Source organism: Mesorhizobium sp. Root552 (assembly GCF_001427285.1).
Classification (GTDB): Bacteria; Pseudomonadota; Alphaproteobacteria; order Rhizobiales; family Rhizobiaceae; genus Mesorhizobium.
The window spans coordinates 1-56216 of record NZ_LMFV01000063.1; the positions used below are offsets into that span (position 1 = coordinate 1).

Here is a 56216-nt window from a genome sequence, read left to right on the forward strand (position 1 = left end):
TTGTAGCCTTTCAAAGGAGCGAAGATGAGACAGAGATCCGGGACAGGGAAAGCTTGTAGCCTTTCAAAGGAGCGAAGATGAGACAGAGATCCGGGACAGGGAAAGCGCCTGCGCAGCAGGTCATCAAGGACATCCGCCGAGCGACCCGCAAGCAGTATTCGGCCGAAGAGAAGATCCGCATCGTGCTGGAGGGACTGCGCGGCGAGGAGTCGATCGCGGCACTGTGCCGACGCGAGGGCATTGCCGAGAGCCTGTATTACAACTGGTCGAAGGAATTCCTTGAGGCGGGCAAGAAGCGGCTGGCCGGCGACACGGCGCGCGCCGCCACCAGCGACGAGGTGAAGGTGCTGCGCAAGGAGGCGCGCGATCTCAAGGAGGTCGTCGCCGAGCAGGCACTGGAACTTCGGATTCTTAAAAAAAGCATGATCGCGGATGGGGGAGACGACGAATGAGATATCCCGCATCCGAGAAGCTGGAGATCATCCAGATGGTCGAGAACTCGCACCTGTCGGCGCGGCGCACATTGCAGAAGCTCGGCATTCCGCGGTCGACCTTCAATCGCTGGTATGATCGTTTCCTGACTGGCGGCGTCGATGGGCTGGAGGATCGCAGGCCCCGGCCGAACCGGGTCTGGAACCGCATCCCCGAGGAAAGGCGCGACCAGATCGTCGAGCTGGCGCTGAACGAGCCGGAGCTGTCGCCCCGAGAATTGGCGGTTACCTTCACCGACACGAAGGGCTACTTCGTGTCGGAATCCTCGGTCTACCGCCTGCTTAAGGCCCATGACCTGATCACCAGCCCGGCCTTCATCGTCATCAAGGCCGCCGACGAGTTCCACGACAAGACGACGGCGCCCAACCAACTCTGGCAAACCGACTTCACCTATCTCAAGGTCATCGGCTGGGGATGGTTCTACCTGTCGACCGTGCTCGATGACTTCTCCCGCTACATCATCGCCTGGAAGCTGTGCACCACGATGAAGGCCGGGGACGTCACCGACACGCTGACCATGGCGCTGCAGGCTTCCGGCTGTGACAGCGCCAGGGTCATGCAGCGGCCGCGGCTGCTCTCCGACAACGGCCCGTCCTACGTCTCGTCCGACCTCGCCGCATGGCTATCCGGCAACGGTATGGAGCACACTCGCGGAGCGCCCTGTCATCCCCAGACCCAGGGCAAGATCGAACGATGGCACCAGACGCTCAAGAACCGCATCCTGCTCGAAAACTACTTCCTGCCGGGCGATCTCGAGCAGCAGGTCGCGGCGTTCGTCGATCACTACAACCACCGCCGCTACCATGAGAGCCTCGGCAATCTCACTCCCGCCGACGTCTACTTCGGGCGCGGCGAGATCATCACGCTGGAAAGGGAGAGGATCAAACGCGAAACCATCAAACAGCGCCGCTTGCTTCATCGAGATGCGGCAGCCTAATATGACAACCCTGATGGACCAGAGCCTCCGTTAGCTCACGATGCCAGTTGGTCCCAAAATCCCTGACTACGGACATCTTCATCGAGATGCGGCAGCCTAATATGACAACCCTGATGGACCAGAGCCTCCGTTAGCTCACGATGCCAGTTGGTCCCAAAATCCCTGACTACGGACAGTAGACCATATCAGTCTGCTTGGCGTTGTGCAGGTTGATTGCCTTGTCGACGTTGCCCAGGTACTCGCACACGAGGGTCACATGCAGCGCCTCGACCCGGTTCTTGGTGCTCTCGATCGGCAGCGTATAGAGCACGTCCTTGCGCAATTCCTGAGCCGAGGCTCCCCCGGCGAGAAGGGCTGCAGCGACTGCACCCGCAATGTACTTCAAGGCTCCCATGTCGCCTCTCCTATAGCAGGAGCTTAACGAGGGGCACATACGCGACGAAAGCTAAGTTATAGTAGCCGGACAAGAAAAAGGGGAGCCATCACGCCTCCCTTCTCCAGCGCAACTAATTGCACCTTCTGACTATCCCAGAAAGACGCGCGGAGCCCCAGGGAAATTAGGCCCGCTCCTCGGGGTCTGGCACGTCCATCATCGGCAAATCCAAAGTTGAAACCTCTGCTCAATTTGCAATTAATTGCTCATCCTACACGATGCAATTAATTGCAAAGCGATGGCACAATAATTGAAATTCCGCTTATTTATCAATCGGCTGCAACCAATGTGAATGGTATGATCATGTGTGTTGATCTTGACCACCACGGTCCTCCACCACCATCTTACAACAAGGCGATTTTTCAACGCCTCATCGTTCGGTTCGCGTGATCGAACGCACGATTGTCCCGAAATACCCCTCTACTTTACGTTGGCGCAGATCAGGTGGAAGCGGCTGGGACAGACCGCTTCAGTTGGAAATCTCGAATAGCTTATTGGTGCTGGTAACCAGCACCCACTTGTCGCCGCGCTGCTCGATCGAAGTAACCCGGCTTGAATCAGGTAGCTTGGACCCATTTTGAACGATCCAAAGGCCGGTGTTGTCCTCGATCATCGCTCTGCCATTGGCGATATGAACGAGCTTGAAAGCTATTGCGTCGCCGGGGAACGGCTGGGTACCCGGGGACTCCTTCTGCATGTCGTCGGGAACGTTGCCCGTTGTGAAAAGGTCCAGGTTCTTGGATATCTCCTGAATGCCAAGCGGGGTCAGGTCAGAACCGGAACGCGATTCCGTAACCAAGCGCCCGGCATTGTCTCCCTTGCCGCCAAATTTGATCGCTTGCACACCAAACTGTTCCTGGTTGAAAAAAATGTACCAGGGAAACAACGCACAGATGAGGCTGAGCGTAACGCCAAGTGCTGCAACGACAAAGTCGCTGCGCCGGTCTCCCTTTTCGATCCTGGGAAACGGTGCTTGCGGCGGCACAGGCCATTCGACGCCACCTGACGCGGAAAGCTTGCCGCTCGACGATTTCGCTTTCGGCCTGTTGAACAATCCCGCAAGCAGGGAATTACGGGCGGCTTCCGCCTCCCCCTCTGCCCGCGCCTTGGCCAGAAGGTCGTTCAGCAGAGTCTCGGTTCGCTGCCGCTCAGTTGGCGGGTTCGACATTCTGGCTCACCTTCAGGTGACGTGCGAGATCGGCGAAGGCATCGGCAGAGGCTCTGTCCGAGGGCGACTGCGTCAACGCTTGGTAGATGAGAGGCACTTGCCGCACAGCCATATCGAGCTCGGCATCCGCGCCGCCCTGGTAAGCGCCCAGCAAACGGATATCGCGCGTGTCTTCAAAGCGCGAAATCATCGCCTTCAACTGCGTCACCAGCGCGCGCTGTTCAGAACTCCACGCCTTGCTAGCCAGGCGCGAGATCGAGGCAAGCGGATTAACGGGCGGGTAACGCCCTTGCTCCGCTATGGTCCGATCGAGAACGACATGGCCATCAAGGATACCGCGGACCGAATCCGCAACAGGGTCGTTATGGTCGTCACCATCCACCAATACGGAAATCACGGCGGTGATCGATCCCGTACCCTCCAGTCCAGGCCCTGCGCGTTCGAGGAGTTTAGGTAAATCGGTAAACACCGACGCCGGGTATCCGCGCGCAACCGGCGGTTCGCCGGTTCCCGTCGCCACCTCGCGCAAGGCGTGGGCAAAACGGGTAATGGAATCGAGGATGAGCAGGACCCGGTCGCCCTGATCCCGGAAATGTTCGGCGACACGCATGGCAGTATCCGGCGCGCGACGGCGCATCATCGCGCTCTCGTCACTGGTCGCGACAACCGCAACCGTCTTGGCCATGCTCGCACCGATCGTGTCTTCGAGAAACTCGCGAACCTCGCGACCGCGCTCGCCGACAAGTGCAACCACAACCGTATCGAAAGCAGCCGCGCCAGCCAGCATGGCAAGCAGCGTCGACTTGCCAACGCCCGATCCGGCAAAGACGCCAAGACGTTGGCCAAAGCAGAGCGGCGTGAAGATATCGATCACCTTGACGCCGGTGGAGAAGCTGGTGCCGACACGCTGGCGGGCCATCGCACCCGGCGTCTTGTCTGTTCGCCCGACATCGCCGCCGCCACGAAGAAGGAACGGTCCGCCATCGATCGGTCGCGCCAAGGCATCGATTGCCCTGCCTCGCCAGGATGGATGCGGCACGACAGTCAAGGGACCGCGCCGGAAAACAGCATCTCCGATGCCGGCATCCGCGTTGCGGTCAAATGGGGCAACCACCACTTCCTCATGCGCAATGTGCACGATTTCGCCGCGGCTGTTGCCGGACCTGCCGCGATGCTCAACGAGGTCGCCCAATCTGGCGGTGCTCGAAAGCCCCCGCACCTTATAGTGAGTTGCGGAAACCTCGGCGATCCTGCCACCACGCTTGAGCATCGACTGCTCATCGCTGAAGCGTTGCCATATCCGTTCAAGCACGACCAGCGAGGTTTCGTGAGCCGGCCCCGGCACCTGTTCCGAAACCCTGATCATGTTTTGCTCATGCGGCATTCAGAGCGGCTCGCTATTTCGAACCAAGCGTCTTGATCGCTTCGTCCATCGACGAACTGTTCTGGCGCATCATCGCCGAAACATTCTCGAAGGCGCGCTGAACCTGGATCAGCCGGGTCATTTCCAGCACCGGATTGACGTTTGACTGCTCTACGTAACCTTGCGCGACGCCGACATCGCGGCGATCGGTCACCGGCTGCGGCGGCACTGGCGGCACCACTCCAGAATTACCGTAGCGAACGAAATTCGGGCCGGGGTCGAAACTGAACAGCCCAATGGCGCCGGCAAGCTGCTCGCCCTGCCGCAACGAACCATCGGCGCCTGCCTTGGGCGGCCCACCGCGGGGATCGAGCTGGATAGGCGCGCCACCGGCGTCAAGAACCGGGTAACCTTCAACGGAAACCAGCTCGCCAAGGTCGTTCATCGAAAAGCGGCCGTCGCGTGTCATCACCGTTCCGGCAGGTGTTTCGATGCCAAACCAGGCATCGCCCTGAATGGCGAAGTCGAACGGATTGCCGGTCTGCTGCACCCCGCCATGAGCGCCCGACAGAAACGTATCGCCAGGCGAGGTGAACGAGACGGATTTTGCCCCGGCTCCCGAAACCACATCCTCGAACTTCACGCCCGTGGCCCGGAATCCCATTGTGGAGGCATTGGCAACATTGTCGGCAATGGTATTCAAGCGCCGTTCGAGCGCAATCTGTGACGAAAGGGCGACGTAGAGGCTATCCTGCACGGCCTTTAGTACCTCAGCTTTTGCATGGCCATCAGCAGATCGGTAGAGACGCCGATGGTCGTTGGTTGAGCAAAGAGCACGCCGACGGAACTCTGCGCACTCGATGTCGGATGGGAGATTTCGTAGAGGCTGGTGAAGCGGGTGATGAACTTGCTCAGTTTGGCCGGGTCGGCAAAGTCCGCGATATCGAACTTCGATTCAAACAGCTTCACCTGCTTGTCGATATCCGCAGACGCAAACGAATCCGGGAGAGAAAAGGCGGTGCGAACCACACTGGCTAGGGCCTTGTCGGCAAGCACCTCATACCAGTTGGTCAATGTCGGCGCTTTGCGCTGGAAGTAAAGCGCCAGCCGCACGCCTTCGTTGTTTTGGCCTGCGTCTTCCTCCAACGTCTGCCGCATGTATTTGTCGACGACAGGCTGCTGGGAGGAATTGTAGGTCGTCGCATTCTCGCCATAGGCTGCAAATTCGAAGGCAGTCGCAAAGGCTGCGTAGCGCTTGTCTTCCATGGTATTGGCAAGGCTTTGCGGATCGCTGACGCCGCCCTCCAGAACCTTGTGAATCACGTCCTTGTCCTGGGTCGAAGGATCGAGCCCATAGGAAGCCAGCGCATAGTTGTAGAGCCGGGAATTCGCCATCAGGTCATCGATGGAGCGCACAGACCCGATATTGGCGAGATAGTAGGCGGTTTCGTTCTTCACATATTCGACGGTAGGCGGAATGAGGCCCAATCCCGATTTGATGGAATAGAAGTTCGGCGTTTGCTGCTTCACTTCCACCCGGGACGTGGTCGAGGTCCCATATTCGGCAAAATTGAAAGCCGACACGAAGGCGGCATAGCTCTTGTCGGTCAATTTGTTCGCGGGGCTGTTCGGGTCGCTAACTCCGCCTTGCAGCATTTCCTTGATACGGGCAGGCGTTTCGCTGGCGGCATCGAGGCCATATGCGGCGAGCGCGACAGTCAAAAGCCGCTTGTTGGCCAAAAGGTCATCGATCGACTTAACCTGTGAAATGTTGTCGTTGTAGTATTTGACCTCCGCGTCGATGTAGTCGGAGTTCGGCTTTATCAGTGCCAGGCCCGTACCTGCCATGTATTGGCCGGGAACAATTTTGTGGACCGGGTCGCGCGAGGTTGCCTGGTCTCCATATTTCACGAAGTCGAACGCCGCCACGAAGTCCGCATATTTCTTGTTCGGAAATGTGTTGGCGGGGCTGTTGGGATCGGTAACCCCACCCTCCAGCATCTGGCGAATGCGCTCCGGTGGTTCAGTTGCTGCATCCAGCCCGAAAGCTGCCATCGCATAGGTCAGCATCCGGTCATCCCCCATCAGATCATCGACCGATTTCACGTTCGAGATATTGGACAGGTAATAGGACGTTTCGGACTTGTAGTAGCTGAGGCCATCCTGCGAAGGACCAATCTGGACCTGAAGTATGTAATTGCCGGTGGTCGCCTGCTGCGCCTTGTTGTAGATCGTGGCGGTATCGCCAAACTTGGCGAAGTTGAAGGCACTGACAAAATCAGCGTAGCGTTTGTCTGTCAGCTTGTTGGCGAAGCTGTCAGGGTCGATGACACCTTCCTTCAAAGCCTTGACCATGAAGGCCTTGGCGTAGTCCATATCCTTCAGGCCAAAGGCCTTCATGGCGTATTTGAACAGACGATCGTTCTTGACGAACTCGTCGATCGATTTCACCTTGGTGATGTTGTCGAGATAGTACTTGGTCTCGCGATCCACCACGGGCTGGCGCTCGATCTGGTCGATCGCCTTGGGAATATCTCGCGCGATCAGCTGGTAGCTGACAAAAGTGCTTAACACGACAGGCCTCCAGCCGAAGCTATCACCCAAGATAGCGTTGTTTCCTTGCGCGAAACTGAATCACCTCCCCAACGCCAAAAGCTTCAAGCCTCACACAAGCCACGCGCGCTATCTGGTGTGTCTGATGTGATGTGCGGAAGGACTGACCGTGGGAATTCTGATCGGATTGGTGGTCACGCTGGGCTGCGTTCTCGGCGGCTTCATGGCCATGGGCGGTCACCTGCATGTCCTCATGCAACCGTGGGAACTGGTCATCATAGGCGGCGCAGCGCTTGGCACCTTTCTCGTCGCCAATCCGATGAAAACCGTCAAGGACACCGGCAAGGGCATCGTCGAAGCTTTCAAGCAGGCGGTACCGAAGGAACGCGATTACCTCGAGACGCTGGGCGTGCTGCACAGCCTGATGCGTGAACTGCGCTCGAAGTCGCGCAGCGAAGTCGAGGCCCATATCGACAATCCGAGCGAGTCGGCCATCTTCCAAGCATTTCCCACGGTGCTGAAGAACAAGGACCTCACCAACTTCATCTGCGACTACTGCCGTATCATCATCATCGGCAATGCCCGCTCGCACGAGATCGAGGCATTGATGGATGAGGAAATCCACACCATTCGCGCCGACAAGCTCAAGGCCTACCATGCCATGGTGGCGGTGGGTGATGGCCTGCCTGCGCTGGGCATCGTCGCGGCCGTGCTGGGCGTCGTCAAAGCCATGGGTGCTCTTGATCAGTCGCCGGAAATTCTCGGCGGGCTGATCGGCGCAGCGCTGGTCGGAACCTTCCTCGGCATCTTCCTTTCCTACGCCGTAGTCGGACCGATCGCGACCAAGATCAAGACGGTGCGCGAAAAGAAGAACCGCCTTTACGTCATCGTCAAGCAGACCCTTTTGGCCTACATGAACGGATCGTTGCCACAGGTAGCCATCGAGTTCGGCCGCAAGACCATTTCGTCGCATGATCGGCCTTCCATCGATGCGGTCGAGCAGAGCACGATGAACGCCGGCGCGGCAGACAAGAAGGCTGCCTGAGCGATGCGGTCCATGGCGGTGAGCGAGGTAACGGCATGACCAGCCCGGGCAGCCCAGAGGAAGCCCGCTCCCTGATCATTGAACGTCTTGTCGGCGACAGCGGCGACAACTCGCAGGTCATCGGCGCCGGCCGCTCGATGGCGGAACGCGCCTTGCCGCTGATCAACAAGCGCCTTGCAGGCGAGATCGGCGCTCCCGTTACCGCAGACCTTCAGGCTGTCGAGGTTGCCCGCGTCGCCGACGCGCGCTCGAGCGTTGGCGAGACCTTCGCGATGACGGTGGTCGCCTCATCCATCTCGTCCGATGCGATGACCATGGTCATGGACGGCTCGGCCGTTACCGTAATGGTCTGCTCCCTCTTCGGAGGGGATCCCGACGAGTCGGTATCGCCCATCGAACGTGACTTGTCCGAGATCGAGATCGAGGTTGCGACGCTGGTGTTCCAGGAAATCGCCCAGATCCTCAACGGCACAGGCAGGCGCTCGCTCGATTTGCGACTCCCCGTGCCTCGGGCGATAGCAGGCTTGGAGGCTAGGCGGCGGGTGCTACGCGACGGCCCGGCTGTAAGGATCATATTTGGCCTTTCGACCCCGACCGATACTGGTGCGGTTACCGTCATCATCCCGCAGCGCGTGCTTCTGGCGCGCAGCAGCGCGGATATCGAAGCTGGCGACGTATCGGAGTGGCATGCCCATTTCTCTGACGAGGTGATGCGCTCGACGATCTCGCTCGAGGCGACGATGCCATTGGCCCGACTGACCCTCGGCCAACTCGCGGGCCTGCGCACAGGCGACGTGCTGGAGATCGAGGAAACCGCGCAGACGCATGCGAAGCTGTTGGCACGCGACAAGACACTGTTTGTCTGCGAATTCGGCAAGCTGGGAAACAACTACACGGTCCGCGTCAAACACACCTACGACGCCGGCCAGGATTTCATCGACGGACTTATGCCGGGCTGACCGCCGCTGGCATTCGCAGAACTTTAGGGAGACGAGGCAATGAGCCAGGCAAGCGCAGAAGTTCAGGTGGATCAGCCAGACGAGGAACTCGACCGTGCCATCGAGGAATTGCGCGGCGTTCTCCAGCAGGAAGAGAAGCGGCCGAACGGTGCGGCACAGCACGCGGGCGGTGCCAATACGAACATCATAATGGACATTCCGGTCGATGTTCAGATCGTCCTGGGAACGACGGAAATGCCCGTATCCGAACTCATGGCTTTGCAGAAGGGCTCAACCGTGGCGCTGGATCGGCGCATAGGCGAACCGGTCGACGTCGTAGTCAACGGCCGCAAGATCGCACGCGGAGAAATCACTGTTCTGGAAAGCGATTCCTCACGCTTCGGCATTCGCCTGACCGAAATCATCGCAACCACCAAGAGCGCATAATGGCCATAGTCGTCGCCGGCACTGTTCGCTGCAAGGGAGATCGGCCATGACGACGGCAATGACGCTGACGCGCCCGCAAAAGGCTGCCGCGATACTTGTCGCCATGGGCAAGCCTTCGGCCAGCCGGCTGCTCAAATTCTTCAAGCAGGAAGAACTCAAGGCATTGATCGAGGCGGCCCGCCTGCTGCGCACCATCCCGCAAGCAGATCTTGAGCGCATTGTCGCCGAATTCGAGGCCGAGTTCACAGAAGGCGCCGGCCTTCTCGACTCCGCCGACAAGATGGACACCATCTTGAGCGAATCCCTATCGCCGGAAGAAGTGAACGCCATTATGAATGGCAGGCAGGAGGAAGTCGCCAATGACGCTCCGCTTCCGATCTGGCCAGAAGTCGAGAAACTGGAGCCCCCGCGGCTGGGCACCTTCCTTTCGGGCGAACACCCGCAGACATCTGCAATGGTGTTGGCGAAACTGTCGCCGCAGACGGCAGCCAATGTGCTTCTGACCTTGGAAAAGCCCCTGCGCAGCGAAATCATGAAGCGCATGGTCACCATGTCGAGCGCTCCGCCAACGGCGACAAGGATCATCGAAAACCAGCTTCGCAACCGCTTGCTGGACAGTTCCGCGACAAAGGACACATCGGCAGGGCAGGCTCGCGTCGCAAGTGTCCTCAACGAGATGGACAAGTCTCAACTCGATGAAATCATGCAGGATCTCGAAGCTGCCGGCACACCTGATCTCGCTGGCGTCAAGGCGCGCGTCTTCTCGTTCGACGACATCCCGCTCCTGACGCAAAAAGCACGCGTTCTCATATTCGACGGCCTGTCGACCGAACTGATAACCATGGCGCTGCGCGGAGCCCCCGCGGACCTCACGGAATCGGTGCTTTCCTCGATTGGCGCACGCGCACGGCGCATGATCGAGTCGGAACTCGCGCAAGGTTCGGAAGGCATCGCGCTGGCCGATATCCTCGACGCGCGCAAATCGATTTCGTCGTCGACCGTGCGGTTGTCGCGCGAAGGCGCTTTCGACCTTCCCGGGGCGCAAACGGCCGAAGCCGCCTGACGGTTGAGCCGCCATGGCTGACGCTCCCGACAAAGAGTCCAAAACAGAGGAAGCGACCGAGAAGAAGATCCGCGACACCGTCGAAAAGGGCAAGCTGCCCCACTCGAGGGAAACCGCGATCTTCACCTCCTTCGTCGCCATCCTTGCCTACGTCGTTTTCTATGCGAAAGACGCGGCAGTCGATCTCGGCGTATTCCTGTCGATGTTCCTGGAAAAGCCCGAAGCATGGCCGATGAACACCGAAGCCGACGTCATCGCGCTCTACAAGGACGTGATGGTGGAGATCGGTCGGGCTGTCGTCAGCCTCCTGGTGCTCCTCGTTGTCGCTGGCGTGGGTGCATCCGTTTTCCAGAACATGCCCCAGTTCGTCGGTGAGCGGATCACGCCGCAATTGTCGCGCATTTCGATCACCCAAGGCTGGAAGCGGCTGTTTGGCGTGCAGGGTTTCGTGGAGTTCCTGAAATCGCTGGCCAAGGTAGGCGTCGCCATCCTGGTGCTCGTGCTTGCCCTGTCCGATGACGCGCGAAGACTACTCGAGGGCATGTTCACCAACCCTGTGCAGTTCGGACTAGTTATTCGCGGCTTCACGATCGATATTCTGGTGGCCATCGTCTTCGTCATGGGTGCCATCGCCGCAGCGGACATCATCTGGTCCCGTTTCCATTGGAAGCAGGACTTGAGGATGAGCAAGCAGGAAGTGAAGGACGAGATGAAGCAGTCGGAAGGCGATCCGATTGTCAAATCCCGTATCCGGTCGGTGGCGCGCGACAGGGCGCGGCGGCGCATGATGGCAGCGGTTCCGCAGGCAACCTTGATCATCGCCAACCCGACCCACTTTTCCATCGCGCTTAAATATGTGCGCGAGGAGGATTCCGCGCCGGTCGTGCTGGCCAAGGGACAAGATCTGGTTGCGCTCAGGATTCGCGAGATTGCGCGTGAGCACAACATCCCGGTTTTTGAGGACGTCGCGCTTGCCCGCTCCATGTACAAGCAAGTTTCAGTCGATAGCGTGATCCCGTCGCAATTCTATCAAGCCGTCGCCGAGTTGGTGCGGATCGTATACTCCAACAAGGCCCCGCGCCGGCAGGTGTCATGAACAGGCAACCGCATGCAGATACCCGCGAAAGCATCGTCGCCAACGCCCTCGGCGAGGTGGTCGGCGAGCTGAGGCTTGTCGACGTTGCGGATTACATTGCCTTCATCAGGCTCGAGCACTTTGCGTGCCTGTCCGATCTGGTGGATTCTGCGGCCGAACTCTATTTCATGCCTGGAACGCTGAGACTCGGCCACGGCGGGGAAGCACATGTCGATTGGGGCGGCAGCCCTCGCATCGTGCTCGATCTCGAGCTTCGACCGCGCGGGGCAACGATATATTTCCAACTCACGCTGACGGAAGACGAAGCTTCGGTGGTCGTGAACTACGTGTCGTTTGAAAAGCCGTACGAAGACCCGCAGCGGAACACGGACTCACTGCAAGTGGCGATCGAGCGGGCGAGAATCCGGCGAACCGTGGCAGTCGCCGTCACTCGATAAGCCCCAACCTCAGAGCCTTGGCAACCGCTTGCATACGGCTGACGGCATTCAGCTTTTGCGCCGACTGCGTGAGATACTGGTTAGCGGTATGCACGGAAAGCTTCAGCAACCGGGCGATCTCTTCGCTGGTGTAGCCGTTCGCAGTCAGCTTCAGGCACTCCAGCTCACGCCTCGAAATCGCGCGTGTCAGACCGACATCTCCGGGACGAATGCGCGAAACGGAAGAAAACAGCGAGAAGCAGCGGGCGTGGATATCGTAGAGCATGTCCTGCTCAACGCTCATTTCACCACCTGCAAATACAACCAGCCCACACCGTCCGCGTTCGGCATGGACCGGGAACGCGAGGCCTGCACTGCCGTCAATGAGCGGCTGCATGGAAGCTGCCCAGGAAAGCGATCCAAACTTCTCCAGCATGGCCGCATTGCTATCGTCCAGCCACCAGCGAGGTTGGGTCGACAGACGAACATGGCGAATGATCTCTTCGCTGTCGCGCGCCGATATGGATTTGGTGAGGCTGAAATCGGGATAGGCGGAATCGAAGCACGGAACGAGACGATCCGGAGAAGGTCCGACCATGAAAAGCCCGAACGACGTTGCATTGAGATCTATTGCGATCCAGCGGCAACGTCGAACGGCATCTGCGATGGAAACCGCCTGTCGCGCCTCCGTCCCAGCAGTTGACGATCCGAACGGGTTCCGCTGGTCATTGACGGAAACTTCGGCGTTTTGTCTGGCGGCTGGACTTATCAAATGATGCCACTCCTGATCGCTGTCGCGATCGCCATGGCCCTGTTGCTGGCCGAGAATTTCTGGATGGCGTGGGTGATATAGCTGTTCACCGTATTGGACGACACGCCGAGGATGACGGCGACTTCATCGGTCGTCTTTCCCTCGGAAACCCAAAACAGACATTCCCGCTCCCTGTCGGACAACGGGTCCTGTGTTGTGGTGTCGGCCAGGAGTTGTGGAACCTGACAAAGGGCATAGCAGCATTTCAGCTGCGCTTTCATCAGCATCGATTGGTCGATTTGGCCAGCCTGGCTTGCCGACATCAATATGAAAAAGCACTGCCGCCCGACATTGAGGGCAAGTGAGTAGATCTCGGCGTGGCCAAGCACGTCCAGCAAGGCCGCTTCCTCACCGCTCGGGAACTCGCGCGCACAAGGCGCTTCGCCCGTAACCAAGGCCGACGGGCGACTACCGGGTACGGTGGTCAGCGGACCTTGAGCCAACGAGGCGATCAGTCGCCTGCCCACCAGCTCGATAGCATCGAATATCCAGTTCGAGGCAACGATGCGCGCATCGTTCTTCACTTCACCATGCCCGATCGCGACAAGCATGTAGCTATCGGCACCGATCTCGGCCGTAAGCTCCATCAGAAAGCTGGTAAGATCGCCTCGCGACGCAAGCCGGGTGCTTACCGTATCTGTCCTGAAAAGCGCTGCGGAAGCGGTCATCGTGTTCTTTTTGGTCAGAATCGATCCACGTACCATCGCCGGCTCGGCCAGCGGCTGGTTCGATACGCATCACTTTCACGTTGGAACTCACTCGGCGCAGACAAGCGCCGGATCGGACGACCCGTTGGGGAACGTCAAAGCCATCCTGTCATGCGCCGGCCAAAACCGGAGCGTCTGACTTGAGAATGCCCGCCTCGCCCCCCAAGGGATCAGCTGATTCGGGTTCAATTTAACCGCTGTCGAATCCGACATCAAACGCGAATTGACAAAATCTGAGTTTGGAGTCCGTCTCGCGACTCGCACGAGACCTTCTTGCGATTGTCAAAACCTCGCGAAGTTGGCCTAACGGCGGCAGGTCTCTTTTCGGCTTGGGGTTGAAATAATTTTGTCGACGCGATGTCGGCGCCACCCTACCTTTTCCGTCCTTGGAAGTGACAAGAAAGGGTACTCATGCTCTACGCCATCCTATGCTACGCCTCGGAAGACGTCGTCTCGTCCTGGACCAAGGAACAGGACGATGCCGTGATGGGCAAGCTCGCCGCCGTGCAGGAAAAATACGCCAAGGCAGGCAAGCTCGGCCCCGTAGCACGGCTGTTGCCGACAACGGCTGCAACAACCTTGCGCAGGGTCAAGGGCGAGTCGCTCGTCATTGACGGCCCATTTGCCGAGACGAAGGAGCAGTTCCTCGGCTTCTACACGGTGGATTGCGCCGATCTGGAGGAAGCCGTCCAGTTCGCGCGCGAGCTCTCCGATGTGAACCCGAGCGGCGGTTCTTATGAAATCCGCCCTGTCGGCGTCCTCAACCCGGTGAAGGCAACCATATGACCGATCCCGCCTGGATCAGTTCTGCATTGAATGCCGCGCGCCCGCAGGCAATGGGCGCGCTGCTGCGTTACTTTCGCGACCTCGACACCGCAGAAGAAGCGTTTCAGGATGCATGCCTGCGGGCCTTGAAAAACTGGCCCCAGAACGGCCCGCCGCGAGATCCGGCGGCGTGGCTGATCTTCGTCGGGCGCAACAGCGGCATCGATGCCGTGCGCAAGCGCAGCCGGCAGACAGCAATGCCGGACGAAGACCAGATTTCCGATCTCGAAGATGTCGAGGGCGACATCGCCGACAGGCTTGATGGTGCCCACTACCGCGACGACATCCTGCGGCTACTGTTCGTATGTTGCCATCCCGATCTACCCGCAACGCAGCAGATTGCACTCGCCCTGCGCATCGTGTCGGGTCTCAGCGTCAAGCAGATCGCACGTGCCTTTCTGGTCGGCGAAAGCGCCATGGAACAGCGCATCACCCGCGCCAAGGCACGCATTGCCAATGCCGGCGTGCCATTCGAAACACCGGGGCCGGTTGAACGGTCGGAACGGCTGGCGGCGGTTGCCGCCATGCTCTACCTCGTCTTCAACGAAGGCTATTCGACCACGACCGGCGAAGCTGCAGCACGAGCCCCTCTCTGCGACGAGGCGATACGGTTGGCGCGATTGCTGCTGCGGCTGTTTCAGACCGAGCCGGAGATTATGGGCCTGACCGCCCTGATGCTGCTGCAACATGCCCGTGTTCCGGCTCGCTTCGACGCCGATGGCGAGATCGTGTTGTTGGAAGATCAGGATCGACGCCTGTGGAGCCGCAAGATGATCGACGAGGGGCTGGCGCTGGTTGACAAGGCGCTAAGGCATCGCAAGCCGGGTCCCTACCAGGTGCAGGCCGCGATCGCCGCCTTACACGCCCGCGCAGCACGAGCGGAAGACACTGACGGGCAGGAAATCGAACTTCTCTACGGCATGCTCGAACGGATGCAGCCTTCACCTGTAGTAACGCTGAACAGGGCCGTTGCCGTCGCCAAAGTACGCGGGCCGGAGGCGGCCCTTGTCTTGATCGAACCGCTGGAAGACCGCCTGTCCGGATACTTCCATTTCTTCGGTCTCAAGGGCGGCCTGTTGATGCAGCTTGGCCGTAGCCAAGAGGCACGCACCGCATTTGATCAGGCGATTGCGCTTGCCAATACCACCGCCGAGGCAGCGCACATTCGTCAGCATATCGACAGATTGACGAAGGAAGCGGACGCTCATCGCGTTCGGCATTCCGCCGTTCCACACTGATCCTCGCAGCAAAACGCATACATCTGGTTCAATCGACTCGGGTTCACTGGGGTCATGCCGGGGTGGCGGTCGCCCGCCGAAAAGGGTAAGGCATCGGCAAACCTCGCACATGACAACATGGCGCGGCCCAGTGCTGCTGCCGGGACTCGATTCCGAAAGGGAAAACAGATGTCGATATCGAACGAGACCGCCGAACTTCTATCGAAACTGGGCGTTGCCAAGGGTGCGCTGTCAGGTGGCGATCTGATTGTTCGCAGCCCCGTGACCGGCGAGCAGATCGCCGCGCTGAAGCAGATTTCGCCGGCCGATGCCGGTAAGGCGATCGAGGCCGCACACACCGCGTTCCAGGCATGGCGTCTGGTGCCCGGTCCGCGCCGCGGCGAACTGGTCCGGTTGCTCGGCGAGGAACTGCGCGCCCACAAGACAGAGCTTGGCCGGCTGGTGTCGATCGAGGTCGGCAAGATCCCCTCCGAGGGGCTCGGCGAAGTGCAGGAAATGATCGACATTTGCGACTTCGCAGTGGGTCTCTCCCGGCAGCTCTATGGCTTGACCATCGCCACTGAGCGCCCCGGCCATCGCATGATGGAGACATGGCATCCGCTAGGCGTCGTCGGTGTCATTTCGGCTTTCAATTTCCCTGTCGCGGTCTGGTCGTGGAATTCAGCGCTGGCGCTGGTTTGCGGTGATTCCGTCGTTTGGAAACCGTCGGAAAAGACCCCGCTCACCGCCTTGGCCTGCCAGGCCATCTTCGCCCGTGCCATGAAGCGCTTCGGCCCCGATGCGCCGCAGGGCCTGCTTCAGGTCCTGATCGGCGACCGCGCCGTTGGCGAGGTTCTTGTCGACCACCCGAAGGTGGCGCTGGTATCGGCCACCGGTTCCACCCGCATGGGCCGTGAAGTCGGACCGCGCCTTGCCAAGCGCTTCGCGCGCGCCGTGCTGGAACTCGGCGGCAACAATGCCGGCATCGTCTGCCCATCAGCCGACCTCGACATGGCGCTTCGTGCTATCGCCTTTGGGGCCATGGGCACTGCTGGCCAGCGCTGCACGACCTTGCGCCGCCTGTTCGTCCATGAAAGCGTCTACGACCAGATTGTGCCGCGCCTCAAGAAGGCATACGAAAGCGTGTCTGTCGGCAATCCCCTGGAAGGCAAGGCGCTCGTCGGGCCGCTGATCGATAAGGCTGCCTTCGACCATATGCAGAAGGCGCTCAAGGAAGCGGCCAGCCACGGCGGCAAGACCACGGGTGGCAAGCGGGTCGAGAACGGCCATCCCGACGCCTACTACGTGCATCCGGCACTGGTCGAAATGCCCGAACAGGCTGGACCGGTGACGGAAGAAACCTTCGCACCGATCCTCTACGTGATGAAGTACACCGACTTCGATACCGCACTTGAACTGCACAATGCAGTTGGCGCTGGCCTATCCTCATCGATCTTCACGCGCGACCTGCAGGAATCGGAACGCTTCCTCGGCGCCGATGGCTCCGACTGCGGCATCGCCAACGTCAATATCGGGACCTCAGGCGCTGAGATCGGCGGAGCCTTCGGCGGTGAGAAGGAAACCGGCGGCGGTCGTGAATCCGGCTCTGACGCGTGGAAGGCCTATATGCGCCGCGCCACCAACACCGTGAACTACTCCAAAGCCCTGCCGCTGGCCCAGGGCGTCAGCTTCGATATCGACTAACAATTTGAGGGCGCGCTGGAGACAGTAACCCGCGCGCCCTGCCCAACTTTTCAGCCAAATAAAGCTCCCCGTCTCGCGCAAGGCCCGCGCAAGACTCGACGCCTATTCTCTGGAAACCTGCCCGGAGAAGTCTCATGGAGCCCGTCAATCTTTTCGATCTCGCGACGCGACAGTCACAATGGCTGGCCGTGCGCCAGACGGCCGTTGCCGGCAACATCGCCAACGTCAACACGCCCGGCTACACGGCCAACGACGTCGAGCCGTTCGACAAGGTTCTTGATCGCACTTCCGTTTCGTTGAGCGCCACGCAGGAAGGCCATCTCGGCTTCGGTGCCGCCAATGCAGGTCTCACCACCAAGCCGCAGGAATTCGATGGCGTGCTCATGCCATCGAAGAACACAGTGGTGATGGAAAACGAGTTGATGAAGGCCGGTGAAGTCAGGCGTTCGTTCGAACTCAACACCGCCATCGTCAAGGCATTCCACTCGATGCTGATGACAGTGACGAAGGCCTGACGCGCTATGGATGCCCTTACAGCCGCCCTCAAGGTCGCAGCCTCCGGTCTCGGCGCTCAGTCGGAGCGCCTGCGCGTCGTCTCGGAAAACCTCGCCAACGCCCAGTCCACCGGCAACACGGCGGGCGCCGATCCGTATCAGCGCAAGACCATAAGCTTCGCCTCCGAACTCGACCGTACCTCCGGCGTCAGCCTCGTCGAGGTAAGCTCCATTGACCGTGACCCTTCCGCGTTTCCGATGGAATTCCAGCCGGGCAACGTCGCAGCCGATGAAAACGGCTACGTCAAGACGCCCAACGTCAACGTATTGATCGAGATGGCTGACATGTCCGAGGCCAACCGTTCCTACGAGGCCAATTTGCAGGTCATCAAGCAGGCCCGGGACCTCATCTCGATGACCATCGACCTGATGAGGAGCTAGCGATGATCGGCGGCATCGGTTCAATCCATTTCAAGCCCTCGGTCGGCGCCATCGAACAGGGCGCAGAATTATTTCAAGGCGGCACAACGTCTGGAACCAAGGACGTAGGCGCAACCTCGTTTTCCGAAGCGCTGTCCCAAGCCGCGACGAAGACCGTCAACAATCTGGAGAATGCGGAAAAGCTGTCGATCGAAGCACTCAAGGGCAATGCCGATACGCGTCAGGTCGTGGATGCAGTGATGAGCGCCCAACAAACCCTCCAGGCCGCCGTCGCCATCCGCGACAAGATCGTAAGCGCCTATCTCGAAGTCAGTCGTATGAGTATCTGAGGAGCCGCACCATGAGAGCACTCGCCATAGCCGCCACCGGCATGAATGCCCAGCAAACCAACTTGGAAGTCATTGCCAACAACATCGCCAACATCAACACCACAGGCTACAAGCGCGCCCGCGCCGAGTTCTCCGATCTGCTCTATCAGGTCGACCGCGCTCAAGGCGTCCCCAACCGGTCCAATTCCTCCATCGTTCCCGAAGGCATTTCGGTCGGTCTTGGCGTGAAGACGACAGCGGTGCGCAACGTCCACACGCAGGGCTCGCTCACCAACACAGGCAACAGCTTCGACCTCGCGCTGACCGGCAAGGGCTGGTTCCAGATCGAAAGCGCCGATGGCGGCACCCTCTACAGCCGCGCCGGCGCCTTCAACACCAACGCAACCGGCCAGCTCGTCACAGTGGATGGCGCCAATGTCATTCCGGCAATCACGGTACCGCCTGATGCAGTGGAAGTGATCGTCAACAAGACCGGACAGGTCTTTGCCCGCATTGACGGCCAGGTCGACTTGCAGGACCTTGGTCAACTGACACTGGCCAATTTTGCCAATGAAGCGGGCCTTGCCCCCTTGGGCGATAACCTTTTCCAGGAAACGGCAGCGTCGGGTCCTGCGACTGTCGGCGTTCCCGGCGATCCGGGCTTCGCGACCGTCGAACAGGGCTATCTCGAAAGCTCCAACGTCGACCCCGTGAAGGAAATCACCGAGCTGATCTCGGCCCAGCGTGCCTACGAGATGAATTCCAAGGTGATCCAGGCGGCAGACGAGATGGCCGCGGTCGTCTCGAAGAACATCAGGTAGCACGGATGATCGCATCGACTTCCCGCATCGGCTGGCGCGGCGCAATTCTTGCGCTGGCGCTGCTTGCAGGCAGCGCACCAGCGCTCGCCCAGGAGGTCGTGCTTATTCCCAACCGGGTCATCTACCCTGGCGAGACCATCGTCCCGGAAGCGCTTCGACAAGTAACGCTCGTCCCCGGCAAGCAAATACCGGATGCCGCGGCAACCAAACTTGACGAACTTGACGGCAAGGTGGCCAAGCGCACGCTCCTGCCCGGGCGCTACATTACCATAAATTCAATCAGGGATGCGTGGCTGGTCGAACAGGGCGCGGCCGTACAGGTCTATTTCGCGGCCGGCGGACTCACCATCTCGGCGACTGCCGTTACGCTACAGTCCGGTTCGGCTGGCGATCTGGTCAAGGTCCGCAACATCGACAGCGGCAAGGTTTTCTCCGGCACGGTCATGGCTGACGGCACCATCAGGGTCGGCGCATGAGGCGGCTGTTGCTTCTGTTGCTGACGACAACGGCGGTAGCGTTGCAGCCGGCCCTCGCCGACGGCTTGTCGGCCAAGGCGAAGCGCGACCTTGCCGCCAAGAACGGCGGCATCGCTGATACAGACTACACCCCGGCTGCCACCGAGCGCATGTTCGAAGTGGCTTCCGCGCCAAGTTCGCTGCCACCCGGCCAGGTCGCTTCCCGTATCAAAGATGTGGCGCAGTTGCAGAGCGCCCGCGACAACCAGCTTGTCGGTTACGGTCTCGTCATCGGATTGGCCGGTTCCGGCGACAGCCTGCGCAATTCTCCGTTCACCGAACAGTCTATCCGCGCAATGCTGGAGAACCTCGGCATCGCCACGGAGGGCGGAAGCGCCCGCGCCAAGAACGTGGCAGCCGTCATCGTTACCGCCAACATGCCGCCGTTTGTCCAGTCGGGCGCTCGGATCGACATCACGGTATCTTCGATGGGCGACGCGACATCGCTAGCCGGCGGTACGCTCATCATGACGCCGCTGAAAGCCGCGAACGGTGAAATCTACGCGGTGGGCCAAGGTCCGGTCATCGTGTCCGGGTTCAATGCCCAGGGACAAGCCGAGCAGGTGACCCAGGGCGTGCCGACATCCGGTCGCGTTCCAAACGGCGCCATCGTCGAACGCGCGGTCGAAGCCGAGTTCGGGGACCAGTCGATCCTGACCCTGCAATTGCGAAATCCCGACTTCTCCACCGCCGTGCGCATAGCCGATGCCATCAATGACTACACCCGCCAGCGCTTCGGCGTCCGGGTTGCAGCAGAGCGCGACGCCCGCACCGTTTCGATCAAGAAGCCGAAAAACATTTCTGCCGCCCGCTTCTATGCCGAAATCGAAAATCTCGTCATCCAGTCGGACACGCCGGCAAAGGTCGTGATCGACGAGCGGACCGGAACCATCGTCATCGGCAATCAGGTGAAGATTTCGCGGGTCGCCATCAGTCACGGCACTTTGACGGTGCGCATCACAGAAGCCCCGCGCGTGGTCCAGCCCGAACCGTTCTCGAAGGGCGTAACCGCTGTCGAACCCAACACCGCCATCGACGTGAGCCAGCCTGACGCCCGCGTTGCGGTACTGGATGGACCAGATCTTGAAACACTGGTCGCCGGCCTCAACCGGCTTGGCGTCAAGCCGGATGGGATCATCGCCATTCTTCAAGGCATCAAATCGGCCGGAGCCCTCCAGGCCGATCTGGTTCTGCAATAGGTCATGCCGATGTTGAAGCGCCCGCAAATCGCTGTTCTCGCTGCAACCGCCATTATTTCGTGCGGGGCAATTGGCGGCATCGCAGTCCCGTCCTCAGCCCACGCCGAAACGGTCAGGCAGGTGCTGCCGGGCGCACCTGCGGCAGCCGAGCCGCAGAAATTGACACGCGAGGCAGCACCGGCGGTTTCGGGCAACCAAAGCGAGGTCGAGCGCTTTTGCTCAAACATCGCCGACGCCGCCCGCGACCGGCGCTACGCCCTGCAGGCAGCCGAATTGAAGCAGCTGCAGACCGAGGTCGACAACCGGATCAAGGCTCTGGAAGAAAAGCGCACCGAGTATGAAACCTGGCTGAAGCGCCGGGAAGTCTTCCTCGCCCGCGCCGAAGAAGGTGTCGTAAACATCTATGCCGGCATGAAACCGGATGCCGCCGCCGAGCGGCTGGCCATCGTCGATGTCAATCTGGCTGCCGCAATCCTGATGAAGCTGGAATCCCGCAAGGCAGGCGTCATCTTGAACGAGATGGACCAGAAGGCCGCCGCCAAACTGACCGGCATCATGGCGAGCGCAGCCCGCAGAACGGACCCGTCATGATCCGCAAGCTTACCACCATTCTCGCCTTTACCCTCCTCGCCGGCTGTGCCAGCGACTTGCGGGAAGTCGGCAAGGAGCCGGCTCTTTCACCTGTGGGCTCGGGCATCGCAGGTGGCAGCGCCTCCGTCTACCAATACCCGGAAACGCCAGCCAAGCCGGTCAAGCAGTTCTCGCTTTGGGACGACCGCCAGAGCCGACTGTTCACGGATCCGCGCGCACTGCGCGCCGGGGACATCCTGACTGTCAACATCAAGATCAACGACAAGGCTCGCTTCAAGAACCAGAACGATCGAAGCCGTACGGCAAGCAGGTCGCTGGGCTTCGATGCCGACATCGGTTGGGATGGAGCCTCCACGGGCGGCTCCGGCGAGGGCAGCCTTAATTCGAAGACCGAAACCAATGCGGATGGTGCAACCGAACGTTCGGAAACCATCGCGCTCAATGTCGCAGCCGTTGTCACAGAGGTGTTGCCCAACGGAAACCTGATGATCAAGGGCTCGCAGGAGGTTCGCGTCAACGCCGAACTGCGCGTGCTGAACATCGCCGGGATGGTACGTCCATCCGATATCGGCGCTGAAAACACCATTTCTTACGAGCGCATAGCCGAAGCCCGCATCTCATATGGCGGACGCGGCCGCATCTCGGAAATCCAGCAGCCGGCCTATGGCCAACAGGTGCTTGATCAGGTCTTGCCTTTCTAGGCGATTGCAAAAGAGGAAAGGCCTAGGGTCAGGTCCTACTAATATGACTGAAATGGCGCTCGAAATGGCGAGAAATGCAAGGAAAAGTCCGCGGAACGGGGTCGTCCCCCCGATCGAGGACTTTGACGCAGCAGTTCGACGCCAGTTCGAGCGTCCTTCGGATCGGGCGGATTTGCACGGGCTACAGTGTCGCAAAGCCTTGAAAGGCTTCAGCCTTCCGGCGGCTTCGCTCCTCGTATCCGCACAAATCCGCTCCGACCATTTCAGCCAGATTAATAGGACCTGACCCTACATGGCGAACGCCGAGCAGACCCCAGTCGCCAAGGGACCATCCTTGATCATCCAGGCTGCGATGCTGCTTGGGATGACTGTGGCCGCTCTCGGGATCGGCTGGGCCTCGGGCTCCTACTTGAAAAGCTCTGAAGTGCCCGCAAAAGCTCCTGCTGCAGAAGGCGGCGAGCACGCAGCGGCGCAACCGTCAGATACAGAAGCCGCGCTGATCGTGACGGAACTTCCCTCGATAACGACCAATCTGGCCGCACCGGTGGAAACATGGGTGCGCATGGATGTTTCGCTTTTGCAGGATGCGCCTCTGCCGGCGGAAACGACGGAGGCGATCCACCAGGATCTGCTGACCTTCATGCGCACGGTGAAGATGCATCAGGTTGAAGGCGCCAGCGGCTTCCTTCATCTCAAGGCCGATCTGCAGGAACGCGCTGCAATGCGCGGCGACGGCCACGTCAAGGACGTTCTGATCAGGACGCTGCTGTACGAATGAGAGCGGTCCTCGTTTCACTCGCCATTGTCGTAGCAACAGCCACCGCCGCATCTGCACAGCAGATCGATCTGGGCGGCATCGGCCAGATGAACAATACGACCGTGGGCTATATCATCCAGATGTTCGGCCTGCTCACCGTCCTGTCGGTGGCGCCGGGCCTGCTTATCATGGTGACGAGTTTCACCCGCTTCATAATTGCCTTCTCGATCCTACGTGCGGGCATCGGCTTGCAATCAACGCCGGCGAACCTGATCCTGATCTCGCTATCGCTGTTCATGACGTTCTACGTCATGGCTCCGACCTTCGATCAGGCATGGAATAGCGGTGTAAGGCCGCTGATGGACAATCAGATCAACCAGACCGAGGCGATGGAAAAGATCGCCGACCCGTTCCGAACCTTCATGCTGCGCAACGTCCGCGACAAGGATTTCGACTTGTTCGCCGACCTTGCTCGCGAACGCGGGCAGACTGTCTCGCGCGAAACGGTGGACCTACGCATCCTCGTCCCGGCCTTCATGATTTCGGAAATCAGGCGCGGTTTCGAGATCGGCTTCCTGATTGTGCTGCCGTTTCTGGTCATCGACTTGATCGTCGCCACCATCACCATGGCAATGGGCATGATGATGCTGCCGCCGACGGTTGTTTCGTTGCCGTTCAAGATCATGTTCTTCGTCCTGATAGACGGCTGGAACCTGCTTGTCGGCAGCCTCGTGCGGTCGTTTACCTGACAAAAATCCGCTAGTCGGCACAGATTTAGATTTCGCTAACCATACCGATTATCCATTTTGCAGGGACTGCCTGTCATGGTTGCGGTGATGGCGGGTGATTGAGCTTCAACGATCATTGGCATGATGCCGTACCGTCATACCGGGCAATCCGGTATGTCACAGTAATGCGTGTAAACGTGTAAAGGTACGAGTACATGGCCAGTATCATGACCAACGCTTCGGCGTTGACGGCTCTGCAGAGCCTGAATGCAACCAACAAAAACCTCGAAGTCACCCAGTCGCGCATTTCGACCGGCTACCGCGTCAACGATGCCAGCGACAACGCCGCCTATTGGTCGATCGCCACCACGATGCGCTCCGACAACCAGGCGATGACGACGGTGCAGGATGCACTCGGTCTCGGCGCTTCGAAGGTCGACACCGCCTACACCGGAATTAACAAAGCCATCGACACCGTCAACCAGATCAAGGTCAAGCTGGTCGCGGCCTATGGTGCGACCGATGCCGACAAGGCCAAGATCCAGACCGAAATCGCTTCGCTTCAGGCACAGATGAAGTCTTATGCCGAAGCCGCAACCTTCTCCGGCACCAACATGCTCTCGGTGACGTCGACCAAGGATGCCGCCGGTGCGGCCGCGGCCGCCGATACGGGCGTCCAGCAGGACGTCAAGGTCGTATCGGCCTTCAATCGCAATTCTGCCGGCGCTGCGTCGATCTCCACCATCGACATCAAGGTCGAAGGCACCAAGCTGTTTGATTCCGGCACGGCGGCCAACCTCAAGAACGCCGGCCTTCTGGATCGGGCGACGGCCATCTACAGCACGGCGAAAGCCCAGGACGCTTTCGAAGCGACCTTCGCAACGCAGATCGCGGGCGGTGCAACGGACACTGCAGCCAAGACGGCTGCGGCGACGGCCGCCACGGCAGCGGATGGTACCGCAACGGTCATCGCGACGAAATCCGTTTTCAATCTCGACATCACGGCCGCTGCCGATGGCACGATCGGTGCGATGCTCAGCAAGGTCGACTCGGTGCTCAAGCAGATGACGACGGCAGCGACCAACCTCGGCGCCGCCAAGAGCCGCATCGACCTGCAGAAGACCTTCACGCAGAGCCTGATGGACTCCATCGATCGCGGTGTCGGCCAGCTCGTCGATGCCGACATGAACAAGGAATCGACCCGCCTCCAGCTGTCGATCGCCAACAGCGGTTCGCAGTCGATCCTGTCGCTGTTCCGCTAAACCAAACCGAACTTCGCCAATTGGGCCGCGCCAAAAGCGCGGCCCTTTTCTTTTTAAAATCAAAATCTTGACCAGTTTATCGGAATCAAGAAATCAACGCCTTGATTCAGATTTTCAACCGCACAATGTTACGTAAAACACACTGTTAACCACGGCGCTTATCGGTTTCCTAGGAAGTCTCTGACACATTGCGGGGAATGGCGGGTGATTGGTTTTGAGCGATCATTGGCATGATGCCGTACCGTCATACCGGACAACCCGGTATGTCACAGCAATACGTGTAAACGTGTAAAGGTACGAGTACATGGCCAGTATCATGACCAACGCTTCGGCGTTGACGGCTCTGCAGAGCCTGAATGCAACCAACAAGAATCTCGAATCGACCCAGTCGCGCATTTCGACCGGCTACCGCGTCAACGATGCCAGCGACAACGCCGCCTACTGGTCGATCGCCACCACGATGCGCTCCGACAACCAGGCGATGACGACGGTGCAGGATGCACTCGGCCTCGGCGCTTCGAAGGTCGACACCGCCTACACCGGCATGAACAAAGCCATCGACACCGTCAACCAGATCAAGGTCAAGCTGGTCGCGGCCTATGGTGCGACCGATGCCGACAAGGAAAAGATCCAGACCGAAATTGCTTCGCTTCAGGCGCAGATGAAGTCTTATGCCGACGCCGCTACCTTCTCAGGCACCAACATGTTGTCGGTGTCGAACGCCACCGGCGCTTCGGCTGACGTCAAGGTCGTATCGGCCTTCAATCGCAGTTCCGCAGGCGCTGCGTCGATCTCCACCATCGACATCAAGGTAGACGACATCAAGCTTTACGACGCTGGCGCGGCACCGACCAAGAAGGGCATCCTCGACGCCGCCCGTCTTGGCACGACTGGCGCGATCACAGGTACGGCACAGGTCCCGACGGCAGGCGCCGCACCGGCGGCTGGCGACACCTACTCGCTGTCATCGCTCACCGTGAAAGGCCATAGCGATGCCCAGATCGCGCAGCAGATGAATGTTGTCGACGCTGCACTCAAGGATATGACGACGGCAGCCACCAATCTGGGCGCATCGAAGAGCCGCATCGATCTGCAGAAGACCTTCACGCAGAGCCTGATGGACTCCATCGATCGCGGTGTCGGCCAGCTCGTCGATGCCGACATGAACAAGGAATCGACCCGCCTCCAATCCAGGCGCTGTCGATCGCCAACAGCGGTTCGCAGTCGATCCTGTCGCTGTTCCGCTAAACCAAACCGAACTTCGCCAATTGGACCGCGCCAAAAGCGCGGCCCTTTTCGCATTTCAGCGCACGGTGTTCTCACCGCGCACCCGTATTCACCCAATTTGGCTTTCTGAGCAAATCTCTTTAATCGGCCATTAACCATATCGCTCTAGTTATGGTTAACCACAGCTTTAGGGCGGGCTGGCAGGTGTCGCGTCACCGCCATCCTGGAAGGTCGATCCGGCCTGCGTATAAGCCGGAATTTAAGAGGGGTGAGTTCGTTGGCCAGCATCATGACAAACGCTTCGGCGTTGACAGCACTTCAGAGTCTGAGCGCAACCACCAGGGCGCTTGAGCAGACCCAAAGCAGGATTTCCACCGGCTACCGGGTTGCAGAAGCAGTAGACAACGCAGCCTACTGGTCGATCGCCACGACGATGCGCTCCGACAACCAGTCGTTGTCCACCGTGCAGGATGCATTGGGTCTCGGCGCTTCCAAGGTCGACACCGCCTACACCGGCATGAACAAGGCGCTGGAAACAGTCGACCAGATCAAACAGAAACTGGTTGCCTCCTACGGCGCCAGCGACTCCGACAAGGCCAAGATCCAGACCGAGATCAAGGCACTCCAGGGTCAGATGAAATCCTACGCCGATGCGGCGACTTTCTCCGGCACCAATTTCCTGTCGGTGATTTCCAAGCAAGTCAGCGCTGCAAACGACGGCGTGCAGCAGGATGTGAAGATCGTCTCATCGTTCAACCGCAGCTCTGACGGCTCGGTTCTCCTGAGCACGATCGACATCAACGTCGAAAGCGTCAAGCTTTTCGACTCTGGCCTCGCAGCCGATGTGAAAAACCAGGGCCTGCTCGACCGCCAGACCTCGATCTACGCAACGGCCGTAGCGCAATCCGAATATGACACGGCATATAAGGCAGCAATAGCAGGCGGCGCGACGGACATTGCCGCCAACACCGCTGCGCAAGCAGCAGTCACCGCACCCGTTCCCGCCAAGATCGACAACATTTCCGTCTACAATCTCGACATCACTGCGACTGGCGTCACTGACGACATCATCATGCAGATGATCTCCAAGGTTGACGACGTCATGAAGGACCTGACTGACACCGCCACCATCCTCGGCTCGGCCAAGAAGCAGATCGACCTGCAGAAGGACTTCGTTTCCAAGCTGATGGACTCGATCGACAAGGGCGTCGGCCAGCTCGTCGATGCCGACATGAACAAGGAATCGACCCGCCTCCAGGCCCTGCAGGTCCAGCAGCAACTCGGCATCCAGTCCCTGTCGATTGCCAATGCCAACTCGCAGAACATCCTGGCGCTGTTCAAGGGTTGATCGGCCTCTCCCGGCACCAAGATTATTCCCATCGGGCCGCGCCACAACGCGGCCCGATTTCATTTTCGCACAAGCTTCGCCAGCTAGACTCTGAGCGGGCAATTATGCGGGGGCCGTAGGGCAGTGCCGGAACAGATCCAGGGAATCGTCAACAACCTCAAGGGGTTCGGCGCCAAGCGCCTGGCCATGCTGGCCGGCATCGCCGCGCTGGTGATGGCAACCATCGCCGTCGCTTCGATCTATCTCAACCGGCCCGCCTACGAGACCCTTTATGTCGGGCTCGAACGTTCCGACGTAAACCAGATCGGCATGGTGCTCGGAGAAGCCGGCATCAATTTCGATGTCGGCTCCGATGGCAGCAGCGTATTGGTCGCTGCCGGAACCACGGCACAAGCGCGCATGCTGCTGGCGGAAAAAGGCCTGCCGACCAGCGCCAACGCGGGCTATGAGCTGTTCGATAATGTCGGCTCGCTCGGGCTGACTTCGTTCATGCAGCAGATCACCCGCGTGCGCGCGCTGGAAGGCGAAATCTCCCGCACCATCCAGTCGCTGTCTGGCATCAAGGCCGCTCGCGTCCATATCGTCATGTCCGAGCGCGCCAATTTCCGCCGTGATGAGCAGCAGCCTTCCGCATCCGTCGTCATTCGCTACGCCGGGATCGATGGTGAAAAGACGGCTATGTCCATCCGTCACCTTGTGGCGGCAGCTGTGCCGGGCTTGGGAGCAGACAAGGTTACCGTGCTCGATTCAGCCGGCAATCTGCTGGCCGCAGGCGACGACCCTTCCAACACGAGCGCCGCACGAACCCTCGGCGTCGAGCAATCGGTGGAAGCGCAGATCGAGGAAAACATCCGGCGCGCCCTGACCCCATATCTTGGACCTGACAACTTCCGCGCCAGCGTAAAGACAGACGTCAACACGGACACGCGCCAGACCGAAGAAACCATTTTCGACCCTAACTCACGGGTCGAGCGATCTGTTCAGACCGTCCGCAACAACGAGGCGAGCAGTCAGAAGCAGGCCTCTACGCCGGCAAGCGTCGAACAGAACCTGCCGGAAACGCAACCGGCAGCAACTGACGGTCCGCAATCGACCTCCCAGAACGACCGCAAGGAAGAGATCACCAACTACGAAATCAACTCCAAGCGCATCGCCACCGTATCGAACGGCTACACTGTCAACCGCATGTCAGTTGCGGTTGTCGTCAACCAGCAGCGCTTGGCAACGATCCTCGGCAAGGACGTGACGCCCGAGCAGATCGCTTCGCGTGTGGCCGACATCCGCAAGATGGTTGCTTCCGCTACCGGTTTTGACGAGAAACGCGGCGACGTCATCGATGTCTCCGCAGTCGAATTCATCGACGGGTTGGACGGGCAGGCAATCGAGCAGCCCGGCATCCTGGAGTCGGTAGGAAATTACACCGGCACGCTCATCAATGCCGGCGCGTTCATCGTTGTGGTTTTCCTTGTCGCTTTCTTCGGGCTTCGGCCGATGGCTGCCGCGCTGACGGCACAAACGGCAACAGCAGGCGCTATTGCTGGACCTAGCTTCGACGAAGTGCAGCGCTCGCTTCCAACTCCTGATGCCGTCGCTGCGGCAAATGACGATACGGTGCAGGCAACTCTCCCCGACGCTTCGCGAGGCACCCCGGCTCCCTTGGACGATTTGCGCCGCAAGCTGAGGCCCGCGCCACAGGAGCGGCTTGCCCGCATGGTTGACCTCAACGAGGAGCGCACGGCCCAGATCCTGCGCAAATGGGCTGCTCCCGAGGCAGTGGGATGATGTCGGCGGCAGCACTTCTCCAACTGTTGCCGGATTTCGGGCCGATCAACGAGCGGAGCAATCCGACGCCGGTCGACGCGCCACGCCAGACGGCCGGTGCGCCCCAGGCCGACATTGGCCAGTTGATAGCAGAAGCGGTCGCGGAAGCGGAAGCGGCGCTGGAAGCCCGCCTGGCCGAAGCGCATCAGAATGAGCTGGCCGAGGTGAGGCAAGCCAATGCGGACGAAGCCAAGGCATTTCTGGAAACGCTCGGCTCTGATGTCGGCGCTACCATTGCCGCACGCATGGACGCAATGCAGGCCCAGGTAGTCGAGTTGGTCAGCACGGCCGCAGCAAGGGCCATCGGTGCGATATTGAGCGATCATCTTCAGGAACGGTCCCTTGCCGTTCTTGCAGACACGATCGGCAGCGCGATGACGGATGCCGAGGCACTGCGCATCCGCGTGCAAGGGCCAATATCCCTATTTGAAACGCTGAGCGCTTCGCTCGGCGACCGGGCAGCCGACCTCGAATTCATCGAAGCACCCGGCTTCGATCTTACCGTTGCCATCAATGACGTCGTGGTCGAAACCCGCATGTCGGAATGGTCGGCCGCACTATCCGAGATATTGTCATGAGCACTGTCGAAGACACCGGCGAAAAGCACGAAATCATCATCGTGCGCCGTGGTCACGGCGACGAGGACGAAGGCCACCACGGCGGCGTCTGGAAAATCGCCTTCGCCGACTTCATGACGGCGATGATGTGCTTTTTCCTTGTCATGTGGCTGATCAACGCCGCCAACGAACAGACCAAGGCGGCCGTTGCCAGTTACTTCAATCCTATCAAGCTGATCGACCGAAACGCCAACCGCAAGGGCCTGGAGGATCTCGGCAACGAGTCGGCTTCGTCCGGCATGGCAGCAGACGATCAGCAGGATGCCGCCACCAAGACCGGGAAGGACGGCCAGGGCAATGCCGGCTCCGTGAAGGAGCCCAACAAGGAAGAACAGCCGACGGCGCAGTCCTTCCCGTCCGACGAGAAGCTGTTTGCCGACCCTTATGCCGTACTGGCCGAAATCGTTGCCAACTCCGGCAAACTCCAGAACATCAGCGAAAAGGGCGATGGCGGCGCACAGAGCGCCGGGCCGGCCAACGGCGCTTCGGGTGGCCAGTCCTATCGCGATCCGTTTGCCCCGGATTTCTGGTCGCAGCAGATTTCCACTCCGGGCGCGGAAGCAAGTGCCGAGCGGGCGAAGGTCGAGGGCGATCCAGCCAAACCTGACGACAAAGTTGCCGAATTCGCCGTTCCGAAGATCAAGGCCGAGCCGGTTCCCGAACCAAGACCGGCAGCCCAGGATTTGCAGCATCCCTTCGACCCGTCTGCTCCAGTGTCAGGCGACAGCGAACTGCGGGAAGAATTTGCAAAGATAGATGCCCCCAAACCGGAGCCAGTGGAAGAAAAACCCGCCGACAAAAGCCCTAGCGCGCAGACGGTCGAGGCTTCCGAGCGCGTCAAGCAGGAGTTGGCGAAAGCCTTGTCCGGAGACAAGGTGGCCGAAGGCATAACCGTTGAAGCCACCGAAAAGGGAGTTGTAATCTCGATTACCGACCAACTCGATTTCGGCATGTTCGAGATCGGGTCTGCTGTTCCGCGCCGCGATCTGGTGGTGGCAATGGAGAAAATTGGCCGCGTCATCAACAGCCAGAAGGGCACCCTCTCCATCCAGGGGCATACGGACGCTCGTCCTTTCCGCAATGACACCTATGACAACTGGCGCCTGTCTTCAGCCCGAGCCCACGCAGCTTACTACATGCTGGTCCGAGGCGGCGTAGACGAAAGCCGCATCAAGGAAATCGCCGGGTTTGCCGACCGTGACCCGAAGGACCAAGCAGATCCGCTTTCCGCAGCAAACCGGCGCATCGAAATCCTTCTGGAGACGGATGGATGACTGGTCGCGCCGGATTCTGGCGGTTTGTCAGCGCCGGGCTTTGCATGGCAAGCCTCGGCTCCGCAGCCAACGGCCAGGAAGCGCTGCAGCCTTACCAACTCGTCAGATCGCTTCAACTTGTCCAGGACCGCATCGCCTCCGGCGACCACGCAGCCCTCCCGATGCAGGGCAAGCTGCTTGAAATCACCGATCAACGCCTGCGCGATGCGGACACCAAAGAGTTCAAGGACACCAAGAATTTTCACGCATTGCTGGTCTACGGCATGAGCGGCGGCAACCCCGCCACGCTGGCCATCGCAACCTCACGCCTTGAACTCAGCGATCAGGACAAGGCAATTGCAGGCGGCGTGATTGCCTACCTGCGAGGCGACCCCGGCGGCGCACTGCAAGCGTTGAAGGCAGTTGATCCGATAACGTTGCCGCGCGACCTCGGTCCGTTCGTTGCACTGATCAAGGGATCGCTGCTCGCCAAGGAAGATGCCAGCGGCGCACTTAAACTGCTGGATCAGGCCCGCTTGCTGAGTCCAGGCACTCTGGTGGAGGAGGCAGCTCTTCGCCGCTCGATCGCCGTCGCCGTCGCCACTGGAGATGCGGCACGTTTTGCCCTTGCATCGACGCAATATGTCGCGCGTTACCTGCATTCTCCCTATGCCAGCCAGTTCGCCGACATATTCGTGGATGGTGTCATATCGTTGAACATGGCGATCAGCCACGACAAGCTGGATGACATCACGGCAATGATGGACCCCGAACGCGAGAAGGTCATTTACTTGCGTATCGCCCGCAGCGCCGCGATCAACGGGCTGATCGATCTCTCGACTTTTGCGTCGGCAAGAGCCGAAAAGGGTCACAACGGCATCCGCAACACCGACGATCCGCGCGCACTACTTTATGCCAATCTGTCGAACGTGACCTCGGAGACGATAGAGGACGTGCGCGAAAAGTTGCGTGGCATTGACCGGGAGCGCTTGTCGGAAAGCGATAGGTTCCTGCTCGACGCAGCCCGCACCATCACCAGCGAAGTGGTTGCGCCGCCGGCAAAGGTTCTGCCTTCCCCGCAAGAGGCCAGTACAACGCTTGAACCGAAGACGACGGAGGCAAAGGCCGACGCCGCCGTTGAGAAGCCGACCACTGAACCGTCTCCCGAAGCCGAGGACGAGCTTCCCGTGGTGGAAGGCATCATGCCTGAACAGCCGGCATCTCCACCTGCAGAAAAGGCTGCCAGCGGGGCCGAGGCCGTCACCTCAAGCGACCCGTCGAACACGGCGCCTTCGTCGGTGGCCAGCGCCGACCCCACCGATGAAGCCATAGCCACCACCCACCGCACTCTCGACAAGATTGACCAGTTGCTTGGAGCAGCGCCCGAATGACCGTCAGTATCGGCAACACCCTCCCCGACTCGTTTGGAGGCAAATCCGTCGTGCAGGCCAATGCCGACAACAGCGACAGCAGTTTTCAGGATGTGCTGGGCGACAACAAAGGTCATGCCAGCGCCAGGCACGCGGCGGACCACCCTCACCGATCGCGCGGCGCTATCCTGCACCGCGTGGTGCCAGATGGTGAACACCATAGCGCCCGGATTGCCAAGGAAGAGATCGCGGACGAAGCCGATGGCGACAAAACCGCTCGCTTCCTATTCACATCCGGTAAAGCCATCCGAATGGATGACGATAAAACACACAAGACAACGGAAAAGCACGGTGAGGCAACTCCCGGCAGTGCCGCGCACGAGCGTTTGCCTCTGCTCATGAGCTTGCAGGAAATCAACCGCGCTTCGGGACTGAACGACATAAGTGACACCGGCAACGACATCACCGACGGAGATGGCATGCCCGTTTCGCGCCGTACGGCACAGCCCGCTATCTCTGATGCAGATCCGGAACTGCCGGAAAAAAAGCCGGCAAAGGCGGATGGCCCACGCAATATCGAGAGCCAACAGACCGCGCCCAAGGCGGGCTTCTCCGCAACAATTGCCGTCGAAACGACCGGTGAATCCGATACGACAGTTGGCAATGGAACCGGAAAGCCGGACACTTTGGCAAGTCTGGCCGAAGCTACGCGGTCGAATACCGCTGCAACCCTTGATGAGCCAGCAGCACGGCCACAAATCCATGAGCGCGTCACCGTAACTTCGGCGCATAGTTTCCCGGCGCCAGTTACGCCGGGCCTTGACCCGACCACCTCGCGGCTGGTCACTGCAATCGCATCGGACATGGGGTCGCAACAAACACCGTCCACTGCGACCTTGACGCCAGCGACCGCCCACCAAGCTCCCGTTGCAGCCCACACATTGAAGATTGAGCTTCATCCCGCAGAACTTGGGGTGGTCAACGCACACCTGCGCCTCACCGGAGAACAACTTTCAATTGAGTTGCTACCCGATACTCAAGAGGCTTATCGGCGTCTTTCATCGGATGGCGATACCATTGCGCGAGCCTTGCGCGATCTTGGTTTCGATGTCGGTAAGATTACCGTTCTACAACCTTCGATAGCAGCTGCGCCTGCACCTCGCACCGACGCCGGAGGCTCCGCAACAGCCCTCCCCAACCGTGATTCATCCTCGTTCCAATCCGGGCAGTCAGGCAGCAATGGTAATGGCTCCGGCGGACATCATTCGGGAAGAAGCAACGACAATGACGCGCAAAGTTCCGCTCGCTCTGCCTCGACTGTTCGCAGCCGTACTGACAGCGGGCTGGTTATCTAGTGCTTTCCCCGTAGACGCCAGCGCATCCACCAACGCCTGTGAAACCGAAATCCTGCGAGCTGCCGACCGCTACGGCATTCCGGCAGGTATTCTTTATGCGGTCGGCCTAACCGAAACGGGCAAGAAAGGCAGCCTGCAACCTAATGCTTTGAATATAGAAGGAAAAGCCGTTTTTCCCAAAAACCGCAGCGAGGCCCTTGCCGCGTTTGCGACAGCTCGGCAGCAAGGCAGGAAACTGATCGATGTTGGCTGCATGCAGGTCAATCATCACTACCACTCGGAACACTTTCGCAGCGTGAACGACATGCTCGACCCGCACAAGAATGTCGACTACGCCGCCCGTTTCCTGGCCAGCCTGCATGCCCGTCATACAACCTGGTCGATGGCGGTCGCTCGCTACCACGCAGGTCCCGACAATGACCCTGCGCAGAAGATTTATGTCTGCCGCGTCATAGCCAATATGGTTGCAGTCGGCTTTGGAAAATGGACTTCCAACGCACGCGCCTTCTGCAACCCATGAGTTCATGGCACATCAAGGCTCACAACCACTTGGCTTCGTCTTCGTCGAGCAACCCGCATCCGTGACCCTGACGACCACCACTACAACCCACACGATTCCTGACTCCCAAGAAACTAGCTACAAGAATTGACGGTTTTTCAGGATTCCGGCCAGCGACTACGCCTGTCTACGGGGCAAATGATTTGATTCGGAGGGCGGGCCGATGATCGTGGTCGTTGACGAGCGCGAACTCGTAACTGAGGGCTACAACTCACTTTTCGATCGGGAAGGCGTCGCATGCGCCGGGTTCGCCCCGAGCGAATTCGACGAATGGGTGGCCAGCGTCGCCGACGATGATCTCAAATCGGTAAGCGCCTTCCTGATTGGTGACTGCCGCGAAGGCAGCATCTCGCCACGCCAGATCCGCGGACGTACCGGCGCACCCGTCATAGCCCTCAGCGAACATCATTCGCTTGAGAACACGCTGAAACTTTTCGAGTCAGGCGTCGACGACGTGGTCCGCAAGCCGGTCCATATTCGTGAGATCCTTGCGCGCATTACGGCGATCCGCCGGCGGGCCGATGAAAGCACAAACTTCACCGAGATCGGTCCGATGCGCATTTTCATGGATGGCCGCGATCCTGAGATCAACGGCCAACCCCTGCCATTGCCACGGCGCGAGCGGCGCATACTTGAATTTCTTGCCGCCAACCGCGGGCGTCGCGTCACCAAGACCCAGGTCTTCAATTCGATCTACGGCATCTTCGACGAAGAGGTCGAAGAGAACGTCGTGGAAAGCCACATCTCCAAGCTGCGCAAGAAGCTTCGCGAAAAGCTTGGCCACGATCCGATCGATTCAAAACGCTTCCTCGGCTATCGGCTCGTCTTCTGATGGATCGGGCCACCGGCCTGCGCCCGCCTCGCCGCGCCAGCCTCGCGCAAGACAACAAGCGTATTCTTTTCGCCACACCCAGTGGACCTGAGGAGACGTTTCGATGAGCTTGTATGGAATGATGCGAACCGGCGTTTCCGGAATGGCCGCCCAGGCTAACCGGTTGTCAACGACGGCTGACAACATCGCCAACTCCGATACGACGGGCTACAAGCGAGCCTCGACCGAGTTCTCAACGCTGGTAATGCCCAGTACGGGCGGCAGCTACAACTCCGGCGGCGTGACCACCACCGTCATCAATTCGATCAGCGCCCAAGGCGTTCTCCAGTACACGACTTCCGTTTCCGACCTCGCCGTGGACGGCAACGGCTTCTTCGTCGTGCAGAACCCGAACGGCACACCATTCCTCACCCGAGCGGGCGCATTCGTTCCAGATGGCGAGGGCCGTCTGGTCAACGCCGCAGGCTTCCAGCTGATGGCCTACAGTTACGAAAACGGTGTTCCAGCAGCCACCGTCAACGGTTTCGACGGGCTTGAGCCCGTCCGTATCACCGACGGTCAGATGACCGCCTCGCCAAGCACCGAAGGCTACTATCAGGGAAATCTGCCGGCAGGGGCGACGGCGGTTGCAGCTGGCGACCTGCCTACAACGAACACTACGACGGCCCAGTACACGTCGAAATCCTCGATGGTGGCATACGACAATCTCGGTAATCGCAAGCTGCTGGACGTCTATTTCACCAACACCGGCGCGGGTACCTGGCAAGTCGCAGTGTTTGATCAGGCGGCCGCTACGCCAGGCACATCGTTCCCTTACGCAGGTGGCGCTCTCGGCACGGCCAACCTCACGTTCGACAATACGACCGGTCAATTGACGGGCGGCACCGACAGCGTTGCTCTCACCATTCCGAATGGCGGGGCTTTCAATCTCGATCTGGCACAACTTACGCAACTCGGCGCAGGCTTCACCGTGTCCGGCGGCGCCACCAACGGCAATGCGCCCAGCACGATCGACAAGGTGCAGATCAGCAAGGACGGGACGATCTACGCCATGTACGGCGATGGCTCCACCCGCGCGCTCTACAAGATCCCGCTCGCCAACGTGCAAAGCCCCGACAGGTTGGCCGTGCTGCCCGGAAACGTCTACGCCCAGGGTACGGATTCCGGCGATATCACCATCGGCTTCGCCAATGAGGGCAAGCTCGGCGCAGTGGTGTCGGGAGCTCTGGAAAGCTCCAACGTCGATATCGCCGAAGAGCTTACCGACATGATCGCTGCCCAGCGTAGCTACACCGCAAATTCCAAGGTCTTCCAGACCGGTTCCGACCTGATGGACGTCCTTGTCAACCTGAAGAGATAGCAACCGGCACAAAGGCCGTGAAAGTATAGAATGTCCCTGTCATCCGCATTGAGCATCGCCCAGTCTGCGCTTCTGACGACGTCGCGCCAGACCAGCGTTGTCACGCGCAATGTTTCGGATGCCTCGAACCCCGACTACTCCCGCCGAATTGCCACTGTAGTCAGCACGGCGCCTGGTGCGCGCTCGGTCGATATCCAGCGCGCCACCAATGCCCAGCTTTTCCGGCAGAACCTGGCAGCACTGTCGGCCTGGAGCGGCCAATCTACTCTGTCGAGCGGGCTGGACAGGCTCCAGCTCGCAGTCAATGGCGTCGACAATGCCGCGTCAGCCTCCACGGCGATCGGCAATCTGCAAAACGCGCTGCAACTCTACGCCACCTCGCCCTCGAACCAGAACCTTGGTGCAAGCGTCATCGAGACGGCCAGGCAGGCGGTTCGTTCCCTGAACGAGGGGACGACTGCCATACAGGCCTTCCGCACCGACATGGACAGCCAGATTTCCAATGCCGTTGGCCAGTTGAACGATCTGCTCGTGCAGTTCGAAGGTGCCAACAAGGCCATCATATCAGGCACCCGTTCCGGAACGGACGTCTCCGACGCGTTGGATAAGCGCGATGCGCTGCTGAAGAAGATCGCCGAATACGTGCCGATCTCGACCTACACGCGCGGCGACAACGACATGGTTGTCACGACCACCGACGGCACGACGCTGTTCGAGACCATTCCGCGGTCGGTAAGCTTCACGCCATCGCCGGGCTATGGGCCGGCAACGACGGGCGCGACCGTCTATATCGACAATGTTCCGATATCGCCCAGCTCGGGAGGCATCAGCGAAGCAACCGGCAAGCTCGCCGGCTTCCTGCAACTGCGTGACGGTGTCGCTTCCACCATGCAGAGCCAGCTTGACGAGATCGCTCGCGGTCTCATCGATGCCTTTGCGGAAAAGGCTCCGCCCCTTGCCGACATGGCTGGTCTCTTCACGTGGCAGGGCGGCCCAGCCGTCCCCACGACGCTGGAACCTGGTCTTGCCGGAACGATCCGCATCAATGCGGCGGTCGACCCATCTCAGGGCGGCAACGTCAATCTTGTCCGTGACGGCGGCATCAACGGCGCAGCCTATATCAAGAACACGACGGGCGGCGCATCCTATTCCGAATTGCTGATCGGCTATGGCGACCGCCTTGACGCGCCGATGACCTTCAACCCTGCCGCAGGCATCTCGGCAACGTCCAGTGTCACCTCGTTTTCGTCGAACGCCATCGGCTGGTTTGAAAGTATTCGCCAGCAAGCCACCACCTTGGCAGACACCAAGGAGGCGTTGGCGAGCCGCTCGGCCGAAGCTTTGTCAAACGAAACCGGCGTGAATGTCGACATGGAAATGTCGCTGATGCTCGACCTCGAACACACCTACCAGGCTTCGGCACGCCTGATGAGCACGATCGACCAAATGCTCAACGCACTGCTTGAGGCAGTCTGACCATGAAAGCTGTCTCCGTTTCCTCCTCCGCCATCTCGAACGCCATGCGCTACTCGCAAACGCGCATGCAGGTCGATCTGGTCAAGGCACAGAAGGAGCTGGACAGCGGAAAGGTCGCCGATATCGGTTTGACTCTCGGGGCCAACACGTCGCAATCGGTGAATTTCCACCGTGACCTCGACCGCTTGAACAGCATTGTCGATTCAAACGCGCTAGTGTCTTCGCGCCTGAAGTCGACACAGGATGCGCTCGGCCAAATCGTCGGCGCCGCGCAGTCCCTGCTCTCCAGCATGACGGTTGCTTCCTCCGGCGACATGCCTGACAGCGTCGCTGCCGAAAGTGGACGCTCCGCCCTGCAATCGCTAACCTCGATGCTGAACTCCAGCCTGAACGGAGAATATCTGTTCGCCGGCACAAACACGGATGTCAGGCCGATCAACGACTATTCGGCGGCTTCGTCACCAGCGAAGGCAGCTTTCGACGCCGCTTTCCTGGCGCGTTTCGGCTTCAGCCAGAGCAACCCGGCAGCCGCAAGCATTTCCGCCGCCGATATGGACGATTTCCTGACCAACGACATCACCCCCCAGTTTATGGGAGCCGGCTGGCAGGCCAATTGGTCCAACGCGACGGACCAGCAGATTGTCAGCCGTATCTCTCTCAACGAGACCACGGAAACCTCGGTCAGCGCCAATCAAGAGGGTCTGCGCAAGATCGCAATGGCCGCTGCCATCGTCAGCGAGGCATTTTCCGGCAATCTCGGTACAGCGGCCAAGAACGCAGCAGCCGCAAAGGCGCTCGCCCTGGCCGGCGAGGCAATTTCCGACCTCGGTCAGTTGCAATCGCAGACGGGCATCGTGCAAAATCGTGTATCGGGCGCCAGCGAACGCATCAACACACAGGTGGATTTGTTCGAGCGCCACATCATCGACCTGGAAGGCGTCGACCCTTACGAGGCCGCCAACCGCGTCAACGACCTCATGTCCCACATCCAGACATCCTTCGCGCTGACGGCGCGCATCCAGCAACTCAGCCTGTTGAACTACCTGACCTGATCAGACGGACAAGCGATGTATCAATTTTCCTACGCCGACATTCAAACAGACTCCGTCGCCGATGCTAAGGATCGTGAGCGTCAGCTATTGAGCCGCTCGATCGATCTTCTGACGGCGGCAGCGGCCGTTGGCACCGAGTCACTTGAGGCCGTCGAAGCGCTCCACTTCACCAACCGCGTCTGGACGACTTTCGTCGAGGATCTCAGCTCCAACGAAAACGCACTGCCGAAGGAATTGCGCGCCAACCTCATCTCGATCGGCTTGTGGGTGCTTCGCGAAACGGAAGACATCCGTCAGGGCAGGGCTAACAATTTCGAAGGCGTCATCGAAGTTTCCCAGATCATCCGGGACGGCATCCAATGAGCAACACATTCAAGCTTTCCCTGAAGGCGAACGAGAAAATCTATATCAACGGTGCGGTTGTCCGCTTTGACCGTAAGGTCACGATGGAACTGCTCAACGACGTCCAGTTCCTTCTCGAGAGCCACGTACTGCAACCCGAAGACGCTTCGACTCCGCTCAGGCAGCTCTATTTCATCTTGCAGGTGATGCTGATGAACCCGCAAGGCGCACCTGATGCACGCGACATGTTCCGCCGCTCGCTGCCGCTGATGCTGGCAAGCTTCAAGGACGAACGCATTCGCAACCCGCTGAAGCAGGTCGACCGCATGGTCGGCGAGGACAATGTCTTCGAAGCGCTGAAGACAATCCGCTCCCTCTATGCGTTCGAGCGCGAGGCGCTTGAACAAAACGATGATGATGAGATGGGCGAGGCCCGTCCGCTGGCAGTAGGAGCCCGCTGACCATGAACGTGGATATGACAACAGCCCTGCCCCCAACCGCAAATCCGGCATCGGCGAAGTCGAAGGCGACGGTCGATTACAATTCCTTCCTGCGGCTCCTGATCGCGCAGATGAAAAACCAGGACCCGACCCAGCCGATGGACTCGACACAATATGTGTCGCAACTCGCGACTTTTTCGCAGGTCGAACAGACCGTCCAGACCAACACCAAGCTCGACCAGATCCTGCAATCATCGGCCCTTGCACAGGCCGATAGCCTGATCGGTCATTCGCTCACCTCCGCCGATGGAGCAACCAGCGGTATCGTCAAGGAAGTGCGCCTCGCAGCAAGCGGATTGGTTGCCATCCTCGAAGGCGGCGCGGAGGTCGCGGTCGGCCCAGGCGTCACCGTGAAAAACGCAAGCTGACAAATCGAACGGGACAGGCTCATTCGGTCCATGTCCTTGCACCGGATAACGGCGTAGACTTGAAGCCATGAACGAAGCCGACGCCCTAGACATCATGCAATATGCGGTGTGGACGGTTCTCGTCGCCTCCGCACCCGTCGTTCTGGTGGCCATGGTCGTCGGCATCGGCATCGCTCTTGTCCAGGCCCTGACCCAGATTCAGGAAATCACGCTGACCTTCGTGCCGAAGATCGTCGCCATCATGCTGGTGGTCGCGCTTACCGGCCCATTCGTCGGCAGCCAGATTTCCGCCTTTACCAATGTCATATTCGAGCGGGTCGAGAACGGCTTCTAGGCGTTGGGTTCAACCTGCCTTTGCCTGTTGAAAGAGACCGCCTGGACCCAGAAGACGGTCGCTCTATGCTTTGCGGTGGCCTAGAATCCGAAAGGCTGTGCAATATCCGGAGCCAACGGAGAAAAATCCGTACGCTGGCGGAGCGAGATGCGTGATCGACGACGAACCTGAAGTTGAAAGAAGATCCACTCTGGCCCCCTTCCGGCACGGCATTTTCCGCGCCGTGTGGACTGCCAGCCTGGCATCGAACTTCGGCGGCCTGATACAGAGCGTCGGCGCCGCTTGGTTGATGACATCGATTACCACCTCTTCTGACATGGTCGCCCTTGTCCAGGCTTCAACGGCCCTGCCGATCATGCTTTTCTCGCTGCTCTCCGGCGCAATCGCCGATAGCTTCGGGCGGCGTCAGGTCATGCTGGTGGCGCAATGTTTCATGGTGACCGTGTCGATCATGCTTACGGTCGCTGCCTATCTTGGCTTGATCACACCTTGGCTGCTGCTTGCTTTCACATTCCTCATCGGCTGCGGCACGGCATTGAACAACCCCTCTTGGCAGGCTTCGGTCGGCGACATGGTCCCTCGCGCCGATCTGCCCGCCGCCGTCGCACTCAATTCCATGGGGTTCAATCTCACCCGTAGCGTCGGCCCCGCCATTGGCGGCATCATCGTCGCGACAGCGGGCGCGGCCGCCGCCTTCGCCGCCAATGCCGCCAGCTACATTGCCCTCATTTTCGTTCTTTTTCGCTGGAACCCGCAAATTCCCGCCGCCAAGCTGCCGCGCGAAACTCTAGGCGCAGCGATGGGCGCCGGCGTCCGCTACGTGGCCATGTCGCCCAATATCGGCAAGGTTCTGTTGCGGGCATCGGTATTCGGATTCACCACCGGCTCAATCCTCGCGCTGCTTCCTCTGGTGGCACGAGACCTCGTCAAGGGCGGCCCGCTGACCTACGGCATCATGTTGGGTGCCTTCGGTCTCGGCGCGGTTGGCGGTGCACTGCTCAGCGGCAGGTTGCGCCAGATGCTGTCCAGCGAGATCATGGTCCGCTACGCGTTCCTCGGTTTTGCCTTCTGCGCCCTGGTCGCAGCGCTAAGTTCACAGGCGTGGGTAACCTGCGCCGGACTTCTGGTCGGCGGCGCTTGCTGGGTGCTGGCGCTATCGCATTTCAATGTGACGGTTCAGTTGTCGACCCCGCGATGGGTCGTCGGCAGGGCGCTGTCCATCTACCAGACCGCTACGTTCGGCGGCATTGCGCTGGGCAGCTGGATTTGGGGCGTTGTTGCCGAAACGCATGGCGTGGAGATGGCCTTGATTACCGCCGCAATCACCATGTTGGCCGGTGGCACGCTCGGCTTCCTCGTACCCCTGCCGCAACTGGCGGCAATCAATCTCGACCCGCTCAATCGCTTTACCGAACCCCTCCTGTCGCTCGATCTGAAACCGCGCAGCGGCCCCATCGCCATCATGATCGAATACATCATCCGAGATGAAGACCTGCCCGAATTCATCGAACTCATGGCCGAGCGCGGGCGCATTCGCCGCCGCGACGGAGCCCGCAACTGGACATTGGCGCGTGACCTCGAAAACCCGGACATGTGGATGGAAACCTACCACACGCCAACCTGGCTGGAGTACGTGCGCCACAACACCCGAGCGACATTCGCCGACAGTGCGATCACCGAGCGCATTCGCGCGCTTCATAGCGGCCCTGACCGCCCGCGCGTGCGCCGCATGATCGAACGCCCAACCAGCGCCGATCAGGCGATCGTCACCCCGAAAGGCCCTATCGACCTGCACTGACGCCGGCGCTTCCCCACCCTCGCGCAAGTTTGAACCGCTAGATTCGGCCAACCGTGGCGCTGCCTTGCGCCGCGCCATGCACAAGGCGTGAACACACGATGGCCATCAGCGAAAGCATCTCGACCGGCACTGCGGCGCGCAACGGCCGCGACGTCTTTTTCGCGCTGGGCATCGTCATCATCCTGGCCGTACTGTTCCTGCCGATCCCGGCGTTCCTCATCGATATCGGACTTGCCTTCTCGATCGCCTTGTCTGTGCTGATCCTGATGGTCGCGCTGTGGATCCAACGGCCCCTCGATTTCTCGTCTTTCCCCACGATCCTGCTGATCGCCACGATGTTGCGGCTTTCGCTCAACATCGCCACCACCCGCATGATCCTGTCGCATGGCAACGAAGGCACCCATGCCGCCGGCTACGTCATCAGCGGCTTTTCCAAGCTGGTCATGTCGAGCGATTTCGTCATCGGCCTGATCGTGTTCCTGATCCTCATCGTGGTGAATTTCATCGTCATCACCAAGGGCGCAACCCGCATCGCGGAAGTGGGTGCGCGCTTCACCCTCGATGCCATCCCTGGCAAGCAGATGTCGATCGACGCCGATCTTTCCGCCGGCACGATCGACGACAAGACGGCGCAGTTGCGGCGTCGCGAACTGGAAGAGGAATCCTCCTTCTTCGGCTCCATGGACGGTGCTTCCAAATTCGTTCGCGGCGATGCCATCGCAGGTCTCATCATCACCGCCATCAACATTGTGGGTGGCATCGCCATAGGCTACTTGCGTCATGGCATGAGCATGGGCGAAGCAGCCGACGTGTTCATCAAGCTGTCCGTCGGTGACGGCCTCGTCACCCAGATCCCGGCGCTGATCGTATCGCTCGCTGCCGGTCTTTTGGTCTCCAAGGGCGGTACGCGCGGTTCGGCTGACCAGGCCGTGTTCGGCCAGCTCGGCGCATATCCGCGGGCGCTTTACGTTGCAGCCTCGCTGCTCGCTTTGCTTGGCATGATGCCCGGCCTGCCGCTCGTTCCATTTCTCGTGCTCGCGCTGGCCATGGCTGGCCTGGGTTATGTCATTCCGCTTCGTCACAATCGTGAGATTGCCGAACAGGAAGCGGTGAAGAAAACCGAAGCTGCCGCAAAGGCGGAGGAAGAAAAGAACTCGGTCAAGGCTTCGCTGGCCACGGCCGAGATAGAACTTCTCATCGGCAAGCAGCTATCCACCCGCCTGCTGAGTTCGCATCAGGAACTTGCCTTCCGCATGTCGAAGATGCGCAAGAAATTCGCCACCCAATATGGCTTCGTCGTGCCGGAAGTTCGCCTGACCGACGACTTCGCCATCCCCCCCAAGAGCTACCAGATCAAGATCCACGGCACGGTTTTGGCCGAATACGAAATGCGCGTGGGCGAAATCATGGTGTTATTGGGCACGCGCGACATGCCCGATATTCCTGGAGAAGAAGTGCGTGAGCCGGCTTTCGGCATGCGCGCCTACTCCGTCATGGATACCTTCGCCGAGGACCTGAAGCGCGAGCAATTCACCTATGCCGACAATATGTCGGTGCTGCTTACGCATCTGTCGGAGGTAATTCGCAACAACCTGCCGCAGTTGCTGTCCTACAAGGACATGAAGGCTTTGCTCGAGCGGCAGGACCCGGAATACCGCAAACTGGCCGATGAGATTTGCACAACCCACATCTCCTATCCGGGCCTGCAAGCGGTCTTGAAACTGCTCCTCGCCGAGCGCGTTTCGATCCGCAACCTGCACCTCATCATCGAGGCGATTGCCGAAATCGCGCCGCACGTACGCCGCACCGAGCAGATAGTCGAACATGTTCGCATCCGCATGGCTCAGCAAATCTGCGGTGACCTCTCAGAAGGCGGCGTTCTCAAGGTCCTGCGTCTCGGCAACCGCTGGGACCTTGCATTCCACCAGAGTCTGAAGCGCGACACCAAGGGCGAGATACGCGAGTTCGATATCGACCCGCGCCAACTCGAGGAATTCGGACAGGACGCCACCAAGGCGATCCGCAAGCATCTGGAAGCCGGCGAACGGTTCGTGCTCGTCACCGCGCCGGATGCCCGGCCTTATGTTCGCATGATCGTCGAACGCCTGTTCACGACGCTACCTGTGCTGTCGCACGTCGAGATCGCCAAGGGCGTCGAAATCAGGGTGCTTGGGACCATATCGTGAGCGCGCTGGCGGAAGGTGTCGTCCTGGCGGCGTTCCTTGCCTTTTGCCGCATCGGCGCGTGCTTCATGATTATGCCCGGCCTTTCCAGCGTGCGTGTTCCCCTGCAGGTGCGCCTGTTCCTTGCGGTTGCCGTCACCGCCGGCCTGCTCGTTTTCCTCTGGGACCGCATCTATCCGTTCGTCGACGCTCGCCCTGCCGTATTTGCCCCGATGATCGTTTCAGAGCTTTTGATTGGTGGCCTGATCGGTGCCATGACGCGGCTCTACATGGAGGCTCTACGCTTCATCGGCGCCGCGCTCGCAATGCAGATCGGTTTCAACAGCATGGGCGGTCCGTCAATCGAAGAGGCCGAGCCACAGGCAGCTTTGGCCGCGCTGATTTCGTTTTCAGCCCTGCTGCTGCTTTTCGTCTTCGATTTCCATCAGGAGGTGATCCGTGCGCTGGTGTCTTCCTACGCCGTTGCCCCGGTCAACGTGTTCTTCAATCCGCAGGCGGCGTTGGTCGACGTCGCCGACACCCTCTCGGAAAGCTTCTTCCTCGTCATACGGCTTGGCAGCCCATTCATCGCCTATGCCATTCTGGTCAACCTGACGATCGGCTTCGTCAACAAGCTCACCCCGCAAATTCCGATCTACTTCATCTCGCTGCCATTCGTCATCGCAGGCGGCCTTATCCTGTTCTACTTCGCCTTCGGCACGATGCTGTCCCTGTTCGTGGACGGCTTCATCGACATCACATTGGCAAGGTAGGGCGATGACGTCTCGCAAGGAACGCCTGAAGAAACTCGTCCAGGTGCAGGAGCAGTTGAAGGCGTTGCATGAAACGCGCCGGGCAACCTTTCTCTCCAACGCGGCCGCCGCGAAACTGGAAGCAGAAACGCTGGTGGAAACCTTCGATGCGCCCGGTTCCCTGTCGGGCCTGTTTCCCGATCTCTACAATCGAAGGATCGCGAACGCCGTAGCACGAAGCGAAGCCGATCTTGAAAATGCCCGCAACGAAGCCGCACTTGTCGCGAAGGCAACGGCAAGGACCAATATGGTCGAGCGCGCCTATGACGAAGCCCGTCGCCTCGAGGAGCGCCACCAGTCCGACCGGGAGCGACTCGAGCTCATCGAGCAGAAGCGTCCATCCGAGTAAAACCGGAACGTCAGGTTGCCACAAGCTTGCTGCGCGATGATCGCAACGACAATCGGCAGAAGGTCTTTTCCTTGGCGATCTCCCCACCCAGCGACATCGTTCTCGACGTTGCCCGCGCGGCCAACCCTGCCGACATCCAGCAGGCGCGCGCCCAGTTGATGCAGCGCACCGGTGTCAGCGAGGCACAATTCTCCGTTAGCAATACCCCCGCACTGTCACGCGCGACGAGTGGGGCTGGTCCAGATGCCGCCGCCGAAAACTTCAAGCATTTCGAAGCGATGGTGTTGCAGACATTCATCCAGAACATGCTGCCGAAGGATGCCGAAGGCGTCTACGGCAAGGGGTTGGCAGGCGACATGTGGAAGTCCCAGCTTGCCGAGCATCTGGCCGGCGTCGTTGCCGACGACGGCGGCATAGGCATCGCCAAATCCCTCGCCGCCGAACACTATCTCGACGGTAAGCGCAAGGTGCCGATCGGCCCCGTATCTACGAGCCCGCAGAAAACGGAAATCGACGACCAGGCGCGACTGTCCACATCTCTCGTGCAGGAATTCCAGATGAAGATCACACGCACGCTGCACGACGACCAGGCTCCGGCAGCAAGCAAGAAGGTGTAGCCCGATGACGGACTATTCGGAATTCACATCCAACCTGCCGGCGCCAGCGGCCAGTCCGGCGCGGCTGGTCGCCGCCCAGCATCCGGGCAACCTCGCCGCCATAATCGGGCGTATCGAGGAGGCTGTCGAAGAAGAAACAGCTTCGATCCGCAACAATCCCGCTTTCGACATCAAGGCGTCGAACGCACGCAAGAGCCGCTATCTCTACGAACTCAACCGCGCCATCAAGGGCGTCGATCAACCGGATCTGCTCGCCGAACACCGGGAAGGGTTGACCCGCCTGCGCCAGAAGCTCGCTCGCAACGAAGCCGCGATCCTGGCGCATCTCAACGCGGTGAAGGAAGTGGCGAATTTGCTAAAGAACGCCATCCAGCACGCTGAAGCCGACGGAACCTACTCGGCCGGCCAGTTCGGCTGGGCGCAACCATGATCCCGGCCCGGGTCGCTACCAGATGATCAAGTTCATCGTCGCTACGCTCTGGATCTGTGCCGTCACCGTCGGTGCGGTGTTCTATTCATTCCAGGCTGCCGGCGCGCGCGACGATGCAGAAGCCGCAAAGCCGATGCTGGGCGGGCTAGATTACGTCAACACCGACATCATCACCGTGCCCTATGTCCGCAACGCCCGCGTTGACGGCTACTTCCTGACGAAACTGGTGTTTACCGCCGAACCGGCCGAGTTGAAAAAGCTTTCCGTACCGCCAACGGTGATCATCACCGATCAGGTCTACTCATACCTCTACTCGAATCCGCAACTTGATTTCTCCGACAAGACGACACTCGACCTCGATGCCTTCCGGGCAAGCCTGCGCGACAGCATCAATGCCCGTGTCGGCACCGATCTGGTCAAGGAAGTGCTGGTCGACCAGATCGATTTCCTGACCAAGGATGACATCCGCGACAACGCCAAGCGGCGGCGCAAGCCCTCCAAACCGGAAGACTCGCAAGGCACCGAGCCAAAAAGCGCGCACTAAGGCCTGCCACAAGCCGGCTGCTTGCTAGAAATCACGTTGACGTAAACGTCATATACGCCATATATCCCGGAGACGGCGCCTGTGCGCCATCGAGTGGCTTGGGCATCGCCCGGGCAAATCCAATCGCTAAACGCGCAACGACGAGGAATTGCCATGGGCGTCCAGGAAATTGCAGACAGACTGAAGCCACAAGTCCAGAGCGCCGGCTTCGACCGCTCGGTCAAGTTCGACACCGGCAGCGACGGGGTGATCCTGATCGACGGTGCCGCCATCTCCACAACGGACGGGCCCGCCGACTGCACGATCAAGCTGTCGCTCGACGATCTTGAGTCGCTGGTCGCGGGTGACCTCAATCCGACCATGGCGTTCATGACCGGCAAGCTGAAGATCGAAGGCGACATGTCGATCGCCATGCAACTCAGCCAGTTGATAGGCTGAAGCAGGTCCTCGAAAATGGAAAGGCCGCCTGCGTCGGGCGGCCTTTTTCGTTTCAGGCGGCTTCAGGCTTGTCCGAGCGCGACTTGCGGCCGGCAGCCGTGAGTGTACCGGTAGCGCCATCCAGCGCACCCTCGACAAGTTCCACAGCAAGAAAGCGGTGGCGCTCATAAGGGCCGGGCATAGCAAGCTCTCCGGTCTTTTCCGAAGAAAATCCGAAGCGCTGGTAGTAAGGCTCATCACCCACCAGCAGGATGGCGCGGTGACCCAGCCGCCCCGCTTCTGCAATTGCATGTTGCATCAGTGCCGAGCCGACGCCCGCGCCCTTGAGCGAAGGCTCGACGGCAAGCGGGCCAAGCAGCAGCGCGGCAGCGCTCCCTTCGCTCAGCACGACATCCCACAGCCGCACCGTACCGACGAGCGCACCCGTCGGGTCGCGCGCGACGAAGGCCAGGCCTTCCGACGGACGCCGGCCACGCCGCAGCATTTCCGAGGACTTGCGCGTGCGTCCCGTGCCCATCGCCCGATCGAGCAGCGCTTCCCGCGCCGCGGCATCGGCGGTATTTTCAGCGACGACGGCAATGTCAGCCGCAATGTCTTGTTTGTCGTGAGCTAGTTTCATTTCCGCGATCCTTCACGAGCGGAGGTTTGTTCCACAAGCGAACCGCCGCGGGCGCCTATGCATGGACGCGCCCACGTCGGGTGATCTGAAGGGGTAGCCCCTTCAGATCACGTAGGATCGGAGAGGCTCGAAGCCGTTGAAGGCCACCGCCGAATAGGTGGTCGTATAGGCGCCCGTACCTTCGATCAGCACCTCGTCGCCGATGGTCAGCGACAAAGGCAGCGGGTAAGGCGCCTTCTCGTACATCACGTCGGCTGAATCGCAGGTCGGGCCGGCCAGCACGCAAGGTGCCACCGCATCGCCGTCGCGCGGCGTTATCAGCGGATAGCGGATCGCCTCGTCCATCGTCTCGGCAAGGCCGCCGAACTTGCCGATGTCGAGATAGACCCAGCGCACATTGTCGTTGTCGGCCTTCTTGGAAATCAACACGACTTCCGACTTAATGACACCTGCATTGCCCACCATGCCGCGGCCCGGCTCGATGATCGTCTCCGGAATGCGGTTGCCGAAATGCTTGCTCAGCGCCTCGAAGATCGCCTGGCCATAAGCCTGCGCCGCCGGTACGTCCTTCAGGTAACGTGTCGGGAATCCACCGCCCATATTGACCATCTTGAGCACGATGCCTTCCTCGGCAAGCGTGCCGAACACCTTGGCGGCGTCGCCCAGCGCGCGATCCCAAGCGGAAAGGTCGGTCTGCTGCGAGCCAACGTGGAAGGAGACGCCATAGGCATCGAGGCCGAGTGCAGCTGCATGGCGCAGCACGTCGACGGCCATCGACGGCACACAACCGAACTTTCGCGACAGCGGCCATTCAGCACCTTCGCCATCGGTCAGCACGCGGCAGAACACGCGGCTACCCACGGCCACACGCGCGACCTTCTCGACCTCTTCGACGCAATCGACGGCAAAAAGCCGGATGCCCAGTTCGTAGGCACGCGCGATATCGCGCTCCTTCTTGATCGTGTTTCCGAACGAGATGCGCGACGCCGGCGCACCGGCATCAAGCGCCATTTCGATTTCGGCCACAGAGGCAGTGTCGAAGGACGAGCCCATCGAAGCAAGCAGGCGCAGGATTTCCGGCGCGGGGTTGGCCTTCACGGCGTAGTAGATCCTGGAATCGGGCAACGCCTTCTCGAACGCGCGGAAATTGTCGCGCACGACATCGAGATCGACGACGAGGCAAGGGCCGTTCGGACGTCGGGTGGCAAGGAAGTCAAGGATACGCTGGGTTGCCATCAAGGTCGCTCCATTACGCCGAAACCGGCGTGCACAAAGGCTGCGCATGTGCGGGCGCGCGGCCTCGCATAGCGCGGTCAAACAAAGGCGGGGCGGAAGCTTCATGGAGCCGGCCGGTGGAGACACCGGGACCACGAAACGCCGTCTCGCGGCGGTGAGCTGAAGCCTTGCCCGGCTCCGGCTCGCTTTGTCTGCCTTGGCTTGGATGGAAAATCCCTCCGCACTGCCGGCAATGAAGGTGTGCCTCTTCAGTAACCCCGATCTATGGACGATCGGCAGACACCAGAAAGGCCCGCACCGTCGTTGCTTCAAGGCGTCCTCGGATTGGCGGTTGGCCGCTTATCCGACCGGGTTCGTTACTTCCCGGGTACCGTCCCGATTGCCTCGCCATTCGAGGTTCGGGGGACGCCCACAGGCACGTGCGACTTTGGGCAAGCGCGATATAGGAACATCACCCTTCACAATCAATTAAATTCTGCGGTTGGGTTGAAAAAACTGCGTCATCGAACAATGTTGCTGCAAACGTATCAGAATTGAAAACAATGACAGCCTCACGCGACCCGCTCAACGCCTTCCTTGATTTGCCGCAAGTGCCTGTTGCCAATGCACAAAGCGGCCCGTTAAGCGGCCTTTCTCTGGCGGTGAAGGACATCTTCGACGTTGCCGGCTATCGCACCGGCTGCGGCAATCCGAAGAAGTATTCCGAAGCCACAGCCGCGGCGAAATCGGCCCCATCCATCCAGAAACTGTTCGATGCGGGTGCCCGATTCGTCGGCAAGACCCAAACAGACGAATTGGCTTACTCCTTGATGGGGCAAAACGCGCACTTTCCGTTCCCGATCAACCCGATCGCACCCGATCGAGTGACGGGCGGTTCGTCATCCGGTTCGGCCGCGGCCGTTGCGGGCGGCCTTGCTGACATCGCCATCGGCTCCGATACCGGCGGCTCGATCCGCGCGCCTGCCAGCTTCTGCGGCCTGATCGGCTTGCGAACCAGCCATGGCCGCATCTCGCTCGATGGCGCCATGAAACTGGCGTCCAGCCTCGACACCTTCGGTTGGTTCGCCCGCGACATGGACATCTATGAAACCGTGGGCAACCTGCTGCTGGGGAACGACGCCGAAGGCATCCGCCTGCAACGTCCCCTCTTCATGGGTTGGCAGGATGCGCTGATCACAGGACAGGAAGAAGCCGCCGAGTACAAAAGGCTGAAGACCATCGCAGCGCGTTCAGTGGGAGAGCCTCAGCCGGTTCAATTCAGCGCAACAGCCGAGCAGCTTTACTGGTGTTTCCGCCACATTCAGGCCGATGAAGCCTGGACCGAACACGGCGCATGGATTTCCAGCGGCAACCCTGAGCTCGGTCCCGGCGTCAAGGAACGCTTCGATTTCGGTCGCACGCAGGACCCGGAAGACGTGAAACGCGAACGCGCCCGCAGGTTGACAGTGAAGCAGGAATTGGCCGACCTTCTTGGTGACGACGGCTTTCTCGTCTTGCCGACGGTCCCCGGTGCTGCACCGCTGAAAGATGCCGGCCACGATGCCTTGCTCGACTATCGCGAGCGCGCCCTGAAGCTGCTCTGCCTGTCCGGCCTGTCGGGCTTTCCGCAACTCACGCTGCCGCTTGGCACCGTTCACGGCGCACCATTCGGCCTGTCGCTGCTTGGACCGGCCGGAAGTGACAAGGCGCTATTGAAGCTGGGGCGCAAAATCCTCGACGCGGCAAAAGGTTGATACCATGGACACACTGACCCGCATGCGCGCTTTCATCGACGTGGTCGAGGCCGAGGGATTCTCAGCGGCCGCGCGCAAAATCGGCCGCTCCAAGGCGCTCTTGTCCAAATATGTACGCGAATTGGAAGACGAACTCGGCGCCCTCCTGCTCAACCGCACAACGCGCCAATTCTCGCTCACCGAAGCCGGCCACACCTACTACCGCCGCGCCTCGGAAATCGTGCGCGAGGTCGATAGCCTCGCCGATGCCGTGCGCGAATCCTCCGGCGACGTGCGCGGTCGCATCAAGCTTTCGGCACCCCGCACATTTGCCGACGCGCCGATCGGGCAGTCGCTCGTCGATTTCGCCAAGGAGCATCCCGACATCGTGCTGGAAATCGATCTCGACGACCGCTTCGTCGATCTGGTCGAAGAAGGTTTCGATCTCGCCATCCGCATTTCGCGTCTGGAAAGCTCCTCCCTGATCGCCAAGCGGCTGTCGCCCTTTTCGGTGCGCATCTGCGGATCGCCGGAGCTGATTGCCAAGCACGGCATGCCGACAAAGCCCCAGGATTTCGCTCGCCTGCCCTGCATTGTCGACACTAATGGCCGCTGGCTGTCCAACTGGCCATTCAAGGGCGACACGAGCGACACCATAAGTGTGTCCGTGTCCGGTCCGCTGGAAGTGAACAGCCCGATGGTCGCGCGCGCCGCAGCGGTTTCCGGCCTTGGTTTCGCAATCCTTCCAGATTTCATCGCTGCCCCGGAAATCATCGAAGGGCGTCTCGTTCCGGTCCTCGACGACCGCATCTTGCAAGGCGGCGGCATTTTCGCCGTATATCCGCATCGCCGCTACCTGCCGGCAAAAGTACGCGTCTTTGTCGACTTCCTCGCCCAGTGGTTCAAGGCGCGCGAAGCTGCATAACGTCGGCTATTCGCGGGCGGTCCCAATTTCGCCCGCTTTCTGATAACCCTCGGCGAATTGCGGCAATCGAGGGAATCGCGCCAGCCCATGGCTTTGAAACGCAGACTTATTCGGCTCGGCTTGGCCTTGGCTGGTCTTGTCGCCGCGACGGCCCCGGCCAGCGTGCATCCTCACGTCTTCGCCGAGGCGCGGCTTGACGTCGTTCTCTCCCCCGATCACAAGTCGATCACCGCGCTGCGGCACCTGTGGCGTTTCGACGACCTTTTCTCCAGCACCGTCCTCATGGAGTTCGACAAGAACTCCGACCTCAAGCTGGATGACGCTGAACTCAAGGAAGTCTCGGACACGATCTTTACCTCGCTTGCCGAATACAACTACTTCCAGTTGGTGACGCTCGACGGCAAGGACGTGAAGATGAAGCCGCCAGCCGCGCTGATGGCGAACCTCGAGAACAACCAGTTGATCGTGCTTTTTGAATCCACGCCCGAGACGCCGATCCCGCTCTCCGGCAAGATCGACCTGGGCATCTACGATCCGACTTTCTATACCGCCATCGATTTCACCGAGGATGAGAACATGGCGGTCGAAGGCTTGCCCTCATCCTGCACCCGCACCGTCATCCGCCCCGATCCGGACACGGCGATAGCCCAGAATCAGCAGACCCTGACCGACGCATTCTTCAACGACCCGACCGGCACGGACATGAGCAAGATCTTCGCAACGAAGCTCGAACTCACTTGCCAGGCATAAGGTGGTTCCATGAAAAAGACGCTCGTTCGCGCCACATTCGCTGCCATCGCTTTCGCCTATGTGGCGGCGCATCTCGTCGGGCACGCCCATGCGCAAAGCTCACTCGGCATCGGCACCAACGACGCCATCGCCCCTTCAACCGGCCTGTTCTCGCACTGGCTGGTCTGGATCAACCAGCATCAGCAGGCTTTCTACCGTTCGCTTTCCACCACGATGAAAGCGATGCGCGATGACGGCAGCAACATGTGGCTTCTCATCGGGCTCTCCTTTGCCTATGGCGTCTTCCATGCGGCAGGGCCAGGCCACGGCAAGGCGGTGATCTCGTCCTACATGGTGGCGAACGAAGTCGCGCTGAGGCGCGGCGTGATGCTGTCCTTCGTGTCCGCCTTCCTGCAGGCGCTGACGGCGATCGTCGTGATGCTGCTTGCGTGGTTCGTCCTGCGCGGCACCTCCGTCTCGATGACGGACGCCGCATGGTTCCTTGAAATCGCCAGCTATGTCTTTGTGACGGCTTTCGGCGCCTGGCTGTTGTGGCATAAAGCCGGCCCGCTGCTGCGCCGTCTTGCCGGCGCCGGCCCCGCGCACAGCCTGTCGGCAGCGCATGCCCATGCCGCGCACGCCCACGACCATGCCCACGGCCACCATCATAGCCATGGGCATGACCACGATCACGGACACCACCATCACCATCATGATGGCGAGGTCTGTGCGACCTGCGGCCATTCCCATGCACCGGATCCCGCCCTCCTCGCCGGCGAACGCTTCGATTGGCGCACCGCGTGGTCCGCTGTCGCAGCGGTCGGCATCAGGCCCTGTTCGGGCGCGCTGATCGTGCTTTCCTTCGCCTTGCTGAACGGCTTGTGGCTGGCAGGCATCCTCTCGGTGCTTGGCATGGCGCTCGGCACGGCGATCACCGTTTCGGTGTTGGCCACGCTTGCCGTCACCGCGAAGAACTGGGCCGTCATGCTGGCCGGCGACGGCAGGCTGGGCAACACCATCCACACCGTCATCGAGATCGGTGGCGCAGCTTTCGTTTTTCTGCTCGGTTTGCTGTTGCTGTCCGCAAGTCTCAGTGCCTGATGCCGGCGCTATTTGCTCCTTCTGCTTTGGCTGCGGCCGCGCAGCCAAAAGAGGACGAATAATGCCAGCAAGAATACCACTATAACGGCAACCGCCAGCAGCGATGACCTGCTGCCTGCCGCGAGCATGATCGCCGGCAGGTAGTAGGTGAATAAGCTGAACACGCCGATGATCAACAGCGCGGCAATCGCCGCGTTCCTGGTCTCTCGATCCATCATCAAATCCTGGGTTCGAATAATGTGAGCGCTGCTGCCCGCCAATCAGTGATAGTGACGGTGGTTTGGCACGTTCTCATGCGAATGGCCATGCTCGTCGTGGCTATCGGCACAATGATCGAACTCCGGTTCGACCGTCGCATGGGTAATGTCATGCTTCGTGGCAAGGCGCTTCTTGATGGCGCTGATTGCGGCATGCGCATCAACGCCCTTGTCAAGGCAAGCATGCAGCGTTGCCATGTTCTTGGCTCCGTCGAGCGACCACACATGCATGTGATGAACCTCGCGTAACCCGGCAATGCTCTTCACCAGGTCGCCTGCAATGACATCGCGATCGAGCGCTGCCGGCGTGCCTTCAAGAAGCAGGTGAGCCGCCTCGCGCATCAGCCTCCACGCCGTCGACAGGATGATGACTGCCACGAAGACGGACAGGATCGGATCTATCGGCGTCCAACCCGTTGCGATTATCACAAGTGCCGCAGCGATGGCCGCAACAGAACCTAGCAGATCGCCCATCACGTGAAGGATCGCGCCGCGCATGTTGAGGCTGTCGCGGTCGCCGCCATGCAGGATCAGGAATCCAGCAATGTTTACGAGCAATCCCAGCCCGGCAATCACCAGCATCGGGCCACCCAGCACCGGTGGCGGGTCCATGAAACGTTGCCAGGCTTCGTAGACGATCCAGAGCGCGATGACGAAGATGGCGATGCCGTTGGTATAGGCGACAAGCGTCTTGACCCGACCGAAACCATAGGTCAGTTGCCCAGTAGCTGGCCGTTCCGCAAGGTGAAACGCATACCAGGCGAGGCTTAGCGCCAGTGTGTCGGTGAGCATATGACCGGCATCGGCAAGCAATGCCAATGAGTTGGTGAACCACCCGCCCAACGCCTCGGCGATCATGAAACCGCCAGTCAGGCCGGCCGCGATCAGAACCCGCTTCTTGTCAGTCGAACCATGTACATGCGCACCAGCACCATGGCTGTGTCCATGTTCGTGCGAACCGTGATCGTCAGAGTGGGCATGCGCCATGGCACAGCCTTTCGCGTAACAAAATAACCTTACGCGCCAATCACTTACGGAAATCTTCGAGGCGCTTTTTCTGCACTCCATCCCTATCAAAGTTGTCGGGATCGAGCCAGCCCTCGTAGGCCTTCTTGAGCGAGGGCCATTCCTTGTCGATGATCGAATACCAAGCGGTATCGCGATTTGCGCCCTTGGCAACCATGTGTTGCCGGAAAATTCCCTCGAACTTGAAGCCAAACCGTTCGGCAGCCCGTTTCGACGGTGCGTTGTCGTTGTGGCACTTCCATTCGTAACGCCGATAGCCGAGTTCATCGAACACATATTGGGTGAACAGGAACTGCGCTTCCGTCGCCGCCGGCTTCCTGGATATCAAAGGACCCCAATAGATGCTGCCGATCTCGATGACACCGTGGTTAGGCTCAATGCGCATCAGCGTCTGGCGTCCCGCGACCTTGCTAGTCGCAATATCAATCACAGCGAAATAGAGCGGATCCTGGCTTGCAGCTACTTTTTCCAGCCAAGTCTGGAATTCCGCACGCGTTTGTGGAGGGTTCTCGAAAAGCCAGGCGAAGCGCCCATCTGCGTCGACCACTGTGGAAGCATCGAAAAGGCCATCGCCATGCCTCGCTGCGTCCAGAGGCTCCAGCCTTACATAGCGAC

The 56216-nt window shown here is 60.1% G+C and carries 60 protein-coding genes and 1 pseudogene (1 of these 61 running past the window's edge); 49 read left to right on the top strand and 12 right to left on the bottom strand.

The features are described 5' to 3' along the window. Positions 1-77: 77 nt before the first annotated feature. A protein-coding gene (locus tag ASD50_RS21730; protein WP_139832122.1) for an IS3 family transposase occupies positions 78-1429 on the top strand; the annotation gives its coding sequence in 2 pieces (ribosomal slippage) (positions 78-414 and positions 414-1429; 1353 coding nt in all). Positions 1430-1595: 166 nt separating this feature from the next. Here the strand turns inward: ASD50_RS21730 and ASD50_RS21735 are convergent. The 5 genes from ASD50_RS21735 to ASD50_RS21755 all read right to left on the bottom strand — a co-directional run bounded on the left by ASD50_RS21735 (position 1596) and on the right by ASD50_RS21755 (position 6967). Further along, on the bottom strand, positions 1596-1823 hold the full coding sequence (locus ASD50_RS21735) for a hypothetical protein (protein WP_156465220.1): 228 nt from the start codon (positions 1821-1823) through the stop codon (positions 1596-1598). A 508-nt stretch (positions 1824-2331) separates the two neighbouring features. Further along, a complete protein-coding gene (locus tag ASD50_RS21740) occupies positions 2332-3030 on the bottom strand; it encodes a hypothetical protein (RefSeq protein ID WP_056246445.1) in 699 nt (232 codons plus the stop codon). Then, a complete protein-coding gene (gene fliI, locus ASD50_RS21745) occupies positions 3011-4414 on the bottom strand; it encodes a flagellar protein export ATPase FliI (protein ID WP_056246449.1) in 1404 nt (467 codons plus the stop codon). The genes ASD50_RS21740 and fliI overlap by 20 nt, the downstream gene beginning before the upstream one ends. Before the next feature lie 13 nt (positions 4415-4427). After that, positions 4428-5150, bottom strand: a complete 723-nt coding sequence (flgF, locus tag ASD50_RS21750) for a flagellar basal-body rod protein FlgF (protein WP_056246453.1) — start codon at positions 5148-5150, stop codon at positions 4428-4430. 5 nt (positions 5151-5155) lie between these two features. Next, positions 5156-6967 (bottom strand): DUF1217 domain-containing protein, encoded by a 1812-nt coding sequence (locus ASD50_RS21755; RefSeq protein WP_056246726.1) that lies wholly within the window; start codon positions 6965-6967, stop codon positions 5156-5158. 148 nt (positions 6968-7115) lie between these two features. On the opposite strand from ASD50_RS21755, the gene motA reads away from it, so the two are divergent. From motA to ASD50_RS21785, 6 genes are read left to right on the top strand one after another with little or no spacing between them, the layout of a single operon-like run. Beyond that, positions 7116-7991, top strand: a complete 876-nt coding sequence (motA, locus tag ASD50_RS21760) for a flagellar motor stator protein MotA (RefSeq protein WP_056246459.1) — start codon at positions 7116-7118, stop codon at positions 7989-7991. Positions 7992-8026: 35 nt separating this feature from the next. Further along, a complete protein-coding gene (locus ASD50_RS21765; RefSeq protein ID WP_056246462.1) occupies positions 8027-8950 on the top strand; it encodes a FliM/FliN family flagellar motor switch protein in 924 nt (307 codons plus the stop codon). Between the two features lie 39 nt (positions 8951-8989). Next, the gene (gene fliN, locus ASD50_RS21770) at positions 8990-9376 is read left to right on the top strand and encodes a flagellar motor switch protein FliN (protein WP_056246465.1); all 387 of its coding nucleotides are present in this window, start codon (positions 8990-8992) and stop codon (positions 9374-9376) included. Positions 9377-9422: 46 nt separating this feature from the next. After that, entirely contained in the window at positions 9423-10439 is a 1017-nt protein-coding gene (locus ASD50_RS21775; RefSeq protein WP_056246469.1) for a flagellar motor switch protein FliG, read from the top strand. 13 nt (positions 10440-10452) lie between these two features. Further along, the gene (gene flhB / locus ASD50_RS21780) at positions 10453-11535 is read left to right on the top strand and encodes a flagellar biosynthesis protein FlhB (RefSeq protein ID WP_056246472.1); all 1083 of its coding nucleotides are present in this window, start codon (positions 10453-10455) and stop codon (positions 11533-11535) included. Beyond that, positions 11532-11972 (top strand): hypothetical protein, encoded by a 441-nt coding sequence (locus ASD50_RS21785; RefSeq protein WP_056246474.1) that lies wholly within the window; start codon positions 11532-11534, stop codon positions 11970-11972. Before flhB ends, ASD50_RS21785 begins: the two co-directional genes overlap by 4 nt. Here ASD50_RS21785 and ASD50_RS21790 read toward each other — a convergent pair. Both ASD50_RS21790 and ASD50_RS21795 read right to left on the bottom strand, forming a co-directional pair. Then, a complete protein-coding gene (locus tag ASD50_RS21790) occupies positions 11962-12549 on the bottom strand; it encodes a helix-turn-helix transcriptional regulator (protein ID WP_244484616.1) in 588 nt (195 codons plus the stop codon). The two genes, ASD50_RS21785 and ASD50_RS21790, sit on opposite strands and share 11 nt — an antisense overlap. Positions 12550-12719: 170 nt before the next feature. Continuing rightward, entirely contained in the window at positions 12720-13430 is a 711-nt protein-coding gene (locus ASD50_RS21795; protein WP_056246731.1) for a helix-turn-helix transcriptional regulator, read from the bottom strand. A gap of 450 nt (positions 13431-13880) precedes the next feature. Between ASD50_RS21795 and ASD50_RS21800 the strand changes: the two genes are divergently transcribed. The 38 genes and pseudogenes from ASD50_RS21800 to ASD50_RS21985 all read left to right on the top strand — a co-directional run bounded on the left by ASD50_RS21800 (position 13881) and on the right by ASD50_RS21985 (position 47996). Continuing rightward, positions 13881-14255, top strand: coding sequence for a YciI family protein (locus ASD50_RS21800; protein ID WP_056246481.1), 375 nt, complete (start codon positions 13881-13883; stop codon positions 14253-14255). Further along, positions 14252-15532, top strand: a complete 1281-nt coding sequence (locus ASD50_RS21805; RefSeq protein ID WP_056246486.1) for an RNA polymerase sigma factor — start codon at positions 14252-14254, stop codon at positions 15530-15532. The genes ASD50_RS21800 and ASD50_RS21805 overlap by 4 nt, the downstream gene beginning before the upstream one ends. 168 nt (positions 15533-15700) lie before the next feature. Further along, positions 15701-17215 carry an aldehyde dehydrogenase family protein gene (locus ASD50_RS21810; protein ID WP_056246490.1) on the top strand — a complete coding sequence of 505 codons (1515 nt, stop codon included), beginning with the start codon at positions 15701-15703 and terminating at the stop codon, positions 17213-17215. A gap of 134 nt (positions 17216-17349) precedes the next feature. Continuing rightward, a complete protein-coding gene (gene flgB / locus ASD50_RS21815) occupies positions 17350-17730 on the top strand; it encodes a flagellar basal body rod protein FlgB (protein ID WP_056246494.1) in 381 nt (126 codons plus the stop codon). 6 nt (positions 17731-17736) lie between these two features. Further along, positions 17737-18150: a flagellar basal body rod protein FlgC gene (flgC, locus tag ASD50_RS21820; protein WP_056246498.1), complete on the top strand. Its 414-nt coding sequence runs from the start codon at positions 17737-17739 to the stop codon at positions 18148-18150. A gap of 2 nt (positions 18151-18152) precedes the next feature. Beyond that, positions 18153-18479, top strand: coding sequence for a flagellar hook-basal body complex protein FliE (locus ASD50_RS21825; RefSeq protein WP_056246501.1), 327 nt, complete (start codon positions 18153-18155; stop codon positions 18477-18479). Between the two features lie 11 nt (positions 18480-18490). Next, positions 18491-19279: a flagellar basal-body rod protein FlgG gene (gene flgG / locus ASD50_RS21830; protein WP_056246503.1), complete on the top strand. Its 789-nt coding sequence runs from the start codon at positions 18491-18493 to the stop codon at positions 19277-19279. Between the two features lie 5 nt (positions 19280-19284). After that, entirely contained in the window at positions 19285-19755 is a 471-nt protein-coding gene (gene flgA / locus ASD50_RS21835; protein WP_056246506.1) for a flagellar basal body P-ring formation chaperone FlgA, read from the top strand. Then, complete coding sequence (locus ASD50_RS21840) at positions 19752-20993, top strand: flagellar basal body P-ring protein FlgI (RefSeq protein WP_056246509.1); 1242 nt, start codon at positions 19752-19754, stop codon at positions 20991-20993. The genes flgA and ASD50_RS21840 overlap by 4 nt, the downstream gene beginning before the upstream one ends. Before the next feature lie 3 nt (positions 20994-20996). After that, on the top strand, positions 20997-21584 hold the full coding sequence (locus tag ASD50_RS21845) for a MotE family protein (protein WP_056246512.1): 588 nt from the start codon (positions 20997-20999) through the stop codon (positions 21582-21584). Then, a complete protein-coding gene (gene flgH, locus ASD50_RS21850) occupies positions 21581-22285 on the top strand; it encodes a flagellar basal body L-ring protein FlgH (RefSeq protein WP_056246515.1) in 705 nt (234 codons plus the stop codon). The genes ASD50_RS21845 and flgH overlap by 4 nt, the downstream gene beginning before the upstream one ends. Positions 22286-22577: 292 nt before the next feature. Next, positions 22578-23063: a flagellar basal body-associated FliL family protein gene (locus ASD50_RS21855; protein WP_056246517.1), complete on the top strand. Its 486-nt coding sequence runs from the start codon at positions 22578-22580 to the stop codon at positions 23061-23063. Further along, a complete protein-coding gene (gene fliP / locus ASD50_RS21860) occupies positions 23060-23791 on the top strand; it encodes a flagellar type III secretion system pore protein FliP (RefSeq protein WP_056246521.1) in 732 nt (243 codons plus the stop codon). The genes ASD50_RS21855 and fliP overlap by 4 nt, the downstream gene beginning before the upstream one ends. A 194-nt stretch (positions 23792-23985) precedes the next feature. Further along, on the top strand, positions 23986-25032 hold the full coding sequence (locus tag ASD50_RS21865; protein WP_056246525.1) for a flagellin: 1047 nt from the start codon (positions 23986-23988) through the stop codon (positions 25030-25032). Positions 25033-25336: 304 nt separating this feature from the next. Next, positions 25337-26280, top strand: a pseudogene (locus tag ASD50_RS21870) (flagellin). A 256-nt stretch (positions 26281-26536) separates the two neighbouring features. After that, a complete protein-coding gene (locus ASD50_RS21875) occupies positions 26537-27607 on the top strand; it encodes a flagellin (protein WP_056246529.1) in 1071 nt (356 codons plus the stop codon). 123 nt (positions 27608-27730) lie between these two features. Beyond that, a complete protein-coding gene (fliF, locus tag ASD50_RS21880) occupies positions 27731-29389 on the top strand; it encodes a flagellar basal-body MS-ring/collar protein FliF (RefSeq protein WP_056246531.1) in 1659 nt (552 codons plus the stop codon). Next, positions 29389-30006: a hypothetical protein gene (locus tag ASD50_RS21885; RefSeq protein ID WP_056246734.1), complete on the top strand. Its 618-nt coding sequence runs from the start codon at positions 29389-29391 to the stop codon at positions 30004-30006. Before fliF ends, ASD50_RS21885 begins: the two co-directional genes overlap by 1 nt. Further along, entirely contained in the window at positions 30003-31319 is a 1317-nt protein-coding gene (locus tag ASD50_RS21890) for a MotB family protein (protein WP_056246534.1), read from the top strand. Before ASD50_RS21885 ends, ASD50_RS21890 begins: the two co-directional genes overlap by 4 nt. Beyond that, the gene (locus ASD50_RS21895; RefSeq protein ID WP_056246537.1) at positions 31316-32689 is read left to right on the top strand and encodes a hypothetical protein; all 1374 of its coding nucleotides are present in this window, start codon (positions 31316-31318) and stop codon (positions 32687-32689) included. Before ASD50_RS21890 ends, ASD50_RS21895 begins: the two co-directional genes overlap by 4 nt. Further along, positions 32686-34023 carry a flagellar hook-length control protein FliK gene (locus tag ASD50_RS21900; RefSeq protein ID WP_056246539.1) on the top strand — a complete coding sequence of 446 codons (1338 nt, stop codon included), beginning with the start codon at positions 32686-32688 and terminating at the stop codon, positions 34021-34023. Before ASD50_RS21895 ends, ASD50_RS21900 begins: the two co-directional genes overlap by 4 nt. Then, positions 33953-34543, top strand: coding sequence for a transglycosylase SLT domain-containing protein (locus tag ASD50_RS21905; RefSeq protein WP_056246543.1), 591 nt, complete (start codon positions 33953-33955; stop codon positions 34541-34543). Before ASD50_RS21900 ends, ASD50_RS21905 begins: the two co-directional genes overlap by 71 nt. A gap of 202 nt (positions 34544-34745) precedes the next feature. Then, a complete protein-coding gene (locus ASD50_RS21910) occupies positions 34746-35414 on the top strand; it encodes a response regulator transcription factor (RefSeq protein WP_056246547.1) in 669 nt (222 codons plus the stop codon). 103 nt (positions 35415-35517) lie between these two features. Further along, the gene (locus ASD50_RS21915) at positions 35518-36774 is read left to right on the top strand and encodes a flagellar hook protein FlgE (protein WP_056246550.1); all 1257 of its coding nucleotides are present in this window, start codon (positions 35518-35520) and stop codon (positions 36772-36774) included. Between the two features lie 30 nt (positions 36775-36804). Then, positions 36805-38250: a flagellar hook-associated protein FlgK gene (gene flgK, locus ASD50_RS21920; protein WP_056246553.1), complete on the top strand. Its 1446-nt coding sequence runs from the start codon at positions 36805-36807 to the stop codon at positions 38248-38250. A gap of 2 nt (positions 38251-38252) precedes the next feature. Next, positions 38253-39302 (top strand): flagellar hook-associated family protein, encoded by a 1050-nt coding sequence (locus ASD50_RS21925; RefSeq protein WP_056246556.1) that lies wholly within the window; start codon positions 38253-38255, stop codon positions 39300-39302. A gap of 15 nt (positions 39303-39317) precedes the next feature. Then, positions 39318-39665, top strand: coding sequence for a flagellar biosynthesis regulator FlaF (gene flaF / locus ASD50_RS21930; RefSeq protein ID WP_056246560.1), 348 nt, complete (start codon positions 39318-39320; stop codon positions 39663-39665). Continuing rightward, on the top strand, positions 39662-40105 hold the full coding sequence (gene flbT, locus ASD50_RS21935; RefSeq protein ID WP_056246563.1) for a flagellar biosynthesis repressor FlbT: 444 nt from the start codon (positions 39662-39664) through the stop codon (positions 40103-40105). Before flaF ends, flbT begins: the two co-directional genes overlap by 4 nt. A gap of 2 nt (positions 40106-40107) precedes the next feature. Continuing rightward, positions 40108-40512: a flagellar hook assembly protein FlgD gene (gene flgD / locus ASD50_RS21940; RefSeq protein WP_056246566.1), complete on the top strand. Its 405-nt coding sequence runs from the start codon at positions 40108-40110 to the stop codon at positions 40510-40512. A gap of 67 nt (positions 40513-40579) precedes the next feature. Next, entirely contained in the window at positions 40580-40846 is a 267-nt protein-coding gene (gene fliQ / locus ASD50_RS21945) for a flagellar biosynthesis protein FliQ (RefSeq protein ID WP_056246570.1), read from the top strand. 151 nt (positions 40847-40997) lie between these two features. Continuing rightward, positions 40998-42644, top strand: coding sequence for an MFS transporter (locus ASD50_RS21950; protein WP_056246573.1), 1647 nt, complete (start codon positions 40998-41000; stop codon positions 42642-42644). A gap of 98 nt (positions 42645-42742) precedes the next feature. Then, positions 42743-44830 carry a flagellar biosynthesis protein FlhA gene (flhA, locus tag ASD50_RS21955; protein ID WP_056246576.1) on the top strand — a complete coding sequence of 696 codons (2088 nt, stop codon included), beginning with the start codon at positions 42743-42745 and terminating at the stop codon, positions 44828-44830. 65 nt (positions 44831-44895) lie between these two features. Continuing rightward, on the top strand, positions 44896-45579 hold the full coding sequence (gene fliR / locus ASD50_RS21960) for a flagellar biosynthetic protein FliR (protein ID WP_413813915.1): 684 nt from the start codon (positions 44896-44898) through the stop codon (positions 45577-45579). 4 nt (positions 45580-45583) lie between these two features. Beyond that, positions 45584-45967, top strand: a complete 384-nt coding sequence (locus tag ASD50_RS21965) for a hypothetical protein (RefSeq protein WP_056246583.1) — start codon at positions 45584-45586, stop codon at positions 45965-45967. A 26-nt stretch (positions 45968-45993) separates the two neighbouring features. After that, positions 45994-46584, top strand: coding sequence for a rod-binding protein (locus ASD50_RS21970; protein ID WP_320410640.1), 591 nt, complete (start codon positions 45994-45996; stop codon positions 46582-46584). 4 nt (positions 46585-46588) lie between these two features. Next, positions 46589-47014: a hypothetical protein gene (locus tag ASD50_RS21975; RefSeq protein WP_056246586.1), complete on the top strand. Its 426-nt coding sequence runs from the start codon at positions 46589-46591 to the stop codon at positions 47012-47014. 22 nt (positions 47015-47036) lie between these two features. After that, on the top strand, positions 47037-47558 hold the full coding sequence (locus ASD50_RS21980) for a hypothetical protein (protein WP_056246591.1): 522 nt from the start codon (positions 47037-47039) through the stop codon (positions 47556-47558). Positions 47559-47711: 153 nt separating this feature from the next. After that, the gene (locus tag ASD50_RS21985; RefSeq protein WP_056246592.1) at positions 47712-47996 is read left to right on the top strand and encodes an SCP2 sterol-binding domain-containing protein; all 285 of its coding nucleotides are present in this window, start codon (positions 47712-47714) and stop codon (positions 47994-47996) included. 52 nt (positions 47997-48048) lie between these two features. Here the strand turns inward: ASD50_RS21985 and ASD50_RS21990 are convergent, their stop codons facing one another. Both ASD50_RS21990 and odc2 read right to left on the bottom strand, forming a co-directional pair. Beyond that, a complete protein-coding gene (locus ASD50_RS21990) occupies positions 48049-48615 on the bottom strand; it encodes a GNAT family N-acetyltransferase (RefSeq protein ID WP_056246596.1) in 567 nt (188 codons plus the stop codon). 102 nt (positions 48616-48717) lie between these two features. After that, positions 48718-49851 carry an ornithine/lysine decarboxylase gene (gene odc2 / locus ASD50_RS21995; RefSeq protein ID WP_056246599.1) on the bottom strand — a complete coding sequence of 378 codons (1134 nt, stop codon included), beginning with the start codon at positions 49849-49851 and terminating at the stop codon, positions 48718-48720. A gap of 542 nt (positions 49852-50393) precedes the next feature. Here odc2 and ASD50_RS22000 point away from each other — a divergent pair. The 4 genes from ASD50_RS22000 to ASD50_RS22015 all read left to right on the top strand — a co-directional run bounded on the left by ASD50_RS22000 (position 50394) and on the right by ASD50_RS22015 (position 54318). Continuing rightward, a complete protein-coding gene (locus ASD50_RS22000; protein WP_056246601.1) occupies positions 50394-51584 on the top strand; it encodes an amidase in 1191 nt (396 codons plus the stop codon). Between the two features lie 4 nt (positions 51585-51588). Beyond that, positions 51589-52488, top strand: a complete 900-nt coding sequence (locus ASD50_RS22005) for a LysR family transcriptional regulator (protein ID WP_056246604.1) — start codon at positions 51589-51591, stop codon at positions 52486-52488. An 87-nt stretch (positions 52489-52575) separates the two neighbouring features. After that, positions 52576-53238, top strand: a complete 663-nt coding sequence (locus ASD50_RS22010; protein ID WP_056246607.1) for a DUF1007 family protein — start codon at positions 52576-52578, stop codon at positions 53236-53238. Positions 53239-53247: 9 nt separating this feature from the next. Further along, on the top strand, positions 53248-54318 hold the full coding sequence (locus ASD50_RS22015; protein ID WP_056246609.1) for a nickel/cobalt transporter: 1071 nt from the start codon (positions 53248-53250) through the stop codon (positions 54316-54318). Between the two features lie 8 nt (positions 54319-54326). Here the strand turns inward: ASD50_RS22015 and ASD50_RS22020 are convergent, their stop codons facing one another. The 3 genes in view from ASD50_RS22020 to ASD50_RS22030 are tightly spaced (at most 45 nt apart) and all read right to left on the bottom strand, a layout consistent with a single transcriptional unit that may run on beyond the window. Further along, positions 54327-54533, bottom strand: coding sequence for a hypothetical protein (locus ASD50_RS22020; protein ID WP_056246742.1), 207 nt, complete (start codon positions 54531-54533; stop codon positions 54327-54329). A 45-nt stretch (positions 54534-54578) separates the two neighbouring features. After that, positions 54579-55562, bottom strand: a complete 984-nt coding sequence (locus tag ASD50_RS22025) for a cation diffusion facilitator family transporter (protein ID WP_056246612.1) — start codon at positions 55560-55562, stop codon at positions 54579-54581. 40 nt (positions 55563-55602) lie between these two features. Continuing rightward, positions 55603-56216, bottom strand: the 3' portion of a protein-coding gene (locus tag ASD50_RS22030) for a GNAT family N-acetyltransferase (RefSeq protein ID WP_056246615.1). 61 nt of this gene lie beyond the right edge of the window; only the last 614 of its 675 coding nucleotides appear in the window; its start codon lies off the right edge, out of view — the gene reads right to left on this strand; its stop codon occupies positions 55603-55605.

Excerpts from the sequence above, each read along its gene's own strand:
- ASD50_RS21735 (WP_156465220.1), bottom strand. The coding sequence starts at position 1,823 with ATGGGAGCCTTGAAGTACATTGCGGGTGCAGTCGCTGCAGCCCTTCTC.
- ASD50_RS21740 (WP_056246445.1), bottom strand. The coding sequence starts at position 3,030 with ATGTCGAACCCGCCAACTGAGCGGCAGCGAACCGAGACTCTGCTGAAC.
- fliI (WP_056246449.1), bottom strand. The coding sequence starts at position 4,414 with ATGCCGCATGAGCAAAACATGATCAGGGTTTCGGAACAGGTGCCGGGG.
- ASD50_RS21765 (WP_056246462.1), top strand. The coding sequence starts at position 8,027 with ATGACCAGCCCGGGCAGCCCAGAGGAAGCCCGCTCCCTGATCATTGAA.
- fliN (WP_056246465.1), top strand. The coding sequence starts at position 8,990 with ATGAGCCAGGCAAGCGCAGAAGTTCAGGTGGATCAGCCAGACGAGGAA.
- ASD50_RS21775 (WP_056246469.1), top strand. The coding sequence starts at position 9,423 with ATGACGACGGCAATGACGCTGACGCGCCCGCAAAAGGCTGCCGCGATA.
- flhB (WP_056246472.1), top strand. The coding sequence starts at position 10,453 with ATGGCTGACGCTCCCGACAAAGAGTCCAAAACAGAGGAAGCGACCGAG.
- ASD50_RS21785 (WP_056246474.1), top strand. The coding sequence starts at position 11,532 with ATGAACAGGCAACCGCATGCAGATACCCGCGAAAGCATCGTCGCCAAC.
- ASD50_RS21790 (WP_244484616.1), bottom strand. The coding sequence starts at position 12,549 with ATGGTCGGACCTTCTCCGGATCGTCTCGTTCCGTGCTTCGATTCCGCC.
- ASD50_RS21795 (WP_056246731.1), bottom strand. The coding sequence starts at position 13,430 with ATGACCGCTTCCGCAGCGCTTTTCAGGACAGATACGGTAAGCACCCGG.
- ASD50_RS21800 (WP_056246481.1), top strand. The coding sequence starts at position 13,881 with ATGCTCTACGCCATCCTATGCTACGCCTCGGAAGACGTCGTCTCGTCC.
- ASD50_RS21805 (WP_056246486.1), top strand. The coding sequence starts at position 14,252 with ATGACCGATCCCGCCTGGATCAGTTCTGCATTGAATGCCGCGCGCCCG.
- ASD50_RS21810 (WP_056246490.1), top strand. The coding sequence starts at position 15,701 with ATGTCGATATCGAACGAGACCGCCGAACTTCTATCGAAACTGGGCGTT.
- flgB (WP_056246494.1), top strand. The coding sequence starts at position 17,350 with ATGGAGCCCGTCAATCTTTTCGATCTCGCGACGCGACAGTCACAATGG.
- flgC (WP_056246498.1), top strand. The coding sequence starts at position 17,737 with ATGGATGCCCTTACAGCCGCCCTCAAGGTCGCAGCCTCCGGTCTCGGC.
- ASD50_RS21825 (WP_056246501.1), top strand. The coding sequence starts at position 18,153 with ATGATCGGCGGCATCGGTTCAATCCATTTCAAGCCCTCGGTCGGCGCC.
- flgG (WP_056246503.1), top strand. The coding sequence starts at position 18,491 with ATGAGAGCACTCGCCATAGCCGCCACCGGCATGAATGCCCAGCAAACC.
- flgA (WP_056246506.1), top strand. The coding sequence starts at position 19,285 with ATGATCGCATCGACTTCCCGCATCGGCTGGCGCGGCGCAATTCTTGCG.
- ASD50_RS21840 (WP_056246509.1), top strand. The coding sequence starts at position 19,752 with ATGAGGCGGCTGTTGCTTCTGTTGCTGACGACAACGGCGGTAGCGTTG.
- ASD50_RS21845 (WP_056246512.1), top strand. The coding sequence starts at position 20,997 with ATGCCGATGTTGAAGCGCCCGCAAATCGCTGTTCTCGCTGCAACCGCC.
- flgH (WP_056246515.1), top strand. The coding sequence starts at position 21,581 with ATGATCCGCAAGCTTACCACCATTCTCGCCTTTACCCTCCTCGCCGGC.
- ASD50_RS21855 (WP_056246517.1), top strand. The coding sequence starts at position 22,578 with ATGGCGAACGCCGAGCAGACCCCAGTCGCCAAGGGACCATCCTTGATC.
- fliP (WP_056246521.1), top strand. The coding sequence starts at position 23,060 with ATGAGAGCGGTCCTCGTTTCACTCGCCATTGTCGTAGCAACAGCCACC.
- ASD50_RS21865 (WP_056246525.1), top strand. The coding sequence starts at position 23,986 with ATGGCCAGTATCATGACCAACGCTTCGGCGTTGACGGCTCTGCAGAGC.
- ASD50_RS21885 (WP_056246734.1), top strand. The coding sequence starts at position 29,389 with ATGTCGGCGGCAGCACTTCTCCAACTGTTGCCGGATTTCGGGCCGATC.
- ASD50_RS21890 (WP_056246534.1), top strand. The coding sequence starts at position 30,003 with ATGAGCACTGTCGAAGACACCGGCGAAAAGCACGAAATCATCATCGTG.
- ASD50_RS21895 (WP_056246537.1), top strand. The coding sequence starts at position 31,316 with ATGACTGGTCGCGCCGGATTCTGGCGGTTTGTCAGCGCCGGGCTTTGC.
- ASD50_RS21900 (WP_056246539.1), top strand. The coding sequence starts at position 32,686 with ATGACCGTCAGTATCGGCAACACCCTCCCCGACTCGTTTGGAGGCAAA.
- ASD50_RS21905 (WP_056246543.1), top strand. The coding sequence starts at position 33,953 with ATGACGCGCAAAGTTCCGCTCGCTCTGCCTCGACTGTTCGCAGCCGTA.
- ASD50_RS21910 (WP_056246547.1), top strand. The coding sequence starts at position 34,746 with ATGATCGTGGTCGTTGACGAGCGCGAACTCGTAACTGAGGGCTACAAC.
- ASD50_RS21915 (WP_056246550.1), top strand. The coding sequence starts at position 35,518 with ATGAGCTTGTATGGAATGATGCGAACCGGCGTTTCCGGAATGGCCGCC.
- flgK (WP_056246553.1), top strand. The coding sequence starts at position 36,805 with ATGTCCCTGTCATCCGCATTGAGCATCGCCCAGTCTGCGCTTCTGACG.
- ASD50_RS21925 (WP_056246556.1), top strand. The coding sequence starts at position 38,253 with ATGAAAGCTGTCTCCGTTTCCTCCTCCGCCATCTCGAACGCCATGCGC.
- flaF (WP_056246560.1), top strand. The coding sequence starts at position 39,318 with ATGTATCAATTTTCCTACGCCGACATTCAAACAGACTCCGTCGCCGAT.
- flbT (WP_056246563.1), top strand. The coding sequence starts at position 39,662 with ATGAGCAACACATTCAAGCTTTCCCTGAAGGCGAACGAGAAAATCTAT.
- flgD (WP_056246566.1), top strand. The coding sequence starts at position 40,108 with ATGAACGTGGATATGACAACAGCCCTGCCCCCAACCGCAAATCCGGCA.
- fliQ (WP_056246570.1), top strand. The coding sequence starts at position 40,580 with ATGAACGAAGCCGACGCCCTAGACATCATGCAATATGCGGTGTGGACG.
- flhA (WP_056246576.1), top strand. The coding sequence starts at position 42,743 with ATGGCCATCAGCGAAAGCATCTCGACCGGCACTGCGGCGCGCAACGGC.
- fliR (WP_413813915.1), top strand. The coding sequence starts at position 44,896 with ATGATTATGCCCGGCCTTTCCAGCGTGCGTGTTCCCCTGCAGGTGCGC.
- ASD50_RS21965 (WP_056246583.1), top strand. The coding sequence starts at position 45,584 with ATGACGTCTCGCAAGGAACGCCTGAAGAAACTCGTCCAGGTGCAGGAG.
- ASD50_RS21975 (WP_056246586.1), top strand. The coding sequence starts at position 46,589 with ATGACGGACTATTCGGAATTCACATCCAACCTGCCGGCGCCAGCGGCC.
- ASD50_RS21980 (WP_056246591.1), top strand. The coding sequence starts at position 47,037 with ATGATCAAGTTCATCGTCGCTACGCTCTGGATCTGTGCCGTCACCGTC.
- ASD50_RS21985 (WP_056246592.1), top strand. The coding sequence starts at position 47,712 with ATGGGCGTCCAGGAAATTGCAGACAGACTGAAGCCACAAGTCCAGAGC.
- ASD50_RS21990 (WP_056246596.1), bottom strand. The coding sequence starts at position 48,615 with ATGAAACTAGCTCACGACAAACAAGACATTGCGGCTGACATTGCCGTC.
- odc2 (WP_056246599.1), bottom strand. The coding sequence starts at position 49,851 with ATGGCAACCCAGCGTATCCTTGACTTCCTTGCCACCCGACGTCCGAAC.
- ASD50_RS22000 (WP_056246601.1), top strand. The coding sequence starts at position 50,394 with ATGACAGCCTCACGCGACCCGCTCAACGCCTTCCTTGATTTGCCGCAA.
- ASD50_RS22005 (WP_056246604.1), top strand. The coding sequence starts at position 51,589 with ATGGACACACTGACCCGCATGCGCGCTTTCATCGACGTGGTCGAGGCC.
- ASD50_RS22010 (WP_056246607.1), top strand. The coding sequence starts at position 52,576 with ATGGCTTTGAAACGCAGACTTATTCGGCTCGGCTTGGCCTTGGCTGGT.
- ASD50_RS22015 (WP_056246609.1), top strand. The coding sequence starts at position 53,248 with ATGAAAAAGACGCTCGTTCGCGCCACATTCGCTGCCATCGCTTTCGCC.
- ASD50_RS22020 (WP_056246742.1), bottom strand. The coding sequence starts at position 54,533 with ATGGATCGAGAGACCAGGAACGCGGCGATTGCCGCGCTGTTGATCATC.
- ASD50_RS22025 (WP_056246612.1), bottom strand. The coding sequence starts at position 55,562 with ATGGCGCATGCCCACTCTGACGATCACGGTTCGCACGAACATGGACAC.